Annotated in this window: 49 protein-coding genes and 2 pseudogenes (1 of these 51 only partly in view); 25 read left to right on the plus strand and 26 right to left on the minus strand. The window is 63.0% G+C overall.

All coding sequences use genetic code 11. The annotated features are described in order from the left end of the window. Positions 1–613: 613 nt before the first annotated feature. A complete protein-coding gene (locus LPB04_RS23530) occupies positions 614–1,783 on the minus strand; it encodes a right-handed parallel beta-helix repeat-containing protein (RefSeq protein WP_227496790.1) in 1,170 nt (389 codons plus the stop codon). Between the two features lie 1,099 nt (positions 1,784–2,882). Continuing rightward, positions 2,883–3,209: an H-NS histone family protein gene (locus LPB04_RS23535; protein ID WP_193689249.1), complete on the minus strand. Its 327-nt coding sequence runs from the start codon at positions 3,207–3,209 to the stop codon at positions 2,883–2,885. 595 nt (positions 3,210–3,804) lie between these two features. Between LPB04_RS23535 and LPB04_RS24510 the strand changes: the two genes are divergently transcribed. Further along, positions 3,805–4,251, plus strand: coding sequence for a L,D-transpeptidase scaffold domain-containing protein (locus tag LPB04_RS24510; RefSeq protein ID WP_407943910.1), 447 nt, complete (start codon positions 3,805–3,807; stop codon positions 4,249–4,251). Positions 4,252–4,742: 491 nt separating this feature from the next. On the opposite strand, the gene LPB04_RS24515 is transcribed toward LPB04_RS24510, so the two are convergent. Together LPB04_RS24515 and LPB04_RS24525 are read right to left on the minus strand one after the other, a co-directional pair. Continuing rightward, on the minus strand, positions 4,743–4,919 hold the full coding sequence (locus tag LPB04_RS24515) for a transposase (RefSeq protein ID WP_407943909.1): 177 nt from the start codon (positions 4,917–4,919) through the stop codon (positions 4,743–4,745). A 179-nt stretch (positions 4,920–5,098) separates the two neighbouring features. Beyond that, positions 5,099–5,627 (minus strand): annotated as a pseudogene (locus LPB04_RS24525) (IS110 family RNA-guided transposase); the annotation flags it as partial. A 158-nt stretch (positions 5,628–5,785) separates the two neighbouring features. Between LPB04_RS24525 and parS the strand changes: the two are divergent. Both parS and LPB04_RS23550 read left to right on the plus strand, forming a co-directional pair. Further along, the gene (gene parS, locus LPB04_RS23545) at positions 5,786–6,253 is read left to right on the plus strand and encodes a type II RES/Xre toxin-antitoxin system antitoxin (protein WP_193689250.1); all 468 of its coding nucleotides are present in this window, start codon (positions 5,786–5,788) and stop codon (positions 6,251–6,253) included. Continuing rightward, positions 6,250–6,708, plus strand: a complete 459-nt coding sequence (locus LPB04_RS23550; protein WP_193689251.1) for an RES family NAD+ phosphorylase — start codon at positions 6,250–6,252, stop codon at positions 6,706–6,708. The genes parS and LPB04_RS23550 overlap by 4 nt, the downstream gene beginning before the upstream one ends. A gap of 124 nt (positions 6,709–6,832) precedes the next feature. Here LPB04_RS23550 and LPB04_RS23555 read toward each other — a convergent pair. The 6 genes and pseudogenes from LPB04_RS23555 to LPB04_RS23580 all read right to left on the minus strand — a co-directional run bounded on the left by LPB04_RS23555 (position 6,833) and on the right by LPB04_RS23580 (position 16,549). Beyond that, a pseudogene (locus LPB04_RS23555) lies at positions 6,833–8,167 on the minus strand (type II toxin-antitoxin system HipA family toxin). Continuing rightward, positions 8,167–8,559, minus strand: a complete 393-nt coding sequence (locus LPB04_RS23560; protein ID WP_193689252.1) for a helix-turn-helix domain-containing protein — start codon at positions 8,557–8,559, stop codon at positions 8,167–8,169. Before LPB04_RS23560 ends, LPB04_RS23555 begins: the two are co-directional and overlap by 1 nt. Positions 8,560–8,931: 372 nt before the next feature. Next, a complete protein-coding gene (locus tag LPB04_RS23565) occupies positions 8,932–10,677 on the minus strand; it encodes an SIR2 family protein (protein WP_193689253.1) in 1,746 nt (581 codons plus the stop codon). Positions 10,678–11,611: 934 nt separating this feature from the next. Beyond that, positions 11,612–12,913, minus strand: a complete 1,302-nt coding sequence (locus LPB04_RS23570) for a D-amino acid dehydrogenase (protein ID WP_193689254.1) — start codon at positions 12,911–12,913, stop codon at positions 11,612–11,614. Positions 12,914–12,959: 46 nt separating this feature from the next. Beyond that, positions 12,960–14,957 (minus strand): PepSY domain-containing protein, encoded by a 1,998-nt coding sequence (locus LPB04_RS24205; RefSeq protein ID WP_227496791.1) that lies wholly within the window; start codon positions 14,955–14,957, stop codon positions 12,960–12,962. 23 nt (positions 14,958–14,980) lie between these two features. After that, a complete protein-coding gene (locus LPB04_RS23580; RefSeq protein ID WP_193689255.1) occupies positions 14,981–16,549 on the minus strand; it encodes an ABC transporter substrate-binding protein in 1,569 nt (522 codons plus the stop codon). A 315-nt stretch (positions 16,550–16,864) separates the two neighbouring features. Here LPB04_RS23580 and LPB04_RS23585 point away from each other — a divergent pair, with 315 nt between their 5' ends. The 3 genes from LPB04_RS23585 to LPB04_RS23595 are packed head-to-tail and all read left to right on the plus strand — an operon-like array spanning position 16,865 to position 20,255. Then, positions 16,865–18,082 carry a DUF1624 domain-containing protein gene (locus LPB04_RS23585; RefSeq protein WP_193689256.1) on the plus strand — a complete coding sequence of 406 codons (1,218 nt, stop codon included), beginning with the start codon at positions 16,865–16,867 and terminating at the stop codon, positions 18,080–18,082. Continuing rightward, complete coding sequence (locus tag LPB04_RS23590; RefSeq protein ID WP_193689257.1) at positions 18,082–18,828, plus strand: hypothetical protein; 747 nt, start codon at positions 18,082–18,084, stop codon at positions 18,826–18,828. Before LPB04_RS23585 ends, LPB04_RS23590 begins: the two co-directional genes overlap by 1 nt. 11 nt (positions 18,829–18,839) lie before the next feature. Further along, on the plus strand, positions 18,840–20,255 hold the full coding sequence (locus tag LPB04_RS23595) for an aspartate ammonia-lyase (protein WP_193689258.1): 1,416 nt from the start codon (positions 18,840–18,842) through the stop codon (positions 20,253–20,255). Positions 20,256–20,296: 41 nt separating this feature from the next. On the opposite strand, the gene LPB04_RS23600 is transcribed toward LPB04_RS23595, so the two are convergent. From LPB04_RS23600 to LPB04_RS23630, 7 genes are all read right to left on the minus strand, one after another. Continuing rightward, on the minus strand, positions 20,297–20,656 hold the full coding sequence (locus LPB04_RS23600) for a cupin domain-containing protein (protein WP_193689259.1): 360 nt from the start codon (positions 20,654–20,656) through the stop codon (positions 20,297–20,299). 28 nt (positions 20,657–20,684) lie between these two features. Then, on the minus strand, positions 20,685–21,653 hold the full coding sequence (locus LPB04_RS23605; protein WP_193689260.1) for a M14 family metallopeptidase: 969 nt from the start codon (positions 21,651–21,653) through the stop codon (positions 20,685–20,687). Further along, positions 21,650–23,155 carry an NAD-dependent succinate-semialdehyde dehydrogenase gene (locus LPB04_RS23610; RefSeq protein WP_193689261.1) on the minus strand — a complete coding sequence of 502 codons (1,506 nt, stop codon included), beginning with the start codon at positions 23,153–23,155 and terminating at the stop codon, positions 21,650–21,652. The genes LPB04_RS23605 and LPB04_RS23610 overlap by 4 nt, the downstream gene beginning before the upstream one ends. A gap of 153 nt (positions 23,156–23,308) precedes the next feature. Further along, positions 23,309–23,806, minus strand: coding sequence for an Lrp/AsnC family transcriptional regulator (locus LPB04_RS23615; RefSeq protein WP_193689170.1), 498 nt, complete (start codon positions 23,804–23,806; stop codon positions 23,309–23,311). A gap of 173 nt (positions 23,807–23,979) precedes the next feature. Beyond that, complete coding sequence (locus LPB04_RS23620) at positions 23,980–25,368, minus strand: aspartate aminotransferase family protein (RefSeq protein WP_193689171.1); 1,389 nt, start codon at positions 25,366–25,368, stop codon at positions 23,980–23,982. 139 nt (positions 25,369–25,507) lie between these two features. Continuing rightward, on the minus strand, positions 25,508–26,440 hold the full coding sequence (locus LPB04_RS23625) for a 2-hydroxyacid dehydrogenase (protein WP_193689172.1): 933 nt from the start codon (positions 26,438–26,440) through the stop codon (positions 25,508–25,510). Continuing rightward, a complete protein-coding gene (locus LPB04_RS23630; RefSeq protein WP_193689270.1) occupies positions 26,437–27,255 on the minus strand; it encodes a GNAT family N-acetyltransferase in 819 nt (272 codons plus the stop codon). Before LPB04_RS23630 ends, LPB04_RS23625 begins: the two co-directional genes overlap by 4 nt. 270 nt (positions 27,256–27,525) lie before the next feature. On the opposite strand from LPB04_RS23630, the gene LPB04_RS23635 reads away from it, so the two are divergent. From LPB04_RS23635 to LPB04_RS23655, 5 genes are all read left to right on the plus strand, one after another. After that, on the plus strand, positions 27,526–27,882 hold the full coding sequence (locus tag LPB04_RS23635; RefSeq protein ID WP_193689173.1) for a hypothetical protein: 357 nt from the start codon (positions 27,526–27,528) through the stop codon (positions 27,880–27,882). A gap of 69 nt (positions 27,883–27,951) precedes the next feature. Then, positions 27,952–29,301, plus strand: a complete 1,350-nt coding sequence (locus tag LPB04_RS23640; RefSeq protein WP_227496785.1) for a TolC family protein — start codon at positions 27,952–27,954, stop codon at positions 29,299–29,301. A gap of 12 nt (positions 29,302–29,313) precedes the next feature. Further along, complete coding sequence (locus tag LPB04_RS23645; RefSeq protein ID WP_193689174.1) at positions 29,314–30,708, plus strand: multicopper oxidase family protein; 1,395 nt, start codon at positions 29,314–29,316, stop codon at positions 30,706–30,708. 47 nt (positions 30,709–30,755) lie between these two features. Further along, entirely contained in the window at positions 30,756–31,109 is a 354-nt protein-coding gene (copC, locus tag LPB04_RS23650) for a copper homeostasis periplasmic binding protein CopC (protein ID WP_193689175.1), read from the plus strand. Then, entirely contained in the window at positions 31,110–32,012 is a 903-nt protein-coding gene (locus LPB04_RS23655) for a CopD family protein (protein WP_193689176.1), read from the plus strand. It abuts the gene before it with no gap. Positions 32,013–32,143: 131 nt separating this feature from the next. Here LPB04_RS23655 and LPB04_RS23660 read toward each other — a convergent pair whose 3' ends face one another. The 7 genes from LPB04_RS23660 to LPB04_RS23690 all read right to left on the minus strand — a co-directional run bounded on the left by LPB04_RS23660 (position 32,144) and on the right by LPB04_RS23690 (position 39,022). Further along, positions 32,144–32,755, minus strand: coding sequence for a transmembrane anchor protein (locus tag LPB04_RS23660; protein WP_193689177.1), 612 nt, complete (start codon positions 32,753–32,755; stop codon positions 32,144–32,146). Positions 32,756–32,768: 13 nt separating this feature from the next. Next, a complete protein-coding gene (locus tag LPB04_RS23665) occupies positions 32,769–33,434 on the minus strand; it encodes a HupE/UreJ family protein (protein WP_193689272.1) in 666 nt (221 codons plus the stop codon). A gap of 106 nt (positions 33,435–33,540) precedes the next feature. Continuing rightward, positions 33,541–33,924, minus strand: coding sequence for a hypothetical protein (locus LPB04_RS23670; protein WP_193689178.1), 384 nt, complete (start codon positions 33,922–33,924; stop codon positions 33,541–33,543). Between the two features lie 56 nt (positions 33,925–33,980). Next, positions 33,981–34,349: a hypothetical protein gene (locus LPB04_RS23675; RefSeq protein WP_193689179.1), complete on the minus strand. Its 369-nt coding sequence runs from the start codon at positions 34,347–34,349 to the stop codon at positions 33,981–33,983. 38 nt (positions 34,350–34,387) lie between these two features. After that, positions 34,388–35,131 carry a DUF4198 domain-containing protein gene (locus tag LPB04_RS23680; RefSeq protein ID WP_193689180.1) on the minus strand — a complete coding sequence of 248 codons (744 nt, stop codon included), beginning with the start codon at positions 35,129–35,131 and terminating at the stop codon, positions 34,388–34,390. A gap of 30 nt (positions 35,132–35,161) precedes the next feature. Continuing rightward, the gene (locus tag LPB04_RS23685) at positions 35,162–37,333 is read right to left on the minus strand and encodes a TonB-dependent siderophore receptor (RefSeq protein ID WP_193689181.1); all 2,172 of its coding nucleotides are present in this window, start codon (positions 37,331–37,333) and stop codon (positions 35,162–35,164) included. Positions 37,334–37,546: 213 nt separating this feature from the next. Beyond that, complete coding sequence (locus LPB04_RS23690; RefSeq protein ID WP_193689182.1) at positions 37,547–39,022, minus strand: aldehyde dehydrogenase family protein; 1,476 nt, start codon at positions 39,020–39,022, stop codon at positions 37,547–37,549. Positions 39,023–39,450: 428 nt separating this feature from the next. On the opposite strand from LPB04_RS23690, the gene LPB04_RS23695 reads away from it, so the two are divergent. The 9 genes from LPB04_RS23695 (at position 39,451) to LPB04_RS23735 (ending at position 51,534) form a co-directional block, all read left to right on the plus strand. Then, entirely contained in the window at positions 39,451–40,119 is a 669-nt protein-coding gene (locus LPB04_RS23695; RefSeq protein ID WP_193689183.1) for a haloacid dehalogenase type II, read from the plus strand. A 40-nt stretch (positions 40,120–40,159) separates the two neighbouring features. Next, the gene (locus LPB04_RS23700; protein ID WP_193689184.1) at positions 40,160–41,434 is read left to right on the plus strand and encodes an NAD(P)/FAD-dependent oxidoreductase; all 1,275 of its coding nucleotides are present in this window, start codon (positions 40,160–40,162) and stop codon (positions 41,432–41,434) included. Positions 41,435–41,446: 12 nt separating this feature from the next. Continuing rightward, positions 41,447–42,403 carry an ABC transporter permease gene (locus tag LPB04_RS23705; RefSeq protein ID WP_193689185.1) on the plus strand — a complete coding sequence of 319 codons (957 nt, stop codon included), beginning with the start codon at positions 41,447–41,449 and terminating at the stop codon, positions 42,401–42,403. After that, entirely contained in the window at positions 42,400–43,257 is an 858-nt protein-coding gene (locus LPB04_RS23710) for an ABC transporter permease (RefSeq protein WP_193689186.1), read from the plus strand. Before LPB04_RS23705 ends, LPB04_RS23710 begins: the two co-directional genes overlap by 4 nt. A gap of 2 nt (positions 43,258–43,259) precedes the next feature. After that, a complete protein-coding gene (locus LPB04_RS23715) occupies positions 43,260–45,089 on the plus strand; it encodes an ABC transporter ATP-binding protein (protein ID WP_193689187.1) in 1,830 nt (609 codons plus the stop codon). Beyond that, positions 45,086–45,397: a (2Fe-2S)-binding protein gene (locus LPB04_RS23720; protein ID WP_193689188.1), complete on the plus strand. Its 312-nt coding sequence runs from the start codon at positions 45,086–45,088 to the stop codon at positions 45,395–45,397. The genes LPB04_RS23715 and LPB04_RS23720 overlap by 4 nt, the downstream gene beginning before the upstream one ends. Next, complete coding sequence (locus LPB04_RS23725; RefSeq protein WP_193689189.1) at positions 45,376–46,752, plus strand: FAD/NAD(P)-dependent oxidoreductase; 1,377 nt, start codon at positions 45,376–45,378, stop codon at positions 46,750–46,752. Before LPB04_RS23720 ends, LPB04_RS23725 begins: the two co-directional genes overlap by 22 nt. Continuing rightward, a complete protein-coding gene (locus LPB04_RS23730) occupies positions 46,749–47,903 on the plus strand; it encodes an NAD(P)/FAD-dependent oxidoreductase (protein WP_193689190.1) in 1,155 nt (384 codons plus the stop codon). Before LPB04_RS23725 ends, LPB04_RS23730 begins: the two co-directional genes overlap by 4 nt. A 1,504-nt stretch (positions 47,904–49,407) precedes the next feature. After that, a complete protein-coding gene (locus LPB04_RS23735) occupies positions 49,408–51,534 on the plus strand; it encodes a bifunctional diguanylate cyclase/phosphodiesterase (protein WP_193689191.1) in 2,127 nt (708 codons plus the stop codon). A 244-nt stretch (positions 51,535–51,778) separates the two neighbouring features. Here LPB04_RS23735 and LPB04_RS23740 read toward each other — a convergent pair whose 3' ends face one another. Further along, a complete protein-coding gene (locus tag LPB04_RS23740; protein WP_193689192.1) occupies positions 51,779–51,982 on the minus strand; it encodes a cold-shock protein in 204 nt (67 codons plus the stop codon). Between the two features lie 743 nt (positions 51,983–52,725). On the opposite strand from LPB04_RS23740, the gene LPB04_RS23745 reads away from it, so the two are divergent. From LPB04_RS23745 to LPB04_RS23755, 3 genes are all read left to right on the plus strand, one after another. Further along, positions 52,726–53,529 carry a hypothetical protein gene (locus tag LPB04_RS23745; RefSeq protein WP_193689193.1) on the plus strand — a complete coding sequence of 268 codons (804 nt, stop codon included), beginning with the start codon at positions 52,726–52,728 and terminating at the stop codon, positions 53,527–53,529. 35 nt (positions 53,530–53,564) lie between these two features. Further along, the gene (locus LPB04_RS23750; RefSeq protein WP_193689194.1) at positions 53,565–54,761 is read left to right on the plus strand and encodes a tyrosine-type recombinase/integrase; all 1,197 of its coding nucleotides are present in this window, start codon (positions 53,565–53,567) and stop codon (positions 54,759–54,761) included. A 223-nt stretch (positions 54,762–54,984) separates the two neighbouring features. Continuing rightward, on the plus strand, positions 54,985–55,269 hold the full coding sequence (locus LPB04_RS23755) for a hypothetical protein (RefSeq protein WP_193689195.1): 285 nt from the start codon (positions 54,985–54,987) through the stop codon (positions 55,267–55,269). Positions 55,270–55,279: 10 nt separating this feature from the next. On the opposite strand, the gene LPB04_RS23760 is transcribed toward LPB04_RS23755, so the two are convergent. Next, positions 55,280–55,744, minus strand: a complete 465-nt coding sequence (locus LPB04_RS23760; RefSeq protein ID WP_193689196.1) for a hypothetical protein — start codon at positions 55,742–55,744, stop codon at positions 55,280–55,282. A gap of 402 nt (positions 55,745–56,146) precedes the next feature. Here LPB04_RS23760 and LPB04_RS23765 point away from each other — a divergent pair, with 402 nt between their 5' ends. Together LPB04_RS23765 and LPB04_RS23770 are read left to right on the plus strand one after the other, a co-directional pair. Continuing rightward, positions 56,147–56,521 carry a hypothetical protein gene (locus tag LPB04_RS23765; RefSeq protein WP_193689197.1) on the plus strand — a complete coding sequence of 125 codons (375 nt, stop codon included), beginning with the start codon at positions 56,147–56,149 and terminating at the stop codon, positions 56,519–56,521. Positions 56,522–56,840: 319 nt separating this feature from the next. After that, positions 56,841–57,101, plus strand: the beginning of a protein-coding gene (locus LPB04_RS23770; protein ID WP_193689198.1) for an IS6 family transposase. The gene runs 432 nt beyond the window's last position; 261 of the gene's 693 nt are visible here — the first part of the coding sequence; the start codon lies at positions 56,841–56,843; its stop codon lies off the right edge, out of view.

Genomic DNA, 57,101 nt, shown 5'->3' on the forward strand with positions numbered 1-57,101 from the left:
TGTTGACCAGATGGCTTGCTTTTCAGCTACTCTAATGTTCGTACGATGCCGGCGAGCGTAAAAGGAGTACTAGCTTGATTCTGCCCCTTAGTTTGGCCAGAGTTTCGAAGTTTGATATAATAGTGAGTTCGCTTGCGTTGGCGAACATCCCACAGTTCATCCGGCCAGCCAGCAGAGATTGCAATGATGCAAACTATGGTAACCACGCTGGATCAATGCATGTATTGCAATGCAGAGGCAAAGGAGAGCTCGACATTAAGTACTGCGTGCCACATTTTCCGCGCTCATTAAGATAACGCCGGATCAATAAGCGGCAACTTGTGCAGTCGAGGTAACGCTTATCATCAGTAGAGAAAAGGTTACCTCTTTCAACACAATAGACGGGTTATAAAGGATGCATAAATTTTCGGCGCTGCAACGAAAACTATCAACAATCAGAATTGTTCAGCCCGCTACGAATACAATACTACGGCTTGCTCGAACCGCAATGAGTTGAGCAAACCGTTACCACTTATTAAATTTTGAGAAAAATATTAAGGGAAAACGCCTGCCAAGACACAACATTGTTGGTTCATTAACCCAACCGTATGACGCTGGTAATCGGTAAGTGCGATTAATAAACTTCATATGCGCCGATATCCTTCCGGGCGCCGAGGACAATACGTGCATCTGCAGAAGCAATGTGCCTGTAGCTGAAATCCACATCCAGCGAGGTCCCATCAGTTGAGTAGCCAGCCTCAGAGCCAGCGTTCACGATCTGGGGAATGATAAGTGGACGAAGATCATAAGCCGCTTTGTTGACGAAGTTTACGGACGTTGCCTGGTAATTAGTGCGCTTAATCGCACTCGGTTGAGTAACTTGTTGACCATAGCCACTAAATAAATTGTTAATCAGTACAACTGATGTTTTAACTTCAGCACCAACCATTATGAACGTACCACGCGACCTTTCGTCATTGATAAAGGTATTGTTCACTATGTACAGGTCCGTTGCATATCCAGCGATACCTTCTTCGCCGTAGGCTACGATATTCCGGTTAGTTCCGTCAACGGGCTGCATGATCACGTTGCCGATAAGAGAGGTCGTACCCCCATTGGGGATATCAATTTCGTAACTCGGCTTGCCGGCTTTGGTGCTACCTGTTTCGCCTAAACGCAGGCTTGAAAAACGATTGTAGGAGATCGTGTTAACTAACGCGCGAGTTTTAAGGTTGTGGCCAACGTTGGCGTCATGCGAATAGTTGAAGCGAAAAATTAGCCTACCAGCTTTCCCGATATATACATTATGACTGTATCCATTGCCATAGCCATTGTATCCGAACTCGTTGTTTTCCAGGACAATGGTACTAGCAGTATTCACCCCGCTTAGTATGCCATTTTCATTGTCATGTAAAAACGAGTTTCTCAAGGTAAAGTTTGTGCCTTCTAAACGTAGGGCAGAGCCATTTTGATCCGGCACTGAGGCTCCAAACATTTCGATGTTTTCAACAACAACGTTATTGCCACCTATAACCCAAATTGCCTTCCCTTGGGAGCTCATTCCGGCTGCATCGATCTTTGGTCGTCCGTTCACGCCACGAATTGTTAAGTTGCTTTTATCGATTCTACACACGTCGCCGGAGTAGACGTCCGCCGTAATATTGATAACGTCCCCATCGCGCGCCGCTGCGAACGCACTGCAGGGTGTAGGGTAAGCACTATTGGGAAGCACAGCAATAGTTGCAGCATCACTGAAAGTTGGAATAGTAGCGGCAAGTAAAAGCGCGCGTTTGGTATATCTCATCCGATTTCTCCATCTGTTGACGAAAGAGCTTTGAGTACATTAGTCTCAAGAAGTTCCCTCTTAATCAACTTTTCACGTATTTCGCTTCATTGCAACGTAAATGGGCAGCAAGACATTAAGCGAAAGGCCTAAATTTGTGGACTTTAACCATGACTAGAGGATGATGCCCATTGTCATTGTTACGGGAAACTGAGCAGTTGACGGCAAGCCGCCCGTCGAATCCGCCGGGTACCAACTAGGTAGTATGTAACGATAGATTTGTTTGGAATCCGCTAAACGCCTGCGGTGGCATCCGAAATGGCAGACTGCCGCTTCTACGCCGTACCCCGAACTGATCGATGCAGGCTACTCTATCTACACCTTGAGGAACTTAACGCTTCGAAACAGCGTTCGTTGCCAATCGAGATTCTTGGTGTGGACTTGGTATCGTCCTATGCGACGAAGCCAGACACTTGCAGGGAATTATCTTTGACAGACTGGGCGCGAGTGTTCTTTGCCCTGCTAGGTCATTCGTTATTGCAGCAAAGCTAGCACGTGGCACGTGGCGTTTGGTGTTTCGTTGCTGTCGCTGCACCGCGCTGGCCATCGCCAAGCGCCGTACGACGGCGGCCCAGCGTGGGTTCACGCTGAACTTTCTTTTTTAATCGTGCGATTGATCGGGTAGTAGCCTCCAGCGAGACCAAAAGCAGCTGCGACCTACAGCTGAGAGAGGTGAGTGGCACAGGTGGCTTTGCTCGTCCCATGCCATATACAAGGTGCTGTGCATAGCGTAAGCCTTGCTCGCACAGCGGTACGCAGTGCCGCGGAGAGGTAACGAAAGCCCCGGCTTAGCGGCCATGCACGCGGCTTGCCGCTGTTGTGACATAAGTTCTCTTTCTCAAGCGAGCTCATCGGATGATAACTTGTATTATCGTGGAAGCGTTTTTGCTCTTGGCGCCGCTGCGATCGACCTGCCACCTAACGGGTGCAGCCCAACGGCCGCATGGGCGCTCGTCCCTGCGTCTTCATGAGCGAGGATACGTACCTAATATACGTTCATCCTCGCTTTGTACTCAGTATGCTGAGCCCCTGTGCGCTTCTTCCAATACAGTGACCTGAGTTAAATTCTGAAATCGTCGAGCGTTTTTCCCCCCGCCAACCCTTCAGCAATCCACTTCGGCTGTCGACCACGGCCCGTCCACGTCTGCGCATTGTCAGCCGGATTTCGGTACCGCGCCTGCACCTTTTTGCCGTTACCTTTAGATTTCGGGCCGCTATTCGTAAGCAGCTCTTCGACGGATATGCCTAGGCCCTGAGCAATGGCGATAATCTGTTCGCGTGCTTTAGTGACCTCTTGTTGTTGGCGATTTTTGATTTCTCGTTCGATCTCCGCTTGCAATCCTTTAAGCTCGCTGAGGTTGTAATCTGACAGATCTACCTTGGACATATATGTATCCTTCATTGTTGAGGTTACTGGTGGCTTATTGCTACAAGGCATTCTACTATGGACATGTGTGTTAGGCATGTTCGCGACTTCTGACTTGAAACGCTCGACGAAATCCACGAGTTTGCATTTATTTAGGGACCTAGAAGCATGACTGGCCACCATGGCACTCGGCGGCATTACACCGATACAGAAAACTTGCTCGTACCGCTTACTCTCTACTTTTATCTCGCGCCAAAAATGGGGATACCGCAGGAAATCGCGGCGCTGCTGGGCATCACTACACTGGAGGGTATGATGCGGATCGGTAACGTATGGTTGCCAAGGTTCGAAAGCGTCAATGAAGCTTAGCCACAAAAATCGGCGCTGCGCTCGCGCTCTGCGTAGTAGCGGCGCTCGTCTCCAGTCCGGTTCTTGCGCGGAGCGCCACCGCCACCATACATACCTTGGCTGTCCAGGCCTCGCAGTCGCAACGGCACCCACGGGACCATACGATGAGCGCGACCGGCTTGATCGGTTCTACGCCCGGCGCAAGTTTTCGCCAGCCTAGAATCCGCCGGCGGCGGCTGCCGCATTATGGGTACTGCGCTAGGCAAAGCTGCAAGGCCTGACCCCTTTCGATTACGGCGCGGACTCCCTGCAGCGGCAGCTGCGCTCAGGCGAAGCCGATTCCGCTCGTTTCGATGTCGCGTTCACCGCGGCCATGCTTCACTGCCTGGCCGACCTGCGAGTCGGTCGCGTGCGGTCCGAATATCACAACTACCTGCCCGATCCGCGCCTGAGGCAGCATGATCCTGTAGGAGGCCTGCGTTCCGGACTCGCAGCCGGGAGGCTCCAGGCTGCAGTGCAGGCGGCTAAGCCGCAAGTCTGGCAATACGGGCGGGTCAAGGCAGCATTGGCACATTGCCGCGAGCTGTCTGAGCCGTATTCGACGCTACCGCGACCGCCGGCCAAGGTCGCGCCTGGCGCGTATCTTGCCGCGAGGGCGCTGTATTCGCGCTTGGTTCTGCTAGGTAACCTGCGGATCGACGTACTGCCCCCCTGAAGGAGTGAGTCGACAAAAGAGGGCGTCTCGAATTTTCAGGCGCGTCACGGGTTGGACGAAGATGGGGGCTGGGCCGTGGCACCATCGACGCGCTCAATGTATTGCCGGCGCAGCGCGTGCGCAGCCCGAACCGACGCTCGAGCGTCTGCACTGGTTACCGGATTTCGGTCTTAGCCTGCTGATCCCGGTCAATCTCCCGGCTTACCGCCTGTGGGCGCTGCATGACAGCAGTAACGGAGCGCCGCTCGAGATGCGAGTCGTCGTCGGCTCCGCACTTAAGACCAAAACCTCGCTGTTTGTTGGCCAGATGCGCTAGGTCGAATTCAATCTGTACTAGACATCCCGCCTAGCATTCTCGACAAGGAAATCATGCCCAAACTCAAGCGCAACCTTGGGTACATGACGCAAAATCAGATGGAAATGGTGCGGCCAGTCGCTAGCACTGCCGATCTCCGCGTAGGCCGGGCACGTGTGCCGGCGCCTAAGAGCGCCTAACAAAATCGTTCGACATACCGCCAACAGATGAGCGAGCAGGCAAGCGAAAGAAACGCCTGGTGCACGTCTGCTCGCCACTCATGCTGGATGCGCAATCTGCGGAAGCGATGTAGCCAACCCAAGGTCCGCTCGACGACCCAACGCCACCGCCCAAGCCTTTCGCGCAACTCCACACCTTAGCGCGCGATACGAGCTGCGATGCCCCGACTGCGCAACTAAGCCCGATGGGCTATCGAAGCGTACGCTCAATTGGCATGCAGCTTACCTGGACGTTTGCGAGCACGGCCTGCCAGCCCTTTAACTGCCGGGATTGACTCTACCAGCGGGATGAGGAAACGCGAATCGTGTACCTGCGCGCCCGAGATCCTGAGCTGTTTTGTTTGGGCGTGAGCCCAAACGAAGCAGCCATCTGCCTGCCATTGGCGAACTGGCTGGCGTCGCCAACTGTTGCCAGCAAAGCCGTTGCGGTCACCGGTCCGATACCGCGTAGCTGCTGCAGGCGCACCGCCAGCCGGATCGGTTCGCGCAATTTGCTCGATATCCCGGTCGAGCTCTTCAACACGCTCGTCCACCACAAGCAGGTCTTGCCACAGTCCGCGTAACAGCCGGCGAAAGCGCTCGCTCAAGCCATTCGCCCGATCCTCAAGCCAACGAGGGATTGCCGCTCTCAGATATAGGAGTTCTCTTGGCGCCGACATGCCATATTCCGAAGTCAAGCCTCGAATCTAATTGGCTCTTGACTTGCACTGATCGACGAGGCTCGCCCGGACACGGTGAACGGCCTGAACGTCTTGCTGCTCGACTGTCTTTGCCGCGACAAACCACATGTTTGGCCTGCTCATTGCTTCACGAATGGCTTCGGCATCATTAGCGTCATTCTGGCGCCGATGTCGAAAGGTGAGCCTCTACGGGGACAGAGGAATCTGCTGGCGAAAAGTAGGGTTGCTCATCAATTGTCTTGGCTCGTCATGGCCTAGCGTTTTTAGCGCGCACTGCTAGCCGCCATTTGGTGTATGATTAACTACCAAATGGAGGCATTATGGACAACGCAGATCACCAAGGCAAAAAAGAGGGAAAGCGGGCAGCCTCAGCAGCGATGCAAAATCTTTTTGCGGTCTTACGCCGTGATCTGAAGGATGGTCGGGATCCGATTGAAGTGATTCGTACAGGTCTAACCGCCGACCTGTTGACGGCAGCTGGAGACTATTTTGAAGTCCCAGCGTCCCGGATACGTGCCATTACGCACGTCCCTGACACCACCGCACATCGGCTGATCAAGCGCCATGCGCTCTTGGATCCTGCAGCGTCAGAGCGCCTGTGGCGTCTCGCTGACGTTGCTGCAATGGCGGAAGATGTGTTTGAGGACGAGGCTATGGCAAAACAATGGCTGCGATCCCCCAACCAGACCTTCTTAGGTACTGCACCGATTGACTACTTGGATACAGAACCTGGTGCGAAGGCAGTTCGGCAGGTCTTGAACGCGATCGCCACAGGTGGCGCCTTATGAGGCTGTGGCGCATTGCTCACCGAAAGTATGCGCTTGATCGTTTGTGTGCCGGGGCAGCTCTATATGGAGGGCGTTGGAATCCTGTCGGCATGCCAGCACTGTACTGCGGCGCGTCGATCGCTATCTGCGCGCTAGAGAAGTTTGTGCACGTGGGACAGGCTGCGCTTCCGCCCTTGGTATTGGTCTCGGTCGACATTCCGGATAATTGCGACATTCTCACGCCTGGCATACACGACCTTCCGACAGGCTGGGATGAACTACCGACCTCTGCAAGCGCGCAGGGCCTTGGGCGAGCATGGCTCGAGCGAGGGGAAGCATTAGCTATGCGTGTTCCTTCAGTCGTTCTCCCTGAAGAAAGCAACGTTATCGTCAATCCCTTGCATCCGAATTACGCCCAGGTGAAGCTGACAGTGGTACGCCCCTTCACCTTCGATCAACGCATGTACAAGCAGTGAGAGCTGCATAGCAATTTGAGGCAATCTTACGTCTTTGAAACCTCTCCTTATGAAACTCGACATTACATTATGAAATGTCGAGTTTTCTTTCATCCGCTGAGCATCTGCAAGATTTGGTCTGCAGCTATAGCTTAGCGCACTGCGCGCGCATCCCTGCAAAGATTGCCTCGGCCATCTTGTGGGGAAACTCATCGGGAATTTGCCGCGAAACCTCGTCGATCACCTTCTTTGTGCCGGAAACTATCTCATCAATGATCGACAGCGCCACGTTGTCGCCGAGACCGACGATCGCTGCATGATGGACCCAATGCTTTGTTTGCACCTCCATGAGCTTATAGTGGTAGTGAGTGCCTCTGACGGCCATCGCTAGCTTGACCTTGAACGGTGAAAACTGGTTGGGACCGCTGCCCAATACTGGATGGGCCGACAGGACGTCGTATGCTGGTGTCAGCTTAAATCGCGCGCCCGGCAGAAGAAATACGCTGTAATTTTTCGCGTGCCCATCGATTGCAGCCAACAGCCAGAAGATGATCTGGGTCTTGAAGAAGTTGAAGCGATCGACGTCGGCTGCAGTCGAGCCTCCTAAAGTCTTCATGATTTGGGTAATGCCAGGGCCGCCCTCGTTTTGGTATTTTTTGAGCGGAGAGATTCCCCCGACCTGACAGAAGTCCTCCTGAGGCAACCTGACGATCCAACTGCCATCGCTAGCGAACCTGCGGTCAAAGCGTTCAACGATCAGCGCCTTTTGGTCCTCGAAAATCCCGATGTCTGTTTTGGCGACCGGTAGCCCGAACGCCGCGAGAATTTTCGAGCAAAGCTACTCGTTCTCGACCGACGTATGAAAGTCAGCTTTGGCGTTACCCACGAGGCCAAGCGGCAACTTGAGGATGTGCGTCGTCGGCGTCGATCCCAGTGGCTTATGCCAGGCGTTGGCGTGCCAGAGCAGCGCCGTCTTTTCTTGGGCGCCGGCGATTGATATGCGCAGCTCGTCCTCATCAGCATCGCTGCCGATCTGCGTGGTCGACACTGTCTTCCTCAAGATGTTAGCCACGCCGGCTTGATCCAGTTGCTCGCCCTGGATGCGAAACAGGTCGTGAGGCGTCTCGTTTTCCGGCAGGAGCTGAACAGCGCCAACGCAATCGCGACCGATCGCCGCCAACAGATTGTGCGGAGCAGTGCCATTGGTCTTAAAACGTGTGGCAAGGCGCTTGCGAATCTGGTCACTGTCGGGCAAGAGGTTGTCGAAATAGTTCTCGACAATCGCCCCTTCCATTTTTCCTTTATAGGGTCCGCTCGCTGGCCGCAGCGGCAATGACAATGATAGAGGACGAGCTTGCTCGTCCATCAGCCATTCGGAGAAATACGTCAGCGAATGACCCGCCCCGGACGTCTGCCATGTGCCCACTGGCGTCCCGTTGAGCCAAATGACGAGCGATTGCTTATGCGAATGGCGTCCCATCACCAGTTCTCTTTGTTCCCCGAGGGGGGCGTCACCTTTGCTGGTGCGGCTCCCATGGCTTTGGTTTTTGTCGAATGGCGTCGACCGACTGTTTTCGCGACCGGCATGGCGCCGTTCTGTGTTTTGGCGAGTACGGTACTGGACGTGCGTGCGTTGGGCATTGCCTTGGCAGGCGAGCCTACCACTTGCAACGCCATGCCAGCGCCAATAGCTTGCAGGATCGCCAGGAACCGTCCCACGCTCGTGGCCGAAGGGTCGGCCTCGATCCGCGCGTAGGCCTGCTGGGTGGTTCCAATGCGCGCGGCGACTTCGGCTTGCGTCAATCCCGCTTGCTTTCGCAATCCACGCAATACGGGCGGAAGTTGCGTAGAAGTGTTTATAGGAAAGTCCATGGCGCTAGAACATCATAAATGGTGTAAATTAAATTTACATCATTAAAGATGTTTTAACAAGCAGATACGTCGAATATGATGTAAATAGGTTTTACGTTGTATGCGGTGTAATCGCCAAGCCAATTGGCAAGGGCGGTCAGCGCGATGGGGATGAGGCCAAGCGTCCGATGAAAGAAATGTGTAACTACTGCTGAAGCAAATGTGTGTTTAGCCGATGCAGCTAAAGTAAATGTGTGACCATTTCATCTGGCACGTCTTCACCGTTCTCTTGCTACATGCTGGAGCCAGTGCTGGGGACGTCAACGATATTTAACGAAACGTTCAATGAGCTGCCGGTGTACGGCTCGTGCGACAGTTCCGCAGCCGAGCCAGTCAGTGTCGAAAGTCGACAAGCGCACGGACCTGATCGAAATGGGGCTCAGCTACCAGGCCGGCCATCAAACGTAAAGAATTGGTTTCCTTGTTCGCTGCAGCTTCGGCTTCCCACTCAGCGATCAATCGCACTGCGATACGCGGTTTCTCGGCGAAGTGTGCGCGTGGTGGCCACACTGCATGCTCGTCCCAATGCCGCTCTACGTATCCGAAAGTAAGCGCTAGCTCGAACGTTGAGAAAGCAATGTCGAACGCTTCGTCATCCAGGAGTTCGCTGCTCGTATGAGGACGAAGAACGTCGGCGATCAGTTCATTGCCGGGCCACCCATAGTGGCTACACCCAGGAACGAGTTTGAAATAGTAATCGCCGTCTGTGACAGCCAATTCGATATTGAGTCCATCCCCCAGTGCCGTGCGACCGAATCCGTACCTATTTCCGTGCCTAGTATCGATTTCAGTGGAAAGCAGCTTGCCGAGCAAAGCGTGTTGCTTTCCAACGATGGCACCCACACCGAATGCGTACAAAATAAGCACCGCGGGGAATGCTTGTAGTTCTACCAACTGCGGGTAGCCGCCGCGAGCATCGCGGGGCCGCTGTGAAAAAGCGACGATCGCGTTGAACCATTGCAAGGCCTGCTCTTCACTTGCCCACATACCGGCCGTGTAGGCCATCGGGATGAGCGTGTCCAACAGTGACACGAAGCGAAGTGTTTGTTTTACGAAATCATTCTCAAGATTGGCATTGCGGTCAGTCCGAAAATCTGCAGAGCTCATTGCGGCTGCTGCATGGGCCAACTCCTTCGCCACCAAGTCGTGTAGATGGATGCGGTGCTTAGGCTCCGGCATGTATTCCTTCATGAGCGCAACTGCAAGTTGCGCGGAGACCGGATGCGGTTTGCGCAGGTCTTCGATCGTCTCAACCTTCTGGGCCACCTCATCAAAAAAGCTATCAGCACCTGCGATTTGAATGATGCGGCCTGACCGGCGCTGTACCAGCGATTGGGCTGCGGCGCCTGGCGAAGAAAGCGTCGAGAAATACATCGGGTAGCGGCGCGACGGTGCGCGCTCAATGGCAGCCTTCAATGCCACGTCCCACTCGGCCGACCAGCCACATACGATGAGGCCATATTCGTCGAGCACACGATCTAAGAGCTCATCCATCTCAGGCTCGTAGTGCGCAAGTTCGCTACTCGTGTTTCGAATCCTGATGTCCAAATAGTCACCATGCAGCTTGATAATGGTTGGCCCCGCGTGGGTCAACGGTTGAGCGCCGGCGACATGCTCGGCTGCAGAGAGTACGGTCGGGTGAACGCCCAGATCAGCTAGGGCAAGCTCAAGTAGCCGATCAAAATTCGTGGTCAGCACGACCTGCACGTAGCCCTGCTCCATGAGCTTGGCGATGGCTCGGTGCGCCAGCGTCGGAAGTTTCTCTTTGCGTGCCCGCTTGGCGTCGGAGGGCTCGATATATTGACGAATGATCGTCTGGCGTAGCGATGGTGTCGAGCCCAGGAGATCGAGCATGTCCGAGTAATCGGGCGCTTTTCCAAATGTGCGCAGATACCAAACCTCAGGCTGATCTCCGCAGTCTTTACGCTGCAGCGCTGCAATCTTTCTGACGAGGTCGAGCGTGATCGCCCATCCGGTGGGGATTTTCGAGGTAAAGGACACCCCTGAACCAAGCAGCAAGGCGAACACGCCTTTTGAGGACTGTATCTCAAAAGCGATAGCACTGACCGGATCCAGCATGGTCGCCTCCTCGTGATAGAGGAATGTTCATTATAAATCGCCGACACCGAAGCGCCAGGCTTGGACACGTCGCGCTCAGCGAAGTAACGGTGCCGAGCTCTGGACGTCTCGTAAGGGTGGCCGCGCCAGCGAACTGAGCGCAGGACACTGCGCCCACCGCGTGATCGGCGCATCCACTGCACGTGCTGGTCTCGTCCATAGCGGGCCGAATGCCAAGCTGGCCGTGGTATTTCCTCGCGTGGGCGGCAGCACCCTGCAGCTGCGCGCGGCGCCATCGCGCACCCCGGATGCATTGCCACCTTGCGTCTCCAGCTGCATTCGCAGCCGCCATGGACGCCGAACACGACGACCGTCATCGACACCGGGCGCATTGACCGGGTGCAAGACGGTGGCACTGGACTGCGAAGAACGCCATGAATGCGTGGCCCGGTGCGGCGATGGCGCCGCGTGGAACAGTGCAGCCGCTCTTTGAAATAATTCGACTTAATAGCGGCTAAGAGCGCCTAACAAAACCGTCAGGGCAAGGCGCAGCGCCGAAGACAGTACGAGTGTACGGCGAGGCGCTGCAACGCCGTCATGGCGGTTTTGTTAGGCGCTCTAAGTCGAAAGTCCCCCGCAACTCCAGATCTGTTGGCATGGTAGAGCTGTAATGCCAGCTGGGTCTTCCATAGCCGGGCCTGGATGCGAAGCACGCCGAACGGGGCCTCGATGCGCGGCACGCAGATCGCCAGGCCGTCAGACAGGCAACGCACCATCACCCCTCATCCATAATTTGCACCAGAACCCAGCATCTGACGTTATAGGAATCCTGCCATGTTCATTTTAGGTATTACGGGATATGGGAGCATGTAACAAAGGCTGGAGTCATCGAAGCCTTCGGCATTGCTGTGAACGAAGATGTCCCGAGATTTCTAGCTGCTTCGTCCTGCAATACTCAACGCACCCAAGCGCGCGCCAGGGCCGGCGCGGGTGCCGGGCTAGACGTCCCCGCATAGCGAAACACCGCCAGGTCGTCCGCCGGAATGGCTGGCGCCTTGCCGCCCACCAAGGAGGCGATCACGCTGGCTGAGCCGCAGGCCATGGTCCAGCCGAGCGTGCCGTGGCCGGTGTTCAGGAACAAATTGCGCAGCGGCGTCGCGCCGATGACCGGGGTGCTGTCGGGCGTCATCGGGCGCAGGCCGGTCCAGAAACTGGCGCGTGCGAGGTCGCCCGCGCCCGGGAACAGGTCGTCGACTACCATTTCCAGCGTCTGGCGGCGCGCCGGATTCAGCTTCCTGGCATGGCCGGCGATCTCGGCCATGCCGCCGACGCGAATGCGGTCCTCGAAGCGGGTGACGGCGATCTTGTAGGTCTCGTCGAGAATCGTCGAGACGGGCGCCCGGGCGGCGTCGACGATGGGCACCGTGATCGAATAGCCCTTCAGTGGATAGACCGGCAGCGGGAACCAGGTCGTCAGCAGCGCACGCGAGTAGCTGCCCAGCGCCAGCACGTAGCGGTCCCCCATGAATACGCCCTTGTCCGTTTCCACGCCGTCGACTTCGCCATCACTGACCGAGAGGCGCCGGATTGCCGTATCGAACTGGAATTTCACACCCAGCACGCGCGCCATCTGCGCCAGGCGGGTCGTGAACAGCTGGCAGTCGCCCGTTTCGTCGTTTGGCAGGCGCAGGCCGCCGACCAGTTTTTCGCGCACCTGCGCCAGGGCCGGCTCGCTGGCGGCAAGCTGTCCGGCGCCCAGGAGTTCGAAGGGCACCCCTGCTTGCCTGAGGACCTCGATGTCCTTGGCGGCGCTGTCGAACTGCTGTTGGGTGCGGAACAATTGCAGGGTGCCGCGCTGGCGGTCCTCGTAGCGCATGCCGGTATCGGCGCGCAACTGGCGCAGGCAATCGCGGCTGTATTCGGCCAGGCGCACCATGCGCTCCTTGTTGACGGCGTAGCGCTCGGGCGAGCAGTTGCGCACCATCTCCCACATCCAGGCCAGCTGGAACAGCGAGCCGTCCGGGCGGATGGCCAGCGGCGAGTGGCGCTGGAACAGCCACTTGAAGGCTTTCAGCGGGATGCCGGGGGCCGCCCAGGGCGAGGCATAACCCGGCGAAATCTGCCCTGCGTTCGCGAAACTGGTCTCCAGGGCCGGACCGGGCTGGCGGTCGATGATCGTCACCTCGTGGCCGGCCCGCGCCAGGTAATAAGCGGTGCTCACTCCGATCACGCCGCTGCCCAATACGATAACGCGCATAGATTTTCCTGAAACGATTGAATGTTGAATGGAAGGCCGGGGCGGATCAGAGATCGAGCGTCAGGCAGGCATTGCGCGCCCGCGAGCAGCAGGGCGCGAACACCTTGTTGCGGGCGCGCTCCTCTTCGCTCAGGCAGTGGTCGCGGTGTTCGGGCCGGCCCTCGATGACGCCGATCAGGCAGCTGCCGCACACGCCCTCGCGGCAGGAATGGGGCACCGGCAGGCCGGCCGCCAGCAGGGCGTCGAGCGCGGTCTGTTCGCGGCCGACCTGGATTACCCGGCCGCTGCCGGCGAGGCGTAGTTCGAAGGGCGCATCAACAGTAGAATTCGCGCCACCGGCCGCGGCGCCCGCGAACACTTCGCGGTGCAAGCACGATTCTTCCCAGCCGGCGGCGCGCGCCGTGTCGAGTACCGCATCCATGAATCCGGCCGGACCGCAGACATAGACATGGGCACCGTCTTTCGGATCGGCCAGCAGCGCGGACAGCGCGTGTCGCCCGCCCGGCTGGCCCTCGCTGAAATACAGGTGAACCCGTGCGGCGAAGGGCGATTCCATGAGCCGGTCGACGAAAGCGGCGCGCTCGCGCGTGCGGACGAAATAATGCAGTTCGAAGTCGGCGCCTCCGTCGGCCAGCTGCTCGGCCATGGCCAGGATCGGCGTGATGCCGATCCCGCCCGCGAACAGCAGCGAGCGCCGCGCCGACGGGCACAAGGGAAAATGGTTGCGCGGCAGGCCGACCTCGAGCAGGTCGCCGGTCTCGACCTCTTCATGCATCGCGCGCGAGCCGCCGCGCGAATCGCCCGCATGCTGCACGCAGATCAGGTAGCGATGGCGCTCGCGCGGGTGGTTGCAGAGCGAATAGTGGCGCACCAGGTGCGGCGCCGCCCGCACTGCGATGTGGGCGCCGGCCTCGAAGCGCGGCAGGCGAGCGCCGTTCGCGCCTACCAGCTCGAAGGAGCAGATGCCGGCGGCTTCCTCGGTCTTGCGCGCGACCCGCAGATGCAGGCGCGCCGACTGGCGCTGCGCCTGGCGCGCGCGGCTGCGCTTGCGCAGCCAGCTGGCGGTGCCGGTCCAGGCCAGGCCGGCTACCGACAGCGCGCCCGCGCACAGCAGCAGCTGCATGACCAGGCCGCCGGTCCAGCCGTAGTGGATGCCGGCCGCCGTCAGGTACAGCTTGTGCGCGAGCGTGTGCGACGCATACGGCACATGGCGCAGCAGCGCGCCGCTCGCGGGATCGAGGAGTACGTAATCGAGGGCGTTGGCATGGGGCGCATCCGGACCGAGCATCTCGAAGCTGGCCGCCTGCGCCGACGCGCGCGGCAGGCGGATCTGGATCCGGCGCGCCTGCGGCACCAGCGTCTCGGCCCGGGCCAGCAGCTGCGCCAGCGACGCGTGGGTGGCGGTTGCCGGCGCCGCCGGCGCGGTCGGTCCGGCGGCGCCCCAGGAAAACGCCTGCAGCACGCCGGTCAGGGTACTGACGAGCAGAATGGGCGCGGCGTAGAAACCGAGCTTGCGATGCCAGTCCAGCTGGCGCGCGGCGCCCGCCAGGCCGCGCCGCCGGCGCAGGTTGTTCAGGCCGCCGGACCACCACAGCACCACCCCGGCCAGCACCAGCGCGGCGAAGGCCGTGCCCGTGACTTTCAGAAGCAGGCCGTCGCCAGGCGCGAAATTCAGGCCGTGCAGCCAGGACAAGGTGCCGAGGGCGCCGCCATACACTGGGCGTGCACCCAGCACCCGCGCGCTGCAGCGGTCGACGTGGATCCACTGGCCGTCGCTGAAACGCACGCGTGCGCTGCTCGCGGGATCGCTCGTCAGCCGGATCAGGGTCAGCGCGCCCGCATCCGGATGGGCGGCGCGCGCGGCATCGACCAGGCGGTCCAGCGGCAGCGGGCTGGCGCAACGCGGCGCCAGCAGCAGCGGGGCGTTCAGCGCCGGGTCGAGCTGGCTCTTGAACACGAGCACGGCGCCGCTCATGGCGATCAGCAGGAACAGCATGCCGCCGGCCAGTGCTGTCCAGCGGTGCAGTTGGCGCAGGGGCTGCATCGGTATCGCCAGGGAGCGCCGGCTCAGGCGTCGACCCAGACCTGCTCCGGGCAGTTGTAGCCCATGAAGGAGCCGAGCGGGTGCGAGGAGGCACCCTTGACGCGCTTGCTGAGCCCTTCGAGGATCGTGATGAAGACCGGGATGCCGACGCCGCAGTGCTGGTGCACCAGAGTCTGCATGTCCGCGTACATCAGCTTGCGTTTCGCTTCGTCGGTCTCGGCGCGGGCCGACACCAGCAGCTGGTCGAAGCGCTCGTTTTTCCATGCCGAGCCGTTCCAGGGCGCATCCGACTTGAAGAACTGCGTGAAGACCATGTCTGCACTGGGACGCGGGTTGACGTTGCCGAAGCCCATGGGCGACTTGTTCCAGTGGTTCGACCAGTAGCCATCGGCCGACACCCGTTTCACCTTCAGCTTCAGGCCAGCCTTGTAGGCGGACTGCTGCAGCAGCATCGCCATGTCGACCGAACCGGTGGCCGCCACCGAGCACACCACCGGCAGTTCGAGGTCCAGCACACCGGCGCGCTTGAGGTGGAAGCGGGCGCGTTCCGGATCGTAGGGGCGCTGCGGCAGGCCGGCGAAATAGAAGCGGTTGCTGGGCGCGATCGGCTGGTCGTTGCCGAGGTCGGCATAGCCGCGGAAGGCCGCGCGCTTGATCTGCTCGCGGTCGATCAGGTATTTCATGCCGGTCGCGAAATCGGGATGGCGTCCGACGCCCAGGTCCTTGCGGATGATCAGGTCGGTGTACAGGCCCGATTTTGCCTCCAGCAGCGCGGCGCGCGGCTCCTCGCGCACCCGTTTGGCGCTGCGCGGATTGACGTCGTTGATCCAGTCGACGTCGCCCGACAGCAGTGCGTTGACGCGCGCCGATTCGTCGGGAATGCCGAACAGGACAATCTCGTCGAGGTAGGGCAGGCCCGCCTTCCAGTAGTACGGATTGCGCACCGCCACCGTGCGCACGCCGGGCGTGAATTCCTTGCACAGGAAGGCGCCGGTGCCGACGGCGGTATCGAAACTGGTGGCGCCGTCCTTGACGATCACGAAGTTGGCCGTGGCCAGGATGACCGGCAGGTCGGCATTCGCGCCCTCGAGGACGATCCTGACGGTGAGCGGGTCGACGGCCGTCACCGACGCGAACTGTTGGGCGACCGACTTGACCTTGGAACCGGTCGCCGGCAGCTTGTGGCGGTTGAGCGAGTAGACGACGTCGGCCGACGTGAATGGCTTACCGTCGTGGAACACGACGCCCTTGCGCAGCCTGACGGTCCAGGTGAGCGCATCGTCGGTCTCGAAGGCTTCGGCCAAGGCCATCTGCGGGGCCAGGTGGGCGTCGAGGGTAGTCAGGCCGTTGTAGAACATGTGCGCGCGCAGGTAGTCGGTCGACAGACCGGCCTTGGCCGGGTCGAGCGTATCGGCGCTGGAACTGGACTGGGTGGCGATTGTCATGCGTCCGCCCTTGCGCGGCTGCGCCGCTGCCGCGTGTGCGCTGCCGACCAGGATGCCGCCGGCGCTCAGCGCCACGCTCCCGGCAAGCAGGGAACGCAGGGCATCGCGGCGCGAGCAGGCGCCAGGGAGGGAAGTCGAATCGGTCATCGCAATGGTTCCTGTGGCTGGTGACGAAGGCCAGGGATGGCCTCGTGACCTGGCTATTACACCATAGGCCGGGCGCAGAAATGTCGCGTTTCGCGCAGGACGCGGCGCACATTGCGTGGTTTTGCGGCGGCCATTCAGCATAGCTTGCTGGGCCCCTCGGTCACGCAACAATATGCTTTTCGTGCCCCATCTTCGGGTGCGAAACGTCGTGGCCAGCCTCGAACAAAGCACAAAAAAACCGTGCTGCGCCGTAGAATTTTCCAGAGCAGGCCCAGATGACGAATCACAGATGTATTCAATGCGAGGTAGAGAACTATGGACCAAACGAATATGTACAACCCATCCGTGTGGAACGGCGGCAGCGCAGCAGCGGGAAGCCTGACCGGCCAGGCGAAGCTGGTGCGCTCGCGCATCGCGGTGATCGATGTCATGCGCGGCCTGATCATGTTGATCATGCTGTTCGACCACGTGCGCGAAACGCTCTACCTGCACATGCAGGTGACCGACCCGATGACCATCGCGCAGACCGCACCCTCGCTGTTCTTCACGCGCCTGGCGGCGCATTTCTGCGCGCCGATGTTCGTGTTCCTGACCGGCCTGTCGGCCTGGCTGTATGCCCATCCCGCGGCCGGACCGCGCAATGCGACCGGCTTCCTGGTCAAGCGCGGCCTGCTGCTGGTCGCGCTGGAACTGGTGGCGGTGAACTTCGCGTGGGCCGGCCAGTATCCGCCGGCGGTGCTGTTCCTGCAGGTGATCTGGGTTATCGGCCTGGCGATGATCGTGCTGGCCCTGGTGCACCGCCTGCCGCTGGCGCTGCTGGGTGCGGTCGCGCTGGCCATCATCTTCGGCCACAATGCCTTCGCAGGGCTCAGCTTCACCCCCGGCAGCTTCGCCCAGGCGGCGTACACCGTGCTGCTCGAGCGCGGCTACCTGATTTCCGAAGGCGCGGTCAAGCTCAAGGTCACCTATCCGCTGCTGCCCTGGATCGGCGTCATCCTGCTCGGCTACGTCTGCGGTCCACTGTATGGCGCGGCAATGCAGCCGGGCCGCCGCAAGCAGCAGCTGGTCACCATCGGCCTGGGCGCGCTGGCGCTGCTGCTGGTCCTGCGCGGCTTTAACATCTACGGCGAAAACGCGCCCTGGGTGACGGGCGAGACCGGCATCCAGACCGTCATGTCTTTCCTGAACTTCACCAAGTATCCGCCCTCGCTCGACTTCGTCCTGATGACCATCGGCACCGGCATGCTGTGCATGGCGGCGCTCGAGAAGCACGACAACTGGTTCACGCGCGCCTGCGCCACCTTCGGCGGCGCCCCGATGTTCTACTACCTGTTCCATCTCTACCTGCTGCTGGGGATGCAGCATGCGCTGGTAGCCATGTTCGGCGCCAACCATGGCGAGCGCTTCGGGGTTGATTCGATCTGGCCGGTGTGGATCGTGTCGCTGCTGCTGATGCCGATCCTGTATGTGCCCTGCCGCGCCTTCGCGCGCTACAAGCGCACCTCGACGCAAGCCTGGGTACGGTATTTCTGATGCGCGCAAACATGATCGACATGCGCCGCTGGCTGGCCGCCTGCCTGCTGCTGCCCTGCCTTGCCGGGGGCGCGGCGGCGACCGAGGACACGGACACGCCGGGCCCCGGCGGCTGGGAGCACAACATCGGCATCAGCGCCACCCGCACCGCGCTGGGTGGCTGGGAATACGGCCTGCCGGAGGGAGACCTCAACTTCGGTATCGGCGAGCACGGCCAGCTGCTGCTGGGCGGCAGCCGGCTCAGCCTGCGCGAGCCGGGCGCGGCGCGCCTGGACGGCACCGGTGGCGCCGTCGTCGGCCTCAAGTGGCGCCTGCTCGACCACGAGAAGGCGGGCTTCTCGCTGGCGGTATTCCCGCAGTACACCTGGACGCCATCGAAGCGTGCCGAACGCAGCGGCCTGGTCGAGCGCGAACGCAGCGTGATCCTGCCGTTGATCGTCGGCTTTCATGCCGGCGAGACGGGCGTCTTCCTCGAGGCCGGACGCAAGCTCGCCTCGAACGGTGGTGAGCGCGAGTGGGCGGGCGGGATCAAAGTCCTGAACCAGTGCACGCCGCGTATCGAGTGCCGCATCGAATTCCAGCGCAGGCTGGTGAGCGCGGTCGCGCACGAGACCACCGCCAGCGCCGGCTTCAAGTTCGCGCTGAACGAGAGCCTGCTGCTGGTGACCGGCCTGGCGCGCGATGTCGGCACCCATACCGGCAACGGTGCATTGAGCATGAATCTAGGATTCCAGTTCGTACGCTAAGGGAAAAGACGATGAAGACACGGATGGAGCACGACCTGCTGGGCGAACGCGCCGTCCCGGAGGACGCCTATTACGGCATCCACACCGTGCGGGCCCGCGAAAACTTCTGGATCAGCGGCGCCCGGCTGGCCGACTATCCCGACCTGGTGCTGGCGCTGGCGACGATCAAGCAGGCCGCCGCGCTGGCCAACTGCGAACTCGGCGTGCTCGACCCCGGCAAATGCGGCGCCATTGTGCAGGCCTGCGGCGAAGTGCTCGATGGCAGCCTGCACGAGCACTTCGTGGTCGACATGATGCAGGGCGGCGCCGGCACCTCGACCAACATGAATGCGAACGAGGTGATTGCCAACCGCGCGCTCGAACTGCTGGGCCGCCCGCGCGGGGCCTACGCCTGGCTGCACCCGAACGAGGACGTCAATCTCAGCCAGAGCACGAACGACGTCTATCCCTGCGCGCTCAAGCTGGCATTGCACGCGGCCGGCCTGCGCCTGCTCGATGCTTTCGATGCGCTGCGCGCCGCCATCGACGCCAAGGCGGTGGAGTTCGCGGCGGTCCTCAAGATGGGCCGCACCCAGCTGCAGGACGCGGTGCCGATGACCCTGGGGCAGGAGTTCGCCACCTATTCGGTGATGCTGGCGGCCGACCGCGCCGCCTTGCTGCGCGCGCTCGATCGCCTGTGCGAAATCAGCCTGGGCGCGACCGCGATCGGCACCGGCATCAATTCGCCGCCGGGCTATACGCGGGCAGTGCGCCGGCACCTGGCGCGGCTGACCGGGTTGCCGCTGCGCACCGCGCCCGACCTGGTCGCCGCCACCCAGGATACCGACGCTTTCGTCGAACTGTCGGCGGCACTGAAATCCTGCGCGATCAAGCTGGGCAAGGTCTGCAACGACCTGCGCATGCTGTCCTCGGGTCCGCGCGCCGGTTTCGGCGAAATCAACCTGCCGCCGATGCAGGCTGGATCGAGCATCATGCCAGGCAAGGTCAATCCGGTGATCCCGGAAGTGGTCAACCAGGTGGCCTTCGAGGTGATCGGCAACGACCTGGTCGTCACGCAAGCCGCGCAGGCGGGCCAGCTGCAGCTCAACGCCTTCGAGCCGGTGATCGCCTTCAGCCTGTTCAAGAGCCTGACCCACCTGCGCGCGGCCTGCTACACGCTGGAGACGCGCTGCATCAGCGGCATCACGGCTAATCCCGAGTATCTGAAGTCGGTGGTGCACGGCTCGATCGGGCTGGTCACGGCCTTGAATCCGTATATCGGCTACGCCAGGGCCAGCGCGATCGCGCGCGAAGCGCAGGTGTCCGGACGCGGCATCGCGGAACTGGTGCTGCAGAAGGGGTGGCTCAGCCAAGCGCAGCTGGACGAGATACTCCGGCCCGAGTTGCTGACCCGGCCGCCGGCGGATCTGTCGGAAGCGGCTGGATGAACGTACGGTGGGCGAGGCCACTGGCCTCGCCCACCCCTACATTAACGGCGTTCCGTCACCACCCAGAACTTGCTGGCCGGCTCCACGATATCGAACACACCCTTGAAGCCCGGCGGAATGATGCCGGTGTCGCCCGGCCCGTAGGCAAGGGTCGTGCTGCCGTCTTCATTCGAAATCTCCACCTTCCCCGTCAGGATGTGAAAGAACTCGTGCTTGTCTTCGTCGAGGGCGATGCGGTAGCTGCCGGCTTCGGCGCTCCAGGTGCCCGAGCGCACGCCGTGGGCGTCGTTCGCAAAATATTCCTGGCTGGTGCGCAGGGGATTGCCGCGGATGCGGCGGTCTTCGTCCGGGTGCTGCTGCTTGATGTCGGGCGTGATGTCGTAAAAGCGGAGCATGGTCATGTGGGCCTCGTTAAGTAAAGGTTGAAAATCAGTCGAGCAGCTGGCCGAAGCGCACCACCGTCACGCCCGGACGCAGCTGGCGCAGCGAGGGCATGACGAGCACGCAGTTCGGGTAGGGCGTGGTGACCGGTTCGCCGTCGTTCCAGCCGATCACGCTACCCTGTTCAGGAAAGGTTTCGAGCCCGGTGTAGGGACCTGCGAAGCGGAAGTCCATGCTGCGTGCGACCACCGGATCGGTGACGCGCACGACCTTGACCGGCTCGGTGCGCGGCGCCAGCCAGCCTGCCGGCAGGTCCGGTTCGTCGACCACGCCGGCAAGCAGCAGGAAACGCGCGCAGCAATCGCGGGCGACGTCCACCGCTTTCGCTTCCCAGTGCTGGCCGCACTCGATTAGCAGCGCTTCCTTCGGACTGGCGGGGTCGCCGAAGCCGGCGTAGTCGCGCATGCGGCGGCCTTCGGGGTGGCCGGCGTCGCTGACGATCCAGGCCGGCACGCCCAGCTTGCGGGCGAGGGCGATTCCTTTCTCGTGCGGGCCGCAGACGTTCAGCGGCGCGCTGCGTTCATGCATCGAGTGCAGATCGAGCAGCCAGTCGACGCTGTCGACCAGCGGGCGCATGGCGCGCGCGCGCCGCAGTTCGCTCGAATCGCGGGCGGCGTTGTCGAGGATTGCCTCGCTCCAGACGCGGTTGAAATCCTGGTCGACGTAGCGGGAGGCGTCCGGATTGGCCGGTTCGAAGCGGGCGTAGGCGTCGACGTTGGCGAAGGCGAGCGTCAGCTTGCCGCGGCGCGGACGCAGGCCGGCGTCGATCAGCCCGCCGACCGCGATCGCGCCGCAGACCTCATTGCCGTGGGTGAGGGCATTGAGCATCACGTGCGGACCGGGCACGCCGCTGTCGAAGGTCCAGGCGTAAGGCAGGCCGGCATTGCCCGCGGCATAGGGCGAGATGTCGGGAAAGGCGACTTCGATCGGATAGGTTTCGTGGTCTGCGGTGTTCATTCGACGCCTCCCAGGCACAAGTATTTGGTATGCATGTAATCGTCCAGGCCATAGCGCGATCCTTCGCGCCCATAGCCCGATTCCTTGACGCCGCCGAAGGGCGCCGATTCGGCCGCCAGCGCGCCTTCGTTGATTCCGACGATCCCGGTTTCCAGAAGATCGGCGACGCGCCAGACGCGCGCGATGTCGCGCGAATAAAAATACGCAGCCAGGCCGAAGGGTGTGTCGTTGGCCTGCGCCACCACCTCATCCTCGTGCTCGAAGGGGAAGAGGGCGACCACCGGGCCGAAGGTCTCCTCGTTTGCGAGCAGCATGCCGGCATGCGCGTTGCCGATCAGGGTAGGGGCGTAGTAGGTGCCGTCGGGTGCGAGCCGTTCGCCGCCGGCCAGCAGCACGCCGCCGTGCGCCAGGGCGTCGGCCACGTGCTGCATGATCTTGTCGAGCGCGCGCAGGTTGATCATCGGGCCGACCTGCGAACCCGGATCGCTGGCGGGGCCGACTTTCAGGGCCGACACCTGCGCGCCCAGGCGTGCGGCGAAGGCGTCGTAGACGCCACTCTGCACGTAGACCCGGTTCGGGCTGACGCAGGTCTGGCCGCCGTTGCGGAATTTCGCGACCATCAGGCCTTTTACGGCGGCGTCGAGGTCGGCATCGTCGAACACGATGAAGGGTGCATTGCCGCCCAGTTCGAGCGAAAGTTTTTTCAGGGTGGCGGCCGAGTCGCGCGCCAGGCTCTTGCCGACGGCGGTGGAACCGGTAAAGGTGATCTTGCGCACCCGCGCATCCTTCAGCCATTCGCCGACCACGACCGGCGTCTGGGCGCGCGAGGCGGTCACGATGTTGATCACGCCTAGCGGAATGCCGGCTTCCTCGGCGAGGCGCACCAGGGCCAGCGCGGTCAGCGGCGTGTCCTCGGCCGGTTTGGCCAGTACCGTGCAGCCGGCCGCCAGGGCGGGGGCGATCTTGCGGGCGATCATCGCCAGCGGGAAGTTCCAGGGCGTGACCGCGGCCACCACGCCGACCGGCTCCTTCACCACCATCAGCTTGCGGCCACGCCCGCCCTCGGGAATCATGTCGCCGTAGGTGCGCACGGCTTCCTCGGCAAACCACTCGACATACGAGGCGCCGTAGCCGACTTCGCCGCGTGCTTCCGCCAGCGGCTTGCCTTGCTCGCGCGAGATCAGGCGCGCCAGGTCGTCGGCATTGGCCAGGATCAGCGCGTGCCAGCGCTTGAGCAGCTGCGCCCGTTCGCGCGCCGGGCGCTTGCGCCATGATGCGAAGGCTGCGGCGGCGCTGTCGGCGGCAGCGCGCGCATCAAGCACGTCGCTGTCGGCCACCTCGGCGAAGGCCTGGCCGCTGGCCGGGTTGGCGATGGTATAGGTCGCGCCGTTCCGGGCGGGTGTCCATGCGCCGCCGATGAAGTTGCTCGAGCAGACGAGCTCGGGACGGTTCGGCTGCAAGGCGTCATCGTCGATGACGGCGATAGGGAGTCTACTGTTCATGGCGGCGCCCACGATGGGTTGAGATAGCAATGATCTTAGCCAGCCCGGGCGTGTCGCATGGCGCGTAATGAGGTCGCCGAAAGAACGGAAATTGGGAATTTCGGACGAGGGCGGCATTTTGTGCCGCGGCGCGTCCTGATGGCGAAGCGGCTGTTACGCGGTTTGCGCGAACAGCTTTTCGACCGGATAGTAGCTCTTGGTGAAGGGCGACTTGATGACGATATAGCTGAAGTATTTCTCGATGCCGATGTGGGCGTCGAGCAGTCCTTCGATGATGGTCTGGTAGTGCACCACGCCGCTGGTGACGAACTTGAGCAGGTAGTCGAAGCCGCCGCTGACCAGGTGGCATTCGGTTATCTCGTCGATCTTGCGGGTGGCCGCCTCGAACTTGGCGAAGTCCTCGCGGCGGTGATCGGACAAGGTGATCTGCGTGAACACCATCTGCACATTGCCGATCTTTTCCATCTCGACCTGGGCGCCGTATCCCGTGACGAATCCGCCTTTTTCCAGGCGCTTGACGCGGATCAGGCAAGGGCTCGGGGACAGGCCCACCGACTCGGCCAGGTCCACGTTCGCAATGCGTCCGCTACGTTGCAGATGAGCCAGGATCCTGATATCGATCCTGTCCAGTTTGAAGGCACCATCGAGCATACAATCCCCCTTACGACATATCTACAAAGCAAAACTGTAGTCGATTGTAGCAGGCAATCTGCATAAAATTGCCGGGGGCGCAGCATAATATTTGGTGTGTGCTATTTTAATACGGTACGTATTGCCGAAGTTGCCCGAATGCATGTGCGGCGCCACGGCGCCGCACATGCGGATCAGCGCATCGCCGCGCGCACCGCCGGCAGTTCAAGCACCTCGTCGAGCGTGCGCTTCAGGCGCATGAAGAGCAGGTCGAATTCTTCTTCCGTGTAGCACAGCGCCGGCGCGAAGCCGAGGATGCTGTCGTTAAAGGCGCGGAACACCAGGCGGTTGCGGTAGGCCGCTTCGGCCACCGCTTCATTGACGCGCAGGGCCGGATCGAACTGCCGCTTGCTCTTCTTGTCCGCCACCAGTTCCAGGGCGCCGACCAGTCCGCGGTTGCGGGCGTCGCCCACCAGCGGGTGCGCCAGCAGCTCCTGCAGGCCGGCCGTGAAGCGCGGCGTCACCGCGATGCCGTTGGCGAGCAAGCCGCCTTCGTGGTACAGGCGCAGCACTTCCAGGCCGATCGCCGCGGCGACCGGGTGCGCCGAATAGGTCTGGCCGTGGCCGACCGCGATGTCCGGTCCCGCGGCCTCGGAGATGGCGTCGTAGATCGCACTCGACATCATGACCGCGCCCATCGGCGCATAGCCGGCCGTCAGGCCCTTGGCCATCGTCATCAGGTCCGGTTCCACGCCTTCGGCCTCGCAGGCGAACAGGGGGCCGGTGCGCCCGAAACCGGTGATGACCTCGTCGACCGCCAGCAGGATGCCCAGCTCGCGGCAGGTGTCGGCTATTGCCTTGAGCCAGCCGACCGGCGGCACGATCACGCCGCCCGAGCCCTGGATCGGTTCGCAGAAGAAGGCCGCGACGTTCTCCGCCCCCAGCTCGGCCACCTTGTCGCGCAGCGCCTGCACGGAGGCGGCGATGATCGCGGCGTCGTCCTGGCCGACCGGATTGCGGTAAGGGTAAGGAGAAGGGATGTGGTGCTGCTGCAGGGTCGGCAGGTCGAAGTTGCGGTGGAAGACCGGCAGGCCGGTCAGGCCGGCGCCCGCGGCCGAGGAGCCGTGGTAGCCGCGCTGCAGCGAAATGAAATGCTTCTTCTGCGGCTTGCCGAGCGCATTGTAGTAATAGACCACGTAGCGGATCGCGGCGTCGACCGCGTCCGAGCCGCCTTGCGTAAAGTAGACGTGGCGCAGGGACTTCGGCGCCAGCTCGACCAGCTGCGCCGCCAGCCGGATGGCCGGCTCCGAGCCGTAGCTGAAATAGCCGGTGGCATACGGAAGGCGCGCCATCTGTTCGGTGGCGGCGCGCACGATGCTTTCCTGGCCGTAGCCGGTGTTCACGCACCACAGGCCAGAGAAGGCGTCCAGCAGTTCGTTGCCATCGATGTCGCGCAGGAAGGCTCCCTTGCCGCTGTCGAGGACCGTGACGCCGCGCTTTTCGTGGGCGCGGAAGTTGGTGACGGGGTGGATCAGGTGCTGGCGGTCGAGTGCGACCAGTTGGTCCCGGTTCGTGCTTGGCATGGTAGTCATTCCTGTTGATGAATGATTCCATCATAGGTGCAGTTGGGCAGCGCGAGCTTGCGTACTGGGCCTGCCGGAGGGGGTGTTCGTTGTGAATTCGCGGCGGCTTCGGCATATTCTGCTGCCGTCCTCGGGAGGCTCAATAGCCGCGTCCGCGCTCGACCAGGCCGGTCAATACCTGTCCCGAGTGGTGCCGTTGAATATTGTCGAGCACGACCTCGACCGCCGTTTCCGGCTGCGTCATGCTGGCGACGTGCGGCGTCAGCATGATCCGCGGATGCTGCCAGAACGGGTGACCGGCCGGCAGCGGCTCCGGCTCGCAGACGTCGAGCACGGCCTGCGACAAGTGGCCCGAGTCGAGCGCTTCGAGCAGCGCGTTCTGGTCGAGATGAGGACCGCGCCCGCACTGGATCAGCGCGGCGCCGCGCGGCAGGACGGCAAACAGCGCGCGGTCCAGGATGCCGCGCGTGCTGTCGGTCAGCGGCAGCAGGCAGACCAGGATATCGGTGCGCGCAAGGAAAGCTTGCAAACCCTCGGCGCCGCTGTAGCAGTCGACGCCTTCGATCGTATGCTGAGAGCGGCTCCAGCCGGCGCAGGGAAAGCCCAGGCCGCGCAGCTGGACCAGCACCGCCTGCGCCAGCACGCCCAGTCCCAGCACGCCGACGCGGCGCGCGCCGGCCGGGCGCACGCGGCGCGCCTGCCAGGTCGCGGCACGCTGCTGCTCGCGGTAGGCCAGCCACTCGCGGTGAATCGAGAGCGTTGCCAGGGTCACGTATTCGACCATGCCGCCGACGATGCCCGGTTCAACCATGCGCGCCAGCGCCACCTGCGGCGGAATCGCGGCCAGGTCGAACTGGTTGATCCCGGCGCCGACCGAGAACAGGACTTCCAGGTTGGGAAAGCAGGACAGGCTGGCCGGCGGCAGCCAGGCTGCCAGGTAGCGCACGCGCGCCGGATCGCCCTCGTAGGGCCACTGCGCGAACTCGATATGCGGCGCCTTCGCCGCGAACAGTGCGGCCCACTCGGCGCCGCGCACCGGATCGGCCTTGTATAGGAAAACGTCGGCGCTCATCCGAGCGCTTGATTGATGATGGCGAACTGCTTGATTTTCGCATCGGGCAGCGGCGGCTCGCCGCGCACCATCGCCACCACCGAGTCGACCTGGATCAGGCCGAGACCGTTGAGCCAGTCGCCCAGGCCGCTATTCGCGGGCACGTCGATGCGCACGAAGGAATCGGCATAGGTGCCGGTCCAGTGGCTGATCAGGGCCTTGGCGCGTTCGATGTCCGGTGCGATGACCGGGCCGATGGCGTAGCCATGGCCGAAGCGGCGCAGCATGGCAAAGCCGATCACCTCGTCGTAGCGATCGATGGCGACGCACTCCGCCACATCCTGCAGGGCGGCCAGCACGGTAGCGCGGGGCATGCCGCTGGCGCGCGCCCCGAGGGCCGCGAGCTTGGCGCCGTCGCGCGCGCCGAGCGGACGAATCCGTTCGCCGGGCGGGAGTGCGATCAGCGGCGGCTGGAACACCGTGCCCTGGTGCTGGTGAATGGCGCCGATGCTCTCGAAGCCGAGGCGCTGGTACAGGGGGGCGCCGCTTTCGGTCGCGTGCAGCAGCACGTCGCGCTTGCCCAGTTCCGACATCGCCTTCGACATCAGCTTCTTGCCGATGCCGCGTCCCTGCCAGTCGCGCGAGACGATCACCATCCCGATCGATGCGAACTGGGTGCCGTGGCTCCAGCAGAGGGCCGTGCCGACGATGCCGTCCTCATTCTCGGCGACAAAGCCGGTGCCGAGCCGGTGCACCAGGCGCCAGTCATCGGCGCGGTGCGGCCAGCGTACCGACATGGACAGCTTGTGCGCGGCCTCGATATCGTGTTCGGACATGCGGCGGTAGCGGATGTCGGTTTCAGTAGCGGGGGTTGTCACCACATTCTCCTTTTCGTGCACCTGGTCGGTGCTGGTGGAGGAGGATGCTACCGCAGCCATAGGGCCTGCGCCAGCACCCGCAAAAGAACGCAAGGATGTCCCGCGCCATGCCGCCGTTTCGGCACAAACTGCCGAAAGCGGCGCGCATTTTCGCGGGATATCGCAAGTTGATTTTTTCGGTTCCGATCCGCTTGACCTTCCCCCTGTGGGAGGCGTTACAGTAGGGGCATGAAACGCTCGTTGGTCCACCTCCTGCTCGGTATTCTCATCTGCGTCACCTCCCTCCAGGGCGTCGCGGCGGGGCTGCTCGCATGCTGTGGAGTGGCGCCGGCAAGCCGCCAGCATGCCGCCGCGGACCAGGGCGCCGGCCACCATGCGCATCCCGCGCGCGCCGCCGAGCACCAGCATGCGGCGCAATCCTGCTCGTCCTGCCTGGCCTGCTGCAGCGCGCCGGCGGCACTGCCCGCGGCGACGCTTGCCATGTCCCTGTTCCAGGCCGAATCCAGGTTCCCGCTGGCGCTGCCTGCGCCCGGCGGCCATATCCCGGACACGCCCGAGCGTCCACCGCGCCGCCAGATCGCCTGACCGTTACGGGCAGTCCCGGCCGCACGCGCGGCCCGGCGACTAATATCTTCGACACGATCTGGAAGCACCATGAGAACAATCCATTGGCGTGCGCCGGCGGCCGCCTGCGCAGTCGTGCTGCTGGCCGGCTGCAGCACGTTTTCACCCGACGGCGGACTCGACGCCGTCTCCAGCATGACCGGCGCACGCATCGGCCAGCCGGTCAGTTTCAAGCGCGACGACGCCGCCTTGCGCGCCGCCGCCGACGCGGTTTTAAAACAGCCGCTGTCGGTGCAGGGCGCGGTCCAGGTGGCGCTGGCCCACAACAGCGGCCTGAAGGCGGCACTGGCGGAACTCGGCATTTCCGAAGCCGACCTGGTGCAGGCTGGCCGCCTGCGCAATCCGGGCTTCTCGTTCAGCCGCTCGCGCGCCGGCGACGAGCGCGAAATCGAGCGCGCGCTCAGCGTCGACCTGATCGGCCTGATCACCATGCCCATCCGCCAGCGCATCGAACAGCGCCGCTTCGAGCGCGCCCAGGTGACGGCCGCGCGCAGCGCCGTGCGCCTGGCCCACGACACGCAAAAAGCCTATTTCGAAGCGCTCGCGGCGAACGAGCGCGCGCGCTACATGGAGCAGGCCAGCCAGGCGACCGAAGCCTCGGCCGAGCTGGCGCGGCGCATGGCGCGCGCCGGCAACTGGAGCGCCCTGGATCAGGCGCGCGAGCAGGCCTTCCACGCCGAGACGCTCGATGGACTGGACCAGGCGCGGCTGGGCGCCGTCGCCGCGCGCGAGACCCTGGCGCAGCTACTGGGCGTGACGGCGGGCGAGGGCGGATTCGTTCTCCCGGAGCGGTTGCCGGCGCTGCCCGACACGCTGCGCCCGCTGCAGAACGTGGAACAGGAAGCGCTGGCCTCGCGCCTGGACATCCAGGCCGCCAAGGCCGATACCGCCGAGACGGCGCGCGCGCTGGGCCTGACGCGCGCGACGCGCCTGGTGAACGTGCTCGAGGCCGGCTACATCAACACCAGCACCAGCGGCGAGCCGCGCAAGAACGGCTACGAGGTAAGCCTGGAGCTGCCCCTATTCGACTGGGGCGGCGCCAATACCCACCGCGCCGAGGCGCGCTACATGCAGTCGCTGCACCTGGCCGCTGACACCGCGCTGCGGGCGCGCTCAGAAGTGCGCCTGAGCCACGCCGCCTATCTCGGTGCCTACGCCCGCGCGCGGCGCTACCGAGACGAGATCGTCCCGCTGCGCAGGCAGGTCTCGAACGAGGTGCTGTTGCGCTACAACGGCATGCTGGCCAGCGTGTTCGAACTGCTGGTCGACGCACGCGAGCAGATCGCCAGTGTGCAGGCCTCGATCGACGCCCAACGCGATTTCTGGATCGCCGAGACCGCCCTGCAGGCGGCCATCCACGGCAGCGGCAGCAAGGAATAGACAAGGAAAACCATGTTCACACGCAGACACTTTTTCAAGAGCGCAGGCGCCGCCGCCGTCAGCGCGGCCGCCGTCAGCCGGGTCGGCGCGGCTTCGCTGCCGGAAGCGGTGGTGCAGACCGATGCCCGTACCCAGCCGCCGCCGGCACCAGGCAACGGGCGCCATTTCAATCCGGTCGTCACCCTCAACGGCTGGTCGCTACCCTGGCGCATGAACCGCGGCGTCAAGGAATTCCACCTGGTGGCCGAACCCGTGGTGCGCGAGCTGGCGCCGGGCATGAAGGCGAATTTATGGGGCTATAACGGCCAGTCGCCGGGGCCGACCATCGAGGTGGTCGAGGGCGACCGGGTGCGCATTTTCGTCACCAACCGGCTGCCGGAGCACACCAGCATCCACTGGCACGGGCAGCGCCTGCCGAACGGGATGGACGGGATCATGGGGCTCACCCAGCCCGGCATCCCGCCGGGTAAAACCTTCGTCTACGAGTTCGAGGCGAAGCGGCCCGGCACCTTCATGTACCACCCGCATGCGGACGAAATGGTGCAGATGGCAATGGGGATGATGGGCTTCTGGGTCACGCACCCGAAGGACCACCGCTTCATGCAGGTGGACCGCGATTTCGTCTTCCTGCTCAGCGGCTACGACATCGAGCCGGGCACTGCGACGCCCAAGGTCAACACGATGCTCGACTTTAACCTGTGGACCTTCAACAGCCGCGTCTTCCCCGGCATCGACTCGATGAACGTACGCCAGGGCGACAAGGTGCGGGTCCGGGTCGGCAACCTGACGATGACCAACCACCCGATCCACCTGCACGGTCACGAGTTCACCGTCACCGGCACCGATGGCGGCTGGACCCCGCCGGCGTCGCGCTGGCCGGAAGTAACCACCGATATCGCCGTCGGCCAGATGCGCGCCGTCGAATTCATCGCTGACGCGCCCGGCGACTGGGCCTTCCACTGCCACAAGTCGCACCACACGATGAACGCCATGGGCCACGCGGTGCCGACCATGATCGGGGTCGACCATGCCGGCGTAGCGGAAAAGATCAATAAACTGGTCCCGGACTACATGGTCATGGGCGACAAGGGCGGCTCGATGGACGGCATGGAGATGCCGCTGCCGCCCAACACGCTGCCAATGATGACTGGAGATGGCCCCTACGGCAGCGTCGAGATGGGCGGCATGTTCACCGTGCTCAAGGTGCGCAAGGAGCAGAAGCGCGGCGACTACACGGATCCGGGCTGGTACCGGCACCCGGCCGGCACCGTGGCTTATGAATGGACCGGCGAGCTGGCCGAGCCGACGCGCAGCAGCAGCGCCGGCGGCAAGCTGATGCCGCTCAAGCAGGGCGCCGACCTGAACCTGAACGTGCGCAAGCCCTCCGGCCACACGGGACACAACTAACCAACGCAAGACCCCAAGCTTTTTCTACTTCACTCAGGAGCCGCACCATGAAAGCACTGCACACCCTCGCCATCCTCGCCGCCGCCGGCGCCATCTTCGCCGCACCTTACGCAGCCGCTCACGCGGTTCTGAAGGAATCGAGCCCCGCGGCCAACAGCACCGTGGCCGCGCCCAAGGAAATCTCGCTGCTGTTCAACGAAAAAGTCGAACCCGCGTTCAGCTCCGCCAAACTGGTCGACGCCGTCGGCAAGGAAGTCGCCACCGGCAAGGGGCAGGTCGAGAACGACCGCCTGACGCTCGCCGTGCCCGAGCTGGCGCCCGGCGCCTATTCCGTGCAATGGGTGGGCGTCGGTCCCGACGGCCATCGCCGCAAGGGACAGTTCCAGTTCACGGTGAAGTAAATGGACGGCGCCACGCTGTTCCAGGCGGGATCGAGCTTCGTCGTCAATCTCGCGTTTGCCATCCTGGTCGGCGCCCTGTGCACGCGCTGGCTGCTGCGCGGCGCCGCCCGGGACGCGGAAGGCGCGGCGCCGGCCGCGATCATGCGCATCGAACGCTGGGCCGCGTTGCCGGGTGCGGTCGGCGCCGCATGCGGACTGTGGGCAGCGGCGGCGGTGATGGGCGGCGTCGGCCTGGGCGAGGCCCTGTCCATGCTGGCGCCCACCCTGGGCACTGCCTACGGGCAGGCCGGCCTGCTCGGCCTGGCGGCCTTGGTCGCTGCGGCGCTGCTGGTGCTGCCGGCCGCGCGCGGGGGCGGCGCCGATGCACTGCTCGCGCTCGCGCTGCTGGTGTGGTCGGTGGCGCGAGTCTCGGTCAGCCATGCCGTCGAGGACGGGTTGCTCAGCCTCGGCGTGCTGGTCGAGTGGCTGCACCTGGTGCTGGTCGCGCTCTGGCTCGGGCTGGTTGCAGTTGGCGGCTTGCTGGTGCTGCCGCGCGTGCGCAGCGGCTGGCCCGGGATGGGACAGCTGGGCGCCTACCTGGAGCGGGTGTCGACGCTGGCCACGGTGGCGCTGGCCGGCATCCTCGTCACCGGCATGTATAACGCCTGGCATCGCCTCGGCAGTCTCGACCAGCTGTTCGGCAACCTGTACGGCAATGCGCTGGCTTTGAAACTGGTGCTGGTGGCGCTGGCGGTGGCGCTGGGCGGCTACAACAAGCTGTTCGGCTTCCCGGCGCTGGCCGCCTCGCTTGTCAAGCGTTCGCTGGTGCTGGCGGTACTGCGGATCGAACTGGTGATCCTGGTCGGTGCGCTGGCGGCGGCGGTGGTCCTGACCTCGAACCAGCCGCCGGGAACCTGGTCCTGAACGGGGGAGGTGCCTGACGGCGTGCAGATGGCGCTGCGCCGGCCTGCGTCACCGGTTCTGACCGCGGAAAGCGGATCGGGCGTTCCCGTCGCCGGAAACGCCCGATTGCGCGCCCTGCCAAGGCGGCGCGCTTACTTGATCTTCCTGATGTCGGAATAGACGCCGCTGGTCTTGAGCGTGATGGTCACCGGCTTGTCGCTGCGGTTGCGCCAGAACCAGCCGTGGTGGCCGTCGAAGGCCGCCGAGAACTCGCCGCTGTTGCCGGTGACATCCTTTTCCTTCTTGTAGCGGTGGAAGGTGTTGGGTGGAGCGTTGTCGGGCTCGCCGTGGGTATCGTGGTTGACCAGGCCCCCGTCGGTCTTCCACTCGTAATGCACGGTGGCGCCTTTCAGCATCGCCATCTTGACTTCAATGCCCTCCCTGGGCTGGAGCGTGACCTGCATCTCGTCGCTGCGCTTGCCTGCCGAGGCGGGCCTCGCCTGGGCGGCGGGAGCCGTCGCCTGCGGCTTGCGTTCGGCGGCGGCCGCGTCGGCCAGCGCGTCGGCTGCCAGCGCGGTCTTGATCTTGCCCATCTCGGTCAGGTTCAGGGCGCTGCCGATCCCGGTCGGATCGATGCCGTACTCGGACGGCAGCACGACGGTGGTCAGGAGGACGCCCGCCGTGACGATGGCGATCGCGGTCGAGCGCAGCAGTTGCGCCTTGCTGGGCAGTTCCGCGCGGCGCGGCATATCGGTGTTGTACATGGCAGTTCTCCGGTCAAACAGTGAAGTAGCCGACCAGCTGGTAGCCGATTAGCAGGAAACCGCAGGTCATCATGACGACGTTGGCGGTGTAGGCGTGGCGCATGAAGCTGTCGGAACGGCGCCAGAAGCCCATCGCGATCAGGATCGTACCCAGCGCCAGCAACTGCCCGGCCTCGACGCCGATATTAAAGCCGACCATGTTGGCCACCAGGCCGTCGGGCGACATCTCGTAGTCCTGCACCTTGGTGGCCAGGCCGAAGCCGTGGAACAGGCCGAAGACCAGGGTCGCGACCTTGGTGTTGGGCTGGACGCCGAACCAGCGCTGGAAGGCGCCGACGTTGTCGAGGGCCTTGTAGACCACCGACAGGCCGATGATGGCGTCGATCAGGTAGCCGTTGATGCTGGTGCCGAAGTAGACGCCGGCCATCATCGTGGTCGAGTGGCCGATCGCGAACAGGCTGACGTAGATCCCGATGTCCTTTAGCCGGTACAGGAAGAAGATCACCCCGAACAGGAAGAGGATGTGGTCGTAGCCGGTGAACATGTGCTTGGCGCCGAGGTACACGAAGGGCAAGAAGTGGACGCCGCTGATTTCCTGGATATAGCCCTTGTCGCCCTCGGCGATGCCATGCGCCTGGGCGGCGGAGCTGGCCAGCAGGTAGAGGATGGGCAGCAGCATGCGCCAGGGTGCTGCCCCGGCAGGCCGGGTGCCGCAGGTAAAAAGAGATGTAAGCATGAATGACTCCGAAACGGATTGCGTGAAGGTGCCGGCAGCGCGCCGGCGACTAGACAAACGACGCAATACCCGTCTTTGGAGGACGCTCGAGCGGATGAACGACGGCCGAGCGGAACGGCATGGTCACCTCGGCGTGCCGGGTCGGCATGAAGGAAAACTGGACCGCCGCCAGGACCTGGCGCAGGGGCAGGTCGTGGGTGTGGTCGGCCGAATCGTGCTGGTGCGTGTGGACGTGGGTGCGCGCCGCCTTGACGTTGGCGAGGGGCAGGCCAGGACCGTGCACGGCCTGCGCCTTGCCGATATGTCCGCTGCCGGCATGGCGATGCGCGACCCGGGTATGGGAATTGGACAGGGCGTTCACGCATTGGGCGACGAGGACCAGGACCATCAGGATGGCCACGATCAGGCGTTGATGCGCGCGATATCGGTACACGGTTAGTCCCCATCGTTCCTCGCCGGCCCGCTGCGGGTCGGCGAGGGGAGCAGGCTTTACTTCAGCGCGAAGGTCGCCGCGACCTTGGTCTTCTTGTCGGCCAGAAGCAGCTTGGTCGCCACCTTGGCGCCGGCCGGCACCTTGCCCTTGGCGACCAGTTTGTTGTCGCCGGCAGGACTCAGGGCGAATTCGCCCGGCTTGCCCACCACGCTCACCGTACCCGTCACGCCGGCGCTTTCCATTGGATCGCCGTCGTCTTCCAGGTAGAGCTCGATCTTGTCACCCTTGACGACGAGTTCGAGCCAGGTTTCGCCCACGGCCTGGATCACGCCGCCGTGGTTCGGGATCGGCGTGCCGTGGCTGTAGGCATTACCCATCGCCAGTGCGGCGCCGCACAGGAGCAGTTTTCCTAACAATTTGTTCATTTGTGTCTTCCTTTGCAGTGAATTGTCTGGAGCGTCGCTCATTCCGGTGCGTGCGGCAGCACGAAGGAAAGCGAGGCCAGGTGCTCGGTCTTGTTGTACTTGGCCGGGTCGTCCGGCGGCGTGTCGAGGATGGCGACGATCACGTTCAGGCCCTGGTTGCGCACCTTCAGGGTGACGGTGCCGTCGGCGCCGCTCAGGACCGGCTGGCCGTCCGGGTCGTTGACCCAGTCGTGCAGCACGCGGGCGCCGGCCACCGGCTTGCCCTTGTAGAGCACGCGCAGGGTGATCGGGTCGCCCAGCATCGGCGGCAGCGTTGCCGCCACCGGCGCCACCTGCAGCACATGGCCCGGGATCGCGCCCAGCGGCGCAGTCAGGGGAGCGCGCAGGTGCACGGCGTATTTCCAGGTGTGCTCGCTGACGACGGCGTTCGGCACTTCGTCCTTGCCCTTCTTGTGCCATTTGCCTTCCGGTGTCTTGCTCCAGGTGCCGTTGTCGAGGACGGCGGCAACCACCGCCGGCTGGTTGCTGGTATCGACCAGCATCAGGCGTCCGTCCGGCGCGGCGCTGGTCGGCACCGGCTTGCCAGCGGCGTCGAAGCCGCTGACGCTGCTGACCTGGCTGGCGCGCTTGACGATGTCGAGGTCGTCGGCGCCGACGCCGTACAGGAGCGCGAGCTGGGTCGAGCGCTGCGCGAACCAGATGCCGTGTGCCTGGGCGACCGCGCCGGCGAGCAGGCTGGTGGTGATGGCCGCCATGGCCGTGAGTTTGACGATCTTCTTCATGCTTGCCTCTTTCCGTGTTGGTTGATGCGATCAGAACTTGTACTGGGCGTTGAAGACGATGGTGCGCTCGGTACCCGGAGCGACCCACACCTGGCTGTACGAGCTGGCGTAGTACTGCTTGTTGAAGAGGTTCTCGACGTTCAGCGAGAAGCGCAGCTTCTTGTTCGGCGAGTAGTTGGAGATCAGGCGCACCGTGGTGTAGGACGGCAGCTTGAAGTCAGTGGTCGCGGCCACGTCGCCCATGCGCTCGCCGACGTAGATCACTGCGCCTCCCAGGCTGGCGGTGCCTTCGCCGAGGCGGAAGGTCGGCGTCAGCACGAAGCTGGCGCTGTTCTTCGGCACGTTCGGGAACTGCGAGCCGGTCTTGATGACGTTGTCGCCGCGGGTGACCTTGGCGTCGGTGTAGGCGTAGGCGAACGAGAAGCGCAGGTTTTTCATGACCTCGCCGGCGATGTCGAGCTCCACGCCCTTGCTGGCGACTTCGCCGGCCGAGACGTAGAAGTTGACGTCGACAGGATTCGTGGCCAGCACGTTTTCCTTCTCGATCTTGTACACGGCCAGGGTGCCGGATATCTTGCCATTGGCCGACTCCAGCTTGGCGCCGGCCTCGTAGGAACGGCTTTCCTCGGCCGGGAAGGCCAGGTTGTCGATGCTGATGCCGCTGTTCGGACGGAAGCCCTTGGCAGCCGTGGTGTACAGCGACCACTGTTTGTTCGGCTGGTAGACCAGGCCGACGCGCGGACTGGTGGCACTCAGTTCCTGGTAGTTCACGGCATTGATGCGGCGGTTGGTGACGGTCTGCTCGTAGCCGTCGTGGCGCACGCCCAGCATGGCCTTCCACTGCTCGGTCAGGTCGATCTGGTCCTGCGCGTAGATACCCCTGGCCTTCTGGTTCTCGAGCGTGTCGATCGAGCGCACCATCGGATCGGCGATCGCGCCATACACCGGGTTGTAGATGTTGATGGTGTAGGGATTGCTCGCGGTCGGCGTGCGGCGGTTCTGGATGCGGGTGTCCTCGAACTTGTAGGCGTCGACGCCCACCAGCACGTTGTGCTTGAGCGGCCCGGTGCCGAACTTGCCGAGCACTTCGATGCGGCCGGACAGGTCGGTGGCCGAGAAATCGCGGTCGCGGCGCTGGCGGCGCAGGGTGGCGTTATCCGGCAGCAGGTTGACCGCCTCGGTCGAGATGCCCCGCATCGAGCTGTCGCGATAGGCGAAGCCAGTCTGCAGCTTCCAGTTTTCGTTGAACTCGGTCTGCACGAAGACCTGGTGGCCGACGCTCTTGACCGTGGTCGGGCCATCGCCTGGCTCGCCCAGGAAGCGCGAGTTCGGGATCAGTCCCAGCACGCCGTTCACGGCCACCACGCCGCGGTCGAACGGGGTCTCCTGCTTGCTCGCTTCGACTTCGTAGGAGACGGTGGTAGCCTCGCCGACCAGCCAGATGAAGGAAGGCGAGATGAAATCGCGCTTGCTGTGCAGGGTGTCGCGGAAGCTGTCGGCCTGCTCGTGGGCCACGTTCAGACGGTAGGCGAGGGTTTCGCTGATCGGGCCGGTCAGGTCGGCCGCGACGCGGCGCAGGTTGTAGCTGCCGATCGAGCCTTCGACCATGTATTCGGGCTTGAATTTCGGCTTCTTGGTGGTGATGTTCACCGTGCCGCCCGGCTCGCCGCGGCCGTACAGGGCCGAGGCCGGGCCCTTCAGCACTTCCACGCTCTGCGTGTTGGCGCCGTCGCGCAGGCCGTTGTAGCCGCGGCTGGAGCTGAAGCCGTTGACCATGAAGTCGGAACCGAAATTCGGGTCGCCGGTGAAGCCGCGCATCGAGTAGCTGTCCCACAGGCCGCCCAGGTTGCTCTGGCGCGAAATGCCGCTGGTGAGGTCGAGGGCGCCGGCCAGGTCGGTCACGCCCACGTCCTTGAGCAGGTCGGAGGTCAGTACGCGCACGCTCTGCGGCAGGTCCTGGATCGGGGTGTCGGTCTTGGTCGCGCCGGTGGCCGTGAGCGAGCGGTAGTTCTGGCGCTGGCCCTTGACGGTGACCCTGCGGACCTCGCCGCCTTCGGCGCCGGCTGCCGGAGCCTCGGTGGCGGGCGTGGCGCTTGGTGCCGCTTCCACCACCGCATCCTCGCCGGGGGCCGCCTGGGCCGCCGTCAGTGGATAGGTGGCCGCCAAAAACAGCGCGAGAGTGCAGTAACGTGATGGATACATGACAGGCTCCGGTTGGGTTCATACGTTGTTGGTATGAAATGATTACAACATAGGCGTCTTTACTGCTTATCTCGTAATGCGGCTGTCATAAAACATAAATCGCGTTTCTTTATGCGGAATTCAGCACAGATTGTGGTGGCGGTCATCGCCGCACCGGGAACGTGCAATGCGAGGCCGATTGCACCGCACTGCAGCATTTATCGCGACTTTCGTTTACCCGGCGAAGTCGATCAACACGCTTTTAAAACGCAGGTTGGCCTCGAAGGCCTGGCGTCCGAGGTCCTTGCCCAGGCCCGAACGTTTGTAGCCGCCGGTCGGGATCACGAAGTCGTTGCTGCGGCCGTAGCGGTTGACCCAGACCGTGCCGGCCTCGATCCGGCGCACGCAGCGCAGGGCGCGGCCGAGGTCGGCGGTATGCACACCCGCGGCCAGTCCATATGAGGGATGGTCCGCCAGCGCCAGCGCTTCCTCTTCGTCGTCGAACACCTGCAGCGTCAGCACCGGGCCGAAGATCTCGTCGTGCACCGCTTCCATCTCGCCGTGCACGCCGGCCAGCAGGGTCGGCTCGTAGTAGCCGCCTTCGCCGGCGACCTGCAGCAGGCGGCCGCCGCAAACGAGGGACGCTCCGGCCGCCACCGTGCGCTGGACGATGCCGTCGATGCGCAGCGCGTCGGACGCGCGGATGATCGGGGGCAGCGTGGTGTCGCCTTCCCAGGTGTGGCCCGCCTTGAGTGCGGCGAAGGCGGCCACGATGCCGGATACCAGGCGGTCGGCCGCGCCGCGCTGCACGATCAGGCGCGAACCGGCCACGCACACCTGGCCGGCATTGCCGGCGATCGCGCCGGCGATGGTGCGCGCGGTGCGATCGAGGTCGGGCGCATCGCCGAATACCACCTGCGGGCTCTTGCCGCCCAGTTCCAGCGTGACCGGCTTGGTCCCGCTGTGGGCGCAGGCCGCCATGATCGCGGTGCCGGTGCGGGTCGAGCCGGTGAAGGTCACTTTCGCGATCTTCGGATGGCGCACCAAGGCGTCGCCGGTGACGGCGCCGTCGCCTTGCACGACGTTGAAGATCCCGGGCGGCATGCCGGCCTGCACCGCCAGCTCGGCCAGGCGCAGAACGGAGAAGGGCGTCAGCTCGGACGGCTTCAGGACCACGGCGTTGCCGGCCGCGAGCGCGGGGGCGATCTTCCAGGATGCCATCACCAGCGGGAAGTTCCAGGGCGCGATCGCGCCGATCACGCCATACGGCTCGGCGATCGTCATGCCCAGGGTGTCGGTGCGCGTGGCGGCCACGTCGCCGCCGTGCTTGTCGGCGAATTCGGCAAAGAAGCGGATGCCTTCGGCCGTGAACGGCACGTCCCAGGCCAGGGCGTCGCGGATCGGACGGGTCGAGCCCACGGTTTCCAGCGGCGCCAGGTTGGCGGCGTCGGCTTCGATGAGTTCGGCCCAGCGGCGCATCACGCGCGCCCGTTCGCGCGGTGCGCGCTGCGCCCAGTCGCTGGTTTTAAAGGCGTTCCACGCATCCTGCACGGCACGGTCGACCATCGCTTCGTCGGCCACCGGCAGGCCGGCATAAGCCTTGCCGTCCGAGGGGCGGCGCACTTCCATGGCTGCCTGGTCGTCGATATAGGCGCCACCAATATAGTGGCCGCTCCTTACGTTTACCGCGTCGGGATGAATCCGGTCCATCGCATCTTCCTTTTTTCGAGAGTGGGCCGCAAAGCGGCCGGGTCGACCGTCGATGCTACGCCGAAACGGCAGCATTAAATGCGGTCGTCGGGCCGGCCGTTGGCGCAAGCTGGTGTTGTTGGGGCGGATGCGGCACATCCTGCTCTTTGCCCGGACCGGCTCTGGAAGGGCGCCGTTCTCCTATGTAAACTGGTGCACGCGTGCGCTATTGCGGTGCGTTGCGGGGCGCCCGCGAGGGGTGCGTGCAGGGTGCAGCAATGTGTGCTGATTCCGGCGCATAAAACCGCGCATTCTGTCTCGGCCGGGCAGAAAAACGCGATATTGCAAACGTGGCGGCATGGTGTAATGAATATCGAGAAACGGCTCTACACCAGCGGCATCGGCAACTGGGACCGTTCCGAATCATCCCGACCACCAGAGGAAAATCAATGAGCACCTTGCGGCCCAAATTCATCACCTTCGACTGCTACGGCACCCTGACCCGCTTCCGCATGGCGGACATGGCGCGTGCCATCTTCGCCGACCGCGTGCCGGCCGAGCGCATGGAAGAATTCGTCCTGCACTTCGCGGCCTACCGCCTCGACGAAGTGCTCGACGCCTGGAAGCCGTACCAGGACGTGGTCAAGAACGCGGTCGCGCGCACCTGCAAGAAGTGGGGCATCGACTACATCGACGCGGAAGCGCAGCAGTTCTACGACGCGGTGCCGACCTGGGGCCCGCATGCAGACGTGCCGGACGCGCTGGCCAAGGTGGCGAAGGAATTCCCGCTGGTGATCTACTCGAACGCGGCCAATGCCCAGATCATGCACAACGTCGAGCTGCTCGGCGCACCTTTCCACAAGGTGTTCACGGCCGAAACGGCCAAGGTCTACAAGCCGCGCCTGGCCGCTTTCGAGTACATGCTCGACAACCTGAACTGCAATCCGGAAGACATCCTGCACGTCTCGTCCAGCCTGCGCTACGACCTGATGCCGGCGCACGACATGAGCATCAAGAACAAGGTCTTCGTCGCCCGCGGCCACGAACCGTCGACGCCGCACTACTGCTACCACGAGATCAAGGATCTCTCGGGCCTGCCTGGACTGCTCGGCCTCTGACGATCGACCTTTGAACCAGCTGCGACGAACAGGACACCCGATGAAGCTCGAATCCTACTGGCTCGATACCGCACCCCCGTTCAACGGGGGCGCCGAAGGCAAGGTCCCGCCGCGTGCCGATGTCGTGGTCGTGGGGGGCGGCTTCACCGGCCTGTCCGCCGCGCTGGCGCTGGCCAGGAGCGGCGCGTCGGTGGTCCTGCTCGAAGCGGGCCGCGTGGCCGGCGAAGCCTCCGGCCGCAATGGCGGCCAGTGCAATACCGGCCTCGCGCACGACTACGCCGACCTCGCCGCGCGCCTGGGCGAACAGAATGCGCGCGCCTTTTATCAAGCCTACGACAGTGCCGTCGACACCGTCGAGAATCTGGTGCGCGACGAGGGCATCGACTGCGACTTCCGCCGCTGCGGCAAGCTGAAGCTCGCCGCCAAACCGGAGCACTACGCCAAGCTGCAGAAGGTGCACCAGCAGCTGCAGTCCACGGTCGACCCGGGCGTGAAGCTGATCCCGCCGGAACGCATGGCCGAGGAGATCGGGTCCGCCAGCTTTTATGGCGGCCTGCTGCAAAGCGAAGGCGCCCAGATGCACATGGGTAAATTCGGCGTCGGACTGGCGCAGGCGGCGGTGCGCGCCGGCGCCCGGGTCTACGAAAACGCAGCCGTGACCCGGATCGATCGCAGCGGCGGCGGCTACATCCTGAGCTGCGCCCGCGGCACCATCGCGGCCGACCAGGTCTTCCTCGCCACCGGCAACTCCAGCCTCGGACCCTTCGGCCACTTCCGCCGGCGCCTGGTGTCGGTGGGCAGCTTCATCATCGCCACCGAGCCGCTGGACAAGGCGACCCTCGACGACATCGCGCCCACTCGGCGCAACTACGTCACCACCAAGAACATCGGCAATTATTTTCGCATTACCCCGGACGACCGCCTGCTGTTCGGCGGCCGCGCCCGCTTCGCGCTGTCGAACCCGCAATCGGACCAGAAGAGCGGCCGCATCCTGTCCGACAAGATGACCGAATTCTTCCCCCAGCTGGCCAGCACCGCGATCGATTATTGCTGGGGCGGGCTGGTGGACATGACCGCCGACCGCCTGCCGCGCGCCGGCCAGCACGAAGGCATGTTCTATTCGCTGGGCTACAGCGGCCACGGGGTACAAATGTCGGTCCACATGGGCCAGCTGATGGCCGATATCATGGCCGGGCGTAGCGAGCTCAATCCCTGGCGCGGCCTGGAATGGCCGTCGATCCCCGGCTATTTCGGCAACGCCTGGTTCCTTCCCTTCGTCGGGGCCTATTACAAGCTGCAGGACCGGCTGCACTGAAGGGAAGCGCACATGAACGGAACCATCGGAAGACTGCTGCTCCAGCGCCTCGGCCTCGGCCTGCTGACGCTCCTGATCGTATCGGTGGTGGTCTTCATGATCACCAACCTGCTGCCGGGCGACGCCGCCGAGGAGTCGCTGGGACAGGCTGCCACGCCCGAGGCGGTGGCCGCGCTGCGCGCGCAATATGGCCTCGACCAGCCGGCTCCGCTGCGCTACCTGCACTGGCTGGGCAACCTGGCCGGCGGCGACGCCGGCGCCTCGATCGTGAACGGCATGCCGGTCTCCGACCTGATCGGCAAGCGCCTGCCCAGTTCCCTGGTGCTGGCGGCGACCACGGCGCTGGTGTCGGTGCCGCTGGCGCTGACGCTGGGGATTTTGTCGGCCATGTACCGCGGTTCGCTCTTCGACCGCGCCGTGAACATGGCCGCCGTGTCGCTGGTGTCGGTCCCCGAATTCCTGATCGCCACGCTGGCGGTGCTGATCTTTGCAGTGAAACTGCGCTGGCTCTCGGCGCTCTCGCACACGGCCGACATCGGCACGCTGGGCGATTTCCTGCGTGCCTACGCGATGCCGGTGTTCACCCTGTGCTGCGTGATCGTGGCGCAGATGGCGCGCATGACGCGGGCGGCGGTGAGCGACCAGCTCGACGCGCCCTATGTCGAGATGGCGCGCCTGAAAGGGGCGGGGCCGGTGCGCATCGTGCTGCGCCACGCGCTGCCGAACGCCGTCGGGCCGATCGCCAACGCCGTCGCCCTGAGCCTGTCCTACCTGCTGGGCGGCGTGCTGATCGTCGAAAGCATCTTCAACTATCCCGGCATCGCCAACCTGATGATCGATGCGGTCACCACCCGCGACATCCCCCTGATCCAGGCCTGCGCCATGATCTTCTGCGGCGCCTACCTGGTGCTGGTGATGCTGGCCGATATCTGCGCCATCCTGTCCAACCCGCGCTTGAGGAATCCATGACGACGCCGATCACCTCCCTGCCGTCCGCTCCGGCACGGCGCCGCCTGCCGCTGGCCCTGTCGCCACTGGGCCTGCTCGGCCTGGTGCTCACCGTGCTCTGCCTGCTGATGGCGCTGGCGGGACCGAGCCTGTCGCCCTACGAGGCCTCGGCCATCGTCGACCAGGACGTGTTCGGGTCTATCAGCAGCCAGTTCCCGCTCGGGACCGATTATCTCGGCCGCGACATGCTGAGCCGCATCCTGCACGGCGCCCGCTACACGGTGGCTCTGGCGCTGGCGGCGACCGTGCTCGCCAGCCTGACCGGCACGATGCTTGGCCTGTTCGCGGCCACCGCGGGCGGCCTGGTGGATGCCACCCTGAGCCGCGCGCTGGACGCCCTGATCTCGATCCCGAGCAAGATGTTCGCGCTGATGATGGTCGCTTCCTTCGGCTCCTCGGTGCCGCTGCTGATCGTGACGGCGGCGATCGGCTTCATGCCGGGTTCCTACCGCATCGCGCGGGCGCTGGCCGTGAACGTGCAGGCGATGGACTTCGTGCAGGCGGCGCGCGCGCGCGGGGAAGGCATGGCCTACATCATGTGCGTCGAGATCCTGCCCAACATGATCCGCCCGGTGCTGGCCGACTTCGGCCTGCGCTTCGTCTTCGTCGTCCTGCTGCTCTCCGGCCTGTCCTTCCTCAGCCTGGGCGTGCAGCCGCCGGATGCGGACTGGGGTTCGCTGGTGCGCGAGAACATCGCCGGCCTCTCCGACGGCGCGCCCGCCGTCCTCATGCCGGCGCTGGCGATCGCCTTGTTGACGATCGGCGTGAACCTCCTGATCGATAACGTTCGCGGCAGCCGCGGAAAGGAAGGCTGAACATGAGCGACCTGGTACAGGTAACAGGCTTGCGCGTGGTGGCGCGCCAGGCCGACGGCAGCGAAACGGCGATCGTCAAGGACATCGACTTTTCGATCGCCAAGGGGGAAGTGCTGGCCCTGATCGGCGAATCCGGTTCCGGCAAGACCACGATCGCCCTGGCCCTGATGGGCTATGCGCGCGCCGGCTGCCGCATCGGCGGCGGCAGCGTGCGCGTGGCCGACCAGGAACTGGCCGGCATGCCGGAAGCCGAACTGGGCAAGCTGCGCGGGCGCAGCGTCGCCTACATCGCGCAGAGCGCCGCCTCGGCCTTCAATCCTTCGCGCACGCTGATGGAACAGGTGATCGAGAGCGCCTTGATCCACGGCGTGCTGACCCGCGCCCAGGCCGAGAAGCGGGCGGTGGAGCTGTTCCAGGCGCTGGCCTTGCCGGACCCGCAGCGCATCGGGCAGCGCTATCCGCACCAGGTCTCGGGCGGCCAGCTGCAGCGGGTGATGGCGGCCATGGCCTTCGTGACCGATCCGGCCCTGGTGATCCTCGACGAGCCGACCACGGCGCTTGACGTCACCACGCAGATCGAGGTGCTGCGCGCCTTCCGCGACGTGGTACGCCAGTCGGGCGCATCCGCCGTGTATGTCTCGCACGACCTGGCGGTAGTGTCGCAGATGGCCGACCGCATCGTTGTGCTGCGCGGTGGCGCGATCCAGGAAACGGCCAGCACCGCGCGCATCCTGCACGAGCCGCAGCACGTCTACACGCAAAGCCTGCTGGCCGCGGCTGAGCCGGCGCCGCGCACGCTGTGCCCGGTGGCCGAGAGCACGGCGGCGCCGCTGCTGGAAGTGCGCGGGCTGGTGGCCGGCTACGGCAAGACCGGCGCCGACGGCCTGCCGGCCAAGCGCATCCTCACCGACATCGACCTCACCGTGGCGCGCGGCGCGACCATCGGCATCATCGGCGAATCCGGTTCCGGCAAGACCACCCTGGCGCGCGTGATCGCGGGCATGGTGCCGGCGGCGCGCGGCAGCGTGCTGCTCAATGGCGAACCGCTCGGGGTCCACGGACGCACGCGCGAACAGTTCCGCCGCGTGCAGTTCGTGTTCCAGAACGCCGACACGGCCCTCAATCCGTCGCATACGATCGAGCGCATCCTGGCGCGTCCGCTGGCCTTCTATCACGGGCTCGATGGGGCGGCGCAGAAGAAGCGGGTCGCGCAGCTGCTCGACCTGGTGCGCCTGCCGCAAAGCGTGGCCGAGCGCCGGCCCGGCGCCCTGTCGGGCGGGCAGAAGCAGCGCATCAACCTGGCGCGCGCGCTGGCGGCCGAACCGGACCTGGTGCTGTGCGACGAAATCACCTCGGCGCTGGACACCGTGGTCGCCGCCGCGATCCTCGACCTGATGGCCGAACTGCGGCGCGAACTGAAACTGTCTTACCTGTTCATCAGCCACGACATCAACACCGTGCGCGCGATCTGCGACGAGATCGTCGTGCTCTACGCCGGCAACAAGATCGAGGCGCGGCCGCGCACCGCGCTGGTGCCGCCGCACCATCCGTATTCGCATTTGCTGATCTCGTCGGTGCCACGCCTGCGCCAGGGCTGGCTGGACGAGGTGGGCGGGCGCGGCGCCGTCGTCTTGCCGCCGCTGGCGCCGGACGCCGGGCCGGAACTGTGTTCCTTCCGCGACCGCTGCGGCGTACGTATCGACGGCCGCTGCAATACGAGCGCGCCGCCGCGCCGCCGCCTGGACAACGGCAGCGAGATCCTGTGCCACCACACCGACGCCGCGCTCGTGCAGATGCAGGCGCGTTCGGACCACCTCGAGGAAGTCGCATGACAGGCCGATTCATCCGGCTGGCCGAGACCGGCCGCCCCACCGTTCACTTCACGATCGACGGCCGCCCGGCCCAGGCCCTGGCCGGCGATACCCTGCTGGTGGCCATGCTGGGCGCGGTGCGCAGCGTGCGGACCTCCGAATTCGGCGACGGCCGGCGCGCCGGCTTTTGCCTGATGGGCGCCTGCCAGGATTGCTGGGTCTGGACTGCTGACGGACAGCGCCTGCGCGCCTGCTCGACCCCGATCGCCGAGGGCATGCAGATCGTCACCGAGAACACGGAGGCCGCATGGCTCAAGCTCGCGTCGTAGTGGTGGGAGCCGGTCCGGCCGGCGTGCGCTGCGCCGAGCAGCTGGTGGCGGCGGGCCTGCGTCCAATCGTGATTGACGAAGGGCGGCGCGACGGCGGCCAGATCTACCGCCGCCAGCCCGAGGGGTTTACGCGCAGCTACGCCACCCTGTACGGTTCCGAAGCGCAGCGCGCCGAATCCCTGCACCGCGGCTTCGATGCGCTCAAAGGCAGGATCGACTACCGCAGCGAGACCCTGGCCTGGAACATCACGGCCGGCGAACTGCATGTCGTGCATGAAGGCGCGGCTTCGCGCATCGGCTTCGATGCCCTGATCATCTGTTCCGGGGCGACCGACCGCCTGATGCCCGTGAAAGGCTGGCATTATGCCGGCACCTACAGCCTGGGCGCCGCGCAGATCGCCCTCAAGTCGCAGGCCTGCTCGGTCGGCAGGGAAGTCGTGTTCATGGGCACCGGGCCGCTGCTCTACCTGGTCGCCTACCAGTACCTGAAGGCCGGCGCGAAGGTGGCGGGCGTGCTCGACACCTCGCGCCTGCGCGACCAGCTGAAAGCCTTGCCGCAGTTGCTGGCGCGTCCGCGCCTGCTGCGCAATGGCCTGTCCTTCATGGCCAGCCTGCGCAAGGCCGGCGTGCCGCTGCTGGCGGGGATCGAACCGCTCGAAATCAAGGGCGATGCGCAGCAGGGCGTGCAAAGCGTGGTGGTGCGCGAGGCAAACGGGGCGCAGCGCGAGATCGCCTGCGACGCGGTCGCGATGGGCTACCACCTGCGCCCCGAGACCCAGCTGGCCGATCTGGCGCGCTGTGCTTTCCGCTTCGATCCAGAAGGGCGTCAGTGGCTGCCCGAGGTGACTCTGGAGGGGCGCAGCTCGGTGCCCGGCGTGTATCTTGCCGGCGACGGCGCGCGCATCCTGGGCGCGGACGGCGCCGAGAACGCGGGACGGCTGGCGGCGCTGTCCGCCCTGGCGGATCTCGGCCTGCAGGTCGATCGCGCCGCGGTCGAGCAGCTGCTCGGCCAGCAGCAGAAGATGGACCGCTTCCGGCGCGGCCTGGTGCAGGGTTTTCCATGGCCGGTGCAGCAGGCCGCGCAACTGCCAGACGAGGCCATCGTCTGCCGCTGCGAGAGCATTACCGCGGGCGAGCTGCGGCGTGTGACGCGCGAGATGGGCGCCTGCGAAGCAAACCGCGCCAAGGCTTTCAGCCGGGTCGGGATGGGACGTTGCCAGGGCCGCTACTGCGGCCAGGCCGGCGCCGAGATCGTCGCCCATGCCGCCGGCGTGCCGGTCGAACTGGTCGGCCGCCTGCGCGGCCAGGCCCCCGTCAAACCGCTGGCGGTTGTCACCCGTGAGGAGCAGGAATGAATGCGCAATCCGCAGACGTATTGATCATCGGCGGGGGGCTGATGGGCGCCTCCGCCGCCTACTTCCTGCGCCGCCGCGGCGTCTCCGTGATCGTGCTCGAGCGCGGCCTGGTCGGACAGCAGGCCAGCGGCACCAATTTCGGCAACGCACGGCGCCAGGCGCGCAACCTGCAACAGCTGCCGCTGGCGAACCGCGCCTATGAGATCTGGAAGCAGCTGCCGCAACTGATCGACGACGATCTCGAGTTCGTGCAGCCCGGCCACATCCGGGTCGCCTATACCGAGGAGCAGGTGGGGGTGCTGGAAAAGTATGCGCGCGATACGCGCGAGTACGGGCTGCACCTGCAGATGATCTACGGCGACGAGATGCGTGCGCGCTATCCCTTCCTCGGCAAGGAGGTGAGGGCGGCCTCGCTGTCGCCGGACGACGGCCATGCCAACCCGCGCCTGGCGGCGCCGGCCTTTGCGCGCGCCGCGATCCGGATTGGCGCGCATATCTTCGAGAACACGGAAGTGACGGAACTGGCCAAGGAAGGCGGCGAATTCCGCGCCGGCTGCAGCGACGGCCGCGTGTTCCGGGCGCCCAGCATGCTGGTGGCCAGCGGGGCATGGGGCGATACCATGAGCGCCCAGTTCGGCGAGCCGGTGCCGCTGGTGGCGCGCGGTCCGCAGCTCGGCGTGACCGAGCCGATGCCTTACCGCATCGGGCCCAGCATCGGGGTGGCCACGCCGCTGCTCGAGGAGACCCTTTACGTCCGCCAGATCAAGCGCGGCAACATCATCTTCGGCGGCTGCGGCCGCGGTCCTGCGCATACCGATACCCGCCGCGCCTACGTCCTGCCGGAACACATCCTGACCCAGTTCCGCCAGCTGGCGCGGCTGCTGCCGCCGGTGGCACGCCTGTCCGTCATCCGCACCTGGAGCGGGATCGAAGGCTACATGCCCGACAGCCTGCCGATCATGGGGCCGAGCGCGAAAGTCAGCGGCCTGTATTACGCCTTCGGCTTCAGCGGCCACGGCTTCCAGATCGGTCCCGGCGTGGGCGACGTGATGGCGGAATTGATCGCCACCGGCAGCACCAGCACGCCGATCGAACCTTTCCTGATCAAGCGCTTCATGCAGGCCCCGGCGGAGCAGGTGCTGGCGGTGTAGCGGAAGGGTAGCCGCGAGGAGGTTTATCGACTGCAGTTTGATCGCACTTCACTTTGGAGAAGGTCTGTTCGCGTTGTCTTTCACCAGCGACGCGCGACGTGAGAAGCGGGCCGAGTCCCCCGCAGTCGAAATCATATTTACGGAGCCGTCCGGATTGTCGATTCTATGCGCCACCGGAATGACCCGTTTGCCGCTCAGCTGCGATTGAACCGAACGCGATACGTACATCAGGGCATCCCGGCGCGCGCTCAGCCATGCTTGATAGTCGCGGTCGGGCCCCCCCATTGGGGCATCCGAAAGGCGGAGCCGGTGGAGCGTATCCAGCGATCGGAGTGCCAGTAAAGAATCACTGGCGGCCGAGACCAAGATGTCGTGCTGCTGCTCGTTTGCCGACGCGAGCGCTAGGCTCGTCGAAGCAACGCACGGCATGCTCGTGCAGGACCGCTGCGATGTTGCGCATGTCCGAATTAACCTGTTATGTTCGAGCAATAATTCCGGATGATGGGCATGCGTACCGGCAGGGCATTCAGTCCCGGCAAGGCAATCCAGAACGCGATCGGATCCTTTCGAAGTCTGCGAACAGATCGCAGTGACAGGAGGACTTGCCTAAAGGTTTGCAGCAGCGGCCATCGTTGATCTGAGTAGCAAATACACAATAAATTTGCTCGCCGAAACCGTTCATCAGGCTGAATTTAGTCAGCCAGTTCAGGCCGTTGACGTCGGCAAATCGATGACAGAAACACTTAATGCGCTTCTAAACGATCGCGATGTGGTTGAGTACTAAACAGTAGGGGAGCAAAGTTTGGCCTGGAAATAACATGACAGACGCAGAACGTTCTGTACAACCTTGTCAACGTATCCGTAATCGCACAGGATTAGCAGCGCTAACTCGACAATAGAAACCATATTGTCGAGTCTCGGTGCGATAGCAGGTGAGGCTAAATCTTCACTGGCTATACTAACGTTGCTGCCCGGTTGCGCACTCTTAATCGAACGGTCGTCGCTTCGCCAAAAGCACACGAATGTAGCAGGTTATTTGATCTATAAGCACTGCGGTGGAGCAGGTCGGCGAGTTGACGAACGTCAGGCGTGGCTTACATCTGAGACAACTTTTTGCAATCGGTCTTGACCTTGGGGAATGACAACTAGCGTGCTTCAGCATGCCCAATAGGTTTGCCGGATCATTCTGGTCGTTCACATCAACATCGCGTCGAATGTCGTCCTAAATTAGGACGAGGTCCTTTGGGGTTGCCAGGCAGCGGCGTGCGCCGAACTGAGCGCATGCGCCAAGCTGTTACAGCGAGCCCGACGAGGTGCCCCATGACTTGGCGCTGGGGTAGCTCGGGTTATCAAGGACGATGAGTGCCGTTGCCTCGACCGGATTGTCGCATGATGCTACAGGCGCAGCCTGTCGTGCCGGGCCTTCCCTGTCTGACCAACTTTTAGAGCTGAGGGGTCATGCTACTATCGTATGTATATTCGAACGCGTTGCGCGGCTCTCATCATGACCTTTGGTACTTCCTCACTCATACAGCCCCAGCTTGACGAGCTTCTTGATCACCTGCCTGCAGGCGTTGTTGTGCATGGTGCGGACGGTCGCGTTCTGAATGCCAACCGGACCGCCTGCGAACTGATCGGTAAGCACCTTGAGCAATTGAGAGGAACCGAATCTACCAAAGAGGCGTGGACCCTATTGTGTGCCGATGGGACGCCGATGGCGCCTGGGGATTTCCCCGTTAACGTGGTTCTGCGAACTGGCAACAAGGTGTCCGAGTTGGTCATCGGTAATCCTGGCCCGGAGCCCGAATTGACACGCTGGGTAATCTGCAATGCTTATCCAGAATTCGATTCCAAAGGCGCTCTGTGTCGGGTGATCGTATGCTTTACCGACTGCACTGCGATGAAACAGGCCGAGCAAGGCCTGCAGCAGTCAGAGGAGCGGCTACGCCTGGCTCTGCAGGGTTCGACAGACGCGGTATGGGACTATGATCTTATCAAGGACAAGATTTATTATTCGGATCGATGGTGGAGCATGCTCGGCTACCAGTCCGGCGAGTTAGGGGCCCACACAAGCTTATGGGTGGAGCTCACGGACCCTGATGACAAGCCGCGCGTCACCAGTTACTGGAGTAACCTACTTAGCAGCAAGCTAAATACGTACAGCGTAGAGTGGAGCTTACGCCACCGCGATGGGCACTATGTGCCCATACTGTCGCGTGGCTTGGTGACGCGCGATACCAACGGCAAGGCGTTGCGCGTTTCCGGCACAAATACCGATCTTACCGAACGCAAATTAGCAGAGCGGCGCATCTACCAATTAGCCTATTACAATCATCTTACCGGCCTGCCCAACCGTCGCTTACTTAGCGAAGAGCTAGACAAAATCTTAGCGCGCAGCCAACGATCGGGACTCCTTGGCGCCGTAATTTGTATAGACCTGGACAATTTCAAGCTGCTCAACGATACGATGGGCCGTGATTTTGGGGACATGCTGCTACGCCAAGTAGCCGGGCGTCTACGTTGTTCGCTGCGTCATTGCGATCAGCTGGCCCATCTAGGTAGCGACGAATTTGTCCTCGTCCTGGAAGACTTGGGAGCTGACTCCCATGAAGCAATCACAGAAGCCCAGCATGTCTTGCAGAAGCTTCATTATACCCTTGGGCAGCCACATCAATTTAATCGGCGGTCGGTCGTGATCACGCCGAGCATGGGCGTCACGCTTTTAGATGGCGCGTCGGCTGACATCGAGACCTTACTAAAGCAAGCCAATTTGGCCATGTGTCAGGCCAAGTCGCACGGCCGAAACAGCTCGCGTTTCTTCGACCCTTGCATGCAAGCTGCAGCCGAGCACCAAGCAATGCTTGAGCTCGCCATGCGCGAGGGCCTCTTAGCACGCCAATTCGTATTGTTCTGCCAGCCCCAGTTTGATACCCGAGGCCGGCTGGTAGGCGCTGAAGTGCTCGTCCGGTGGTACCGCTCTAATGGTGAGATACTTAGCCCTGACGAGTTCATCGGCTTGGCGGAGTCGTCAGGCTTGATCGTTCCGCTAGGCCAGTATGTGCTTGAGGAGGCTTGCCATGCGCTAGCGCGCTGGCAAGATGACCATTCGCTTAGAGAACTCGAGCTTGCAGTCAATGTCAGCGTACGCCAGCTACGCAGTGCGAATTTTACCGAGAAGGTCGCCGATATCCTGCTCGAAACGGGCGCGCGCGCTAGCAAATTGTGCCTGGAGCTTACCGAAAGCGTCTTTGCTGAAAACGTCGCCGAGACCGTTGAACGAATGGACGAACTGTGCGGACATGGTGTGCAATTTTCGCTGGACGATTTTGGCACCGGTTACTCCTCACTTTCGTATCTCAAACGCTTTCCACTCACCGCTTTAAAAATCGACCGGGCATTTGTACATGATGTGCATGTCAATCCGGACGCAGTGCCCATCGTCAAAGCGATTATTGCGCTCGCTCGCTCGCTCAAGCTCGAAATTGTCGCCGAAGGGGTGGAGCATGAAGCCCAGCGAAACTTCCTGATTGATAGCGGCTGTAACACACTACAAGGATACCTGCTGGGCAAACCAATGCCGATATCGGAGTTTGAACAGATGTATAGTAGCGGCTGTGTTGGCCATGCATAACTCTCGCCAATATGGCGCGAGCAACACTAGCCCTCTCCATGAACGCCAATTCCGAATGTGGTCTTTCATCAAGCTTTCGCTTCAGAGCTTAAATCGCTCAATGACATGCCAGCGATCGACAATTCTCTTGCTAATTCCGAGTTGACTGCCCTGATCTAACCGCCACAATAAAGAAAACGCCCAGGAGGGCGCGTTCTGTCCTGGCTCAATCGCTTGCATCGCGCCGATCGGGTGAGGTCAACGATCACTCAGGCTGAATGTTGGCAGCCTGCTTGCCCTTCGGGCCGTTTACGACATCGAAGGTCACGCGCTGGTTCTCGGCCAGCGACTTGAAGCCGGCAGCGTTAATAGCTGAAAAGTGCGCAAACAAGTCTTCGCCACCGCCATCTGGCGTAATGAATCCAAAACCTTTTGCATCATTAAACCATTTCACAATACCGCTTGCCATATTTTATTCCCTAGAGTTAATTATTAATGCCGTGTTGGATATTGCCTCTAATCACAGCCCAGCGTTTTGCCTGGCTCAACAAGGCAACTGATTATAGGCACAAGATAGCGCTGTGGATCACAATGTTGCAATTTTGTCGACGAGTTGTATTCGACTTGGTCTTTCGATTGTTCGAACGGCAGCGACGGCAAGGCCACCTCGTCCGTTGTAAAACGCATGAACGGCTCACCCGGCGATCTCTGCCTCCGATGAGATGCCGTGGGCATCGCTATGAGACGCCGTGCCGCTCGTTCGACGACAGCGTGGGACTGGCCATTGAACGGCAGTCGACCCCCTATATAACAGCCGAAGGCAACGTCTGGCCCCCTTTCGACCGAGCTGCGCGCAGCCCCTGTGGAACCTCACCTTTGAACTTGACGCCTTGTGGTCTGGCGATCGCAAGTGCCCGCTGAGGCCAAAAATAAGCGTTCCACGGCCCAAGTCAAGGTATCTCTTCAACAAATTACTTAATATGTGCTAAGTAAGAAGTGTGCACTTTACAGGTGTTTTTATCCCTGTTACTGTACCTGTATCCCATCCATGGAAATTACCATGCGTATACTCCGTCTCGAGTCGTTTTCGTTCAGTTTCCGCTCTTCCGGACTGGCTGTCCTGCTGGTTCTCTTCTGCGAAAGCGACGTTGCCTGGATTGACGGCGGCCGGTTGCCAGGCCTGAACGGCTTGCGCAGTTTGCAGAAGCAACGATGACTAGGCCAGTCTTCCAGCCCTCGGACGACGAGGCAAGAGTTCTTATCAACCGGCTGCAAATGATCAATGCGGCCCATCCGCTCAATTCACGTGACCATGGTCCGTTCGTGCGTGCTTTCGTGCGCGCGGTATTTGAGGCGACCGGCAAGACGTTCAGCCCGGTCATCTATCGCCGCCTGCTCGACGCCTACGCACCCGAGCGCCGACCATCCACGTCGACGCTGGAGCGCGCAAAACAGTTGCTCGTGGATGAACTCGCACTCGAGCGCGAAGGCGCAGCTGAGGTTGCATCCGCCGATGCGCCCCACCTGGCCGCGCTGATCCGTGATGCCGTGCTGGAGGGTTTTGGCGAACGCCCAGTTCACGCCCCGTATACTGCCAGCGCCAGCGCCAGCGCGGTGAGCGATGTCGCCTTCTGGAGAGAGCGATCAGCGCAAGCCGAACTCGCCACTGCCGATGCGCAGGCCCAAGCAGCCCGCCTCGCTGGCGAACTGCTCGCAGCGCGGGCGTCCTGCGATGCCCTGGCCTCGGAGCTGGCCGCGACACGTGGGCAGCTGAGCGAGCAGGCCGCGCAGATAGGCAAGCTCGCCACTGAATTCGAACACGCGCGTCTGTTCAGCATGCGTGCGATCGACGACGCAAGAGGTGAAACGCGGGCGTGGCGCGAGCGGTGCGCCAACGTTGAAGCGCAAGCGGCCGCCCGAGCGCGGGAGGACAACATATTGCTTGAGACGTTCCGCCAACTGGCTTACCAGCGCGGCGCCACAATCCCGGCAGTACTTCAGAAAGGTCCAAAGTGAACGAAAGATTGGTAGCGCTTGTCCAGGAAACCGACTTGAGGGCCCCTGCCCCGCGGCCCGAGCACACGCTGGGCCCGGTCGAGAGCGATTGGGATGCTGCCGAGGTCTGGCTTCGCTCCGTCGCGCGCAAGAGCCGCAGCGTAACGGGCGTGACCGTGGCCACCTACCGGTTCCACCTGGCCAAGCTGCGCTGGTACTGCGAAAATATACGGCGGGTTACGCCGTCACGATGGAGCCTTCAGGATGTCGGAGCATTTAAAGACTTTCTGGCGGACCTGCCGGTCGAGGCCCTGTGCGAACGCAACGGCAAACGGTACGTCGGGCCAGGTGACGCCGGTTACACGCCCTTCCGCATGCAACCTGCCGCCGGCAGTCGCTCGGACATCGAGCGTTTCGTTCACGCCATGTTCAAGGCATTTCATAGCACCGGCTACATCCGAATCAATCCGATGGCGCTGGAGGGCGCTGGTAATCGCCGATCGATCAACGCGCGTCGTGCCGTCGACGTGAATCTCTACGAACTCGTGCTGGAAACGATGGCGCAGGAGCAGGTCGACAAGCCTGCCGCACGCCAAACTAACTTGCGCGATCGCTTCATCCTGGTCGCGTTACGCGAGCTGGGCCTGCGCGCCAGCGAGCTCGTTGGTTCAGTCATGAGCGCTTTCCAGCAGATTCCCGACGTAAGGACGAAGCGCCATTATTGGGTTTTTCACGTCAGCAAGGAAGTTGCCAAAGGCGGCAAGGAGCGATGGGTTCCGGTAACGCGCACTTTGCTTAAAGTACTGGAGGACTACCGAGTGGCGTTCGGACTGGCGCCGCAACCGGAAATCGATGAGAAGACCGCCCTGCTCCTTTCTCCGCAAACGCGCACAGTGAAGCTCGGTGGAAGAGCTGTGCGCAGCGCGGCCGACCGCCGCTTCTTCGGTGCCTGGCAGGAGCTCACCACTAGGCAGTACCTGTACGCGATCGTCAAGCAGCGATTGAAGACAACGGCAGACCTGCTGCGCACTGACGATCCTGTGCTGGCGGTGCGGCTCGAACAGGCGTCACCGCACTGGTTCCGCCATACATTCGCAAAGGCTGCGCTGTTGCACGGTCAGTCGATGCGCGAGGTGGCAAGCCTGCTCGGGCACGCGAGCATGGACACAACGATGGTTTATACCAATCAGGATGCGCTCGATTCGGTACGGGCCTACGAGCGCGACAACCTGAAGCCTGCCAGCGAAAGTTGATGGATTCAGTGCTGTTTGCCATGGCAGGCGGCGCTAATCCAAGGCCCGACGCACGTCGACGCGGCACATCAGATCTATTTTCCGCTCCGAAAGTTACGTTTGCTAACATTAACACGCGAGGTCTGCGTTACATGCATGATACCGTTCTCGACGAGGCCTTAAGCGTTCGCTCAGCATGGAGCTGTACGTTTAACGGTTAATTAGAATATCGGAGAAACGCCACATGACTTCTAGTAGCAATCGACTAGCAGAACAAAAAGCTCAGGTCGCGTTGGTGTTTCAGATGATGTTGGGTATGGCGGAAGCACGCGCGTACCTCATCGAAAACGATTTTACTGAATCGAATATCGATCGAATTCTGAATGGCGATGCCACGCGCAAGCGTTCTGCCCCGATGAATAAAAGGAAAAGCATAACTTGGCGAGGCAAGGTAACCGCGCCCCGTGGTCCACTGCTTATCGTTGAGCAGCGGTGGCTCGAGCGCAAGCATCGGGCTGCCAAAAAATAACATAAGGCCATTAACCGACCAGATTCTCAGGTCCAAAGTGTCTATGGAATCCAAGCGGATTATAAAGCTTGAAGGAGGGCTCGAGCTTGCTGCCGACCAGCGCTTCTACCTCTTGCGTCCTGCCCTGATCCTTCGCGCGAATTACCTCTGCCGCGGCAGCGGCGACGCTGGCGTTGCATTGGAACGCGGCCTGGACCAGGACCTTCTCGTGCGCAGACATCGGTAACGCGGACATACGGCCATCAATGTCCGCCGCTTTCTTTTCGCCGCGTGCCAGTTCGTCCTTGTACAGGTCGGCCAATTCCAGGCTGTCACAGCGCGCAATCGACATGATCCGCAGCCCGTTTAGCTGGGTCACCCCGAGCAGGTCCGACGTCAGCAGTTGTTTCGCGAGCTTGTCGTCGCCGGTATGGATGCGCGAGATGGCGACGCTGGGAATGATGCCGATAACAAGTAGCAGAAGGCTGAAAGCCAAGGCTTCTGGTACGCGTGCTGAGCGATGCGATGCGCATGAGGAAAGAACGAAAATTGAATGTACAGAAAGTATGATCGATGAACATGACGGGACCATTACCATTCCAACACGGATAATTCTAGAAAGAAACAATAGCCAACACAGGCTGGTTCCGAGGAGCGCGCCTCTCAGTCGCGCCGTCAATCGGTTGACGCAACACATTCATGAAATCGTTGCGCCGATGTTTCGTAGTCGAGTGACTCCCCGCTGCTCTTCCAGTTGTCTCGCCACTTCGTCAAGCTTCCCCTGCGAATGTCCTTACTCGCTGTTACATCTGTTGCCATTGCCTGCCACATTACATTCCACCCGCGTTCTAATATCTGTAAACGGTCGGCTTGCACGTACCCTATTAACGAGAGGAAGATGATGAAAAACCATGCGAAGGCATTTATTGCGAGTGCACTGACATTAGCATTCGTCGGTAGCGCCGCAGCACAGGTGCGGGTTGGCATATACGCCAGCACGACTCAACCTTATTATCCCGAAGTTTTAGAAGCGCGCCCACAATATGTTATTCCTAATGGGTATTATTTAGAGGGTGAAGAAATATACGTAGAACCGAGCTGGCAAGAGCGTCGCGAATGGCGTGAGCGGCGCGCATGGCGACGCGCGGAGCGGCTGCGGCGGGACGAGTGGCGAAGAGAACAGTGGCGAAGAGAACAGTGGCGCAAAGAACATTGGTGTAACGAACACGGGCGTTATGAGCAGGATCGGCATGATTGGCATGAGAGAGATTGACGACTGCACAGTGCCAAATGCCAATGAGAGCGTTTGCCGAATTCGAGTGGATGCTGATCCGACGTGCGGTAACGGGCAGGATCGCGCTGCGAGGCAACTCAGCGCGTGCCCTGTCCGCAAGAAACGTTAATCGACAAGCGAATTGCCGAATTCCCCCGTCGTGCGGGCGCCCGCGCCCGCGAGCAGAAAGCCATGCTTGCACACGAGTTTGCCATCAGTCGCGAAACATTGGGTCAACACCTGAAAGGGTTCTGTCGCGTTAGCTGAGCAGTTATGCTGATCGGGTAAAGTGTGGCACCCAAACACTTGCCGATCCTTCATGCTCAGCTTTAAAGGAATGCGTTTCCCGATCGATGTCGTCCTGGTCTGCATCCGCTGGTACGTGGCATACCCGTTGAGCTACCGTCACATTGAGGAATTGATGGAGGAGCGAGGTGTATCGGTTGACCACTCCACGATCAACCGATGGGCGATCCGTTTTCTGCCGTTGATCGAAAAGCTATCACGCAAGCACAAGTGCCGAGTTGGCACGAGCTGGCGAATGGACGAGACGTACATCAAGGTCAAAGGCGTCTGGAAG

Source organism: Massilia litorea, assembly GCF_015101885.1.
GTDB classification, from domain to species: Bacteria; Pseudomonadota; Gammaproteobacteria; order Burkholderiales; family Burkholderiaceae_D; genus Telluria; species Telluria litorea.

What these genes read in the sequence shown, in the direction of transcription:
- LPB04_RS23530 (WP_227496790.1), bottom strand. Translation starts at nt 1,783, where the DNA reads ATGAGATATACCAAACGCGCGCTTTTACTTGCCGCTACTATTCCAACT.
- LPB04_RS23535 (WP_193689249.1), bottom strand. Translation starts at nt 3,209, where the DNA reads ATGTCCAAGGTAGATCTGTCAGATTACAACCTCAGCGAGCTTAAAGGA.
- parS (WP_193689250.1), top strand. Translation starts at nt 5,786, where the DNA reads ATGGACAACGCAGATCACCAAGGCAAAAAAGAGGGAAAGCGGGCAGCC.
- LPB04_RS23550 (WP_193689251.1), top strand. Translation starts at nt 6,250, where the DNA reads ATGAGGCTGTGGCGCATTGCTCACCGAAAGTATGCGCTTGATCGTTTG.
- LPB04_RS23560 (WP_193689252.1), bottom strand. Translation starts at nt 8,559, where the DNA reads ATGGACTTTCCTATAAACACTTCTACGCAACTTCCGCCCGTATTGCGT.
- LPB04_RS23565 (WP_193689253.1), bottom strand. Translation starts at nt 10,677, where the DNA reads ATGCTGGATCCGGTCAGTGCTATCGCTTTTGAGATACAGTCCTCAAAA.
- LPB04_RS23570 (WP_193689254.1), bottom strand. Translation starts at nt 12,913, where the DNA reads ATGCGCGTTATCGTATTGGGCAGCGGCGTGATCGGAGTGAGCACCGCT.
- LPB04_RS24205 (WP_227496791.1), bottom strand. Translation starts at nt 14,957, where the DNA reads ATGCAGCCCCTGCGCCAACTGCACCGCTGGACAGCACTGGCCGGCGGC.
- LPB04_RS23580 (WP_193689255.1), bottom strand. Translation starts at nt 16,549, where the DNA reads ATGACCGATTCGACTTCCCTCCCTGGCGCCTGCTCGCGCCGCGATGCC.
- LPB04_RS23585 (WP_193689256.1), top strand. Translation starts at nt 16,865, where the DNA reads ATGGACCAAACGAATATGTACAACCCATCCGTGTGGAACGGCGGCAGC.
- LPB04_RS23590 (WP_193689257.1), top strand. Translation starts at nt 18,082, where the DNA reads ATGCGCGCAAACATGATCGACATGCGCCGCTGGCTGGCCGCCTGCCTG.
- LPB04_RS23595 (WP_193689258.1), top strand. Translation starts at nt 18,840, where the DNA reads ATGAAGACACGGATGGAGCACGACCTGCTGGGCGAACGCGCCGTCCCG.
- LPB04_RS23600 (WP_193689259.1), bottom strand. Translation starts at nt 20,656, where the DNA reads ATGACCATGCTCCGCTTTTACGACATCACGCCCGACATCAAGCAGCAG.
- LPB04_RS23605 (WP_193689260.1), bottom strand. Translation starts at nt 21,653, where the DNA reads ATGAACACCGCAGACCACGAAACCTATCCGATCGAAGTCGCCTTTCCC.
- LPB04_RS23610 (WP_193689261.1), bottom strand. Translation starts at nt 23,155, where the DNA reads ATGAACAGTAGACTCCCTATCGCCGTCATCGACGATGACGCCTTGCAG.
- LPB04_RS23615 (WP_193689170.1), bottom strand. Translation starts at nt 23,806, where the DNA reads ATGCTCGATGGTGCCTTCAAACTGGACAGGATCGATATCAGGATCCTG.
- LPB04_RS23620 (WP_193689171.1), bottom strand. Translation starts at nt 25,368, where the DNA reads ATGCCAAGCACGAACCGGGACCAACTGGTCGCACTCGACCGCCAGCAC.
- LPB04_RS23625 (WP_193689172.1), bottom strand. Translation starts at nt 26,440, where the DNA reads ATGAGCGCCGACGTTTTCCTATACAAGGCCGATCCGGTGCGCGGCGCC.
- LPB04_RS23630 (WP_193689270.1), bottom strand. Translation starts at nt 27,255, where the DNA reads ATGTCCGAACACGATATCGAGGCCGCGCACAAGCTGTCCATGTCGGTA.
- LPB04_RS23635 (WP_193689173.1), top strand. Translation starts at nt 27,526, where the DNA reads ATGAAACGCTCGTTGGTCCACCTCCTGCTCGGTATTCTCATCTGCGTC.
- LPB04_RS23640 (WP_227496785.1), top strand. Translation starts at nt 27,952, where the DNA reads ATGAGAACAATCCATTGGCGTGCGCCGGCGGCCGCCTGCGCAGTCGTG.
- LPB04_RS23645 (WP_193689174.1), top strand. Translation starts at nt 29,314, where the DNA reads ATGTTCACACGCAGACACTTTTTCAAGAGCGCAGGCGCCGCCGCCGTC.
- copC (WP_193689175.1), top strand. Translation starts at nt 30,756, where the DNA reads ATGAAAGCACTGCACACCCTCGCCATCCTCGCCGCCGCCGGCGCCATC.
- LPB04_RS23655 (WP_193689176.1), top strand. Translation starts at nt 31,110, where the DNA reads ATGGACGGCGCCACGCTGTTCCAGGCGGGATCGAGCTTCGTCGTCAAT.
- LPB04_RS23660 (WP_193689177.1), bottom strand. Translation starts at nt 32,755, where the DNA reads ATGTACAACACCGATATGCCGCGCCGCGCGGAACTGCCCAGCAAGGCG.
- LPB04_RS23665 (WP_193689272.1), bottom strand. Translation starts at nt 33,434, where the DNA reads ATGCTGCTGCCCATCCTCTACCTGCTGGCCAGCTCCGCCGCCCAGGCG.
- LPB04_RS23675 (WP_193689179.1), bottom strand. Translation starts at nt 34,349, where the DNA reads ATGAACAAATTGTTAGGAAAACTGCTCCTGTGCGGCGCCGCACTGGCG.
- LPB04_RS23680 (WP_193689180.1), bottom strand. Translation starts at nt 35,131, where the DNA reads ATGAAGAAGATCGTCAAACTCACGGCCATGGCGGCCATCACCACCAGC.
- LPB04_RS23685 (WP_193689181.1), bottom strand. Translation starts at nt 37,333, where the DNA reads ATGTATCCATCACGTTACTGCACTCTCGCGCTGTTTTTGGCGGCCACC.
- LPB04_RS23690 (WP_193689182.1), bottom strand. Translation starts at nt 39,022, where the DNA reads ATGGACCGGATTCATCCCGACGCGGTAAACGTAAGGAGCGGCCACTAT.
- LPB04_RS23695 (WP_193689183.1), top strand. Translation starts at nt 39,451, where the DNA reads ATGAGCACCTTGCGGCCCAAATTCATCACCTTCGACTGCTACGGCACC.
- LPB04_RS23700 (WP_193689184.1), top strand. Translation starts at nt 40,160, where the DNA reads ATGAAGCTCGAATCCTACTGGCTCGATACCGCACCCCCGTTCAACGGG.
- LPB04_RS23705 (WP_193689185.1), top strand. Translation starts at nt 41,447, where the DNA reads ATGAACGGAACCATCGGAAGACTGCTGCTCCAGCGCCTCGGCCTCGGC.
- LPB04_RS23710 (WP_193689186.1), top strand. Translation starts at nt 42,400, where the DNA reads ATGACGACGCCGATCACCTCCCTGCCGTCCGCTCCGGCACGGCGCCGC.
- LPB04_RS23715 (WP_193689187.1), top strand. Translation starts at nt 43,260, where the DNA reads ATGAGCGACCTGGTACAGGTAACAGGCTTGCGCGTGGTGGCGCGCCAG.
- LPB04_RS23720 (WP_193689188.1), top strand. Translation starts at nt 45,086, where the DNA reads ATGACAGGCCGATTCATCCGGCTGGCCGAGACCGGCCGCCCCACCGTT.
- LPB04_RS23725 (WP_193689189.1), top strand. Translation starts at nt 45,376, where the DNA reads ATGGCTCAAGCTCGCGTCGTAGTGGTGGGAGCCGGTCCGGCCGGCGTG.
- LPB04_RS23730 (WP_193689190.1), top strand. Translation starts at nt 46,749, where the DNA reads ATGAATGCGCAATCCGCAGACGTATTGATCATCGGCGGGGGGCTGATG.
- LPB04_RS23735 (WP_193689191.1), top strand. Translation starts at nt 49,408, where the DNA reads ATGACCTTTGGTACTTCCTCACTCATACAGCCCCAGCTTGACGAGCTT.
- LPB04_RS23740 (WP_193689192.1), bottom strand. Translation starts at nt 51,982, where the DNA reads ATGGCAAGCGGTATTGTGAAATGGTTTAATGATGCAAAAGGTTTTGGA.
- LPB04_RS23745 (WP_193689193.1), top strand. Translation starts at nt 52,726, where the DNA reads ATGACTAGGCCAGTCTTCCAGCCCTCGGACGACGAGGCAAGAGTTCTT.
- LPB04_RS23755 (WP_193689195.1), top strand. Translation starts at nt 54,985, where the DNA reads ATGACTTCTAGTAGCAATCGACTAGCAGAACAAAAAGCTCAGGTCGCG.
- LPB04_RS23765 (WP_193689197.1), top strand. Translation starts at nt 56,147, where the DNA reads ATGATGAAAAACCATGCGAAGGCATTTATTGCGAGTGCACTGACATTA.